This is a genomic window from Microbacterium aquilitoris, assembly GCF_031932285.1.
GTDB classification, from domain to species: Bacteria; Actinomycetota; Actinomycetes; order Actinomycetales; family Microbacteriaceae; genus Microbacterium; species Microbacterium aquilitoris.
On the sequence record NZ_JAUZVT010000003.1, the window covers coordinates 57,672 to 112,056 of the forward strand.

The following is a 54,385-nucleotide window of genomic DNA, read 5'->3' on the forward strand; positions in this document are numbered from 1 at the left end:
CGGGCGCTGCAGCCGACCCGGTCTGGCGCATGGCGGAGTTCCTCCCCTTCGCCGGCGACAACCTCCGCGGCGTGCGGCTGGCGTCCGAGACGCTCGACGTCTTCGCGAACGGCGTCGGTCGCCCGGTCTTCGCCATGCAGGATGACGGCAAGGGCAAGATCCTCGCCCGTGCGCTGCCGCTCATCGAGGCCGCAGCGCCGAAGCTCGACAAGCTCCGCGGCGAGCTGACGGGTGTCGCCGCTTCGGGCAGTCTCGTCGGTCCGGTGAAGGCCGGCGTCGAGCAGGTCGCAGAGGTGGCGGATGCCGCCGGGCCGCTGTTCGATCTCTTGCCCCGACTCCTCGGCTCGGACGAGAAGCAGAACTACCTGCTGGTGTTCCAGAACAACGCGGAAGCCCTGCCTCTGGGAGGAAGCTCCGCCTCGCAGACGCTCATCACCGCCGATGCCGGTGACCTCGCGATCGCCAACCAGGCCAGCAGCGCCTCCTTCGTCGAGGGGTCGTTCGTCGACATCGACCTGCCCGAGTCCGCGAAGACGCTCTACGGCAGCCGCTACGGCAGCTACATCAACCTCGCGCCGTCGCAGCCCGACTGGCCCGGGGCGGCCGCCATGGTCAAGGCGTTCTGGAACCGCGACATCGACGACACGCGGATCGACGGCGTCATCTCGGTGGACCCCGTCGCCCTGCAGCGCATCCTCCTCGCGACCGGCCCCATCGAGGTCGACGGGATCACCATCGATCACAACAACGCCGTGAAGACCCTCCTGAGCGACGTCTACAAGTGGTGGAACCCGTACGACGATCCCGACCTCAAGTCGGACGCCTTCTTCGCCGGTGTGGCGGGCTCCGTTTTCAGCAAGATCGCCAGTGGCGACTTCAACATCAAGGACATGGCCTGGGCCATGACCGAGAGCATCAACCGCGGCAGCATCCTCGCGTGGAGCAGCGATGCCGAGACGCAGAAGATCATCGGCGAATCGGGACGCCTGTCCGGCATCCTGCCGAAGGAGAACACCGCGCAGACGGTGAACGGCGTCTTCTTCCGCAACGTCTCCGCGTCGAAGATCGACTATTACACGAAGACGGCCGTCGAATCGACGCTCTCCTGCGCCGATGGGGTCACGACCCTCACGACCACCGCCAAGGTCTCGCTCGACATCACTCAGGGTGCAGCCGAGGATCTTCCGACGTACGTGCAGAGTCGCGCTCAGGGCGCGAAGTACTTCGGCACGCAGGTCTACATGTACGCGCCTCCGGGAATGGAGCTCGCCTCCACCGAGACCACCGGTGGTGCGTCCGCCTTCCGGCAGGGGAACGTCGACCTCGGTCGGGTCGTCGAGCCCTTCCAGGCCCGATTGACCCCCGGCGGGACCTTCACCGTCACCGCGACGTTCACGGGGAAGGGCGATTTCGGCCCCCTCGAGCTGTGGACCACCCCGATGATCCACGAAACGAAGACGACGGTCACCGACACGTGTCATTGAGCGGCTGAGCGGGTATTTCCAGCTGTTTGATAACATCCTCGGAGACCGGCACCCGTCCGTCGTCGAAGATGCGAGGCCTGCCGGAGGAGTGGACGTCGTCCGCGCCGTCGACAGGAAGGCTGACCTCCGTGATGCAGACCGCTCGCACTCCGGCGTGGGGTCACCGCACCGGTCGGTCGGGCGAAGGGTGCCCGTGCTGAGGCGGGCCGCGGAACGGCAGGGCACGCGCATCGGGCGGCGCCTCGGCCGGCGCCCGAGCAAGCCGTCGCTGGTCGTGCCCGCGCGTCGCTCCGCGCGTGATTGGCCGGCGCGGTTCAGCGGTCGCATCGCCTACAGCGATCTCGTCGTCATCGTCGCCGTGCTGTTGGCGTTCCGGTTCCTGGTCCTCCCCGATACGCAGCGGGACGTGACGTGGCCCAGTGGTCCGCAGATCCCGTACGACGTCGCCCTCGGTCTGATCGGGATCGTCTGGCTCGTGGCGTTGAGCGTCTTCGAGACGCGGGATCGCAACATCGTCGGTGCGGGCGAACAGGAATACCGCCGGTTGGTGAACGCGACGATCGCCGTGTTCGCGATCTTCGTGTCGGTCGCGTTCTTCCTGCGCATCGAGGTCTCGCGCGGTCTGTTCCTCGTCGCGATGCCGGTGGGTCTCGTGGCGCTCATCTTCTCGCGGTGGCTGTGGCGCATCTGGCTGCGACGTCAGCAGCGACGGTCGAAGTACGTCTACCGCGCGCTCGTCCTGGGAGAACCGGCGAAGGCGGCGATGATCATCCGCGCGATCCGGCGGGCGGACACCTCCGGCTTCGACATCGTGGGTGTCGTGACGAATGCGCGGGGTCGGCAGTCCATCGGCGACGTGCCGGTCGTCGGCGGATTCGCCCACGCGATGCAGGCGATGGATGCCACCGATGCCGACACGATCATCGTCGCGGAGGCGGACGAGGTCCACCCCGAGATGATGCGTCAACTCGGATGGGATGTCGCGGACCGCAACGGCAACCTCGTCGTCGCTCCGGCGCTGACCGATGTGGCGGGCCCCCGCATCCATTCCCGCCCTGCGGCGGGTCTGCCGCTCGTGCACGTCGAGTTCCCCCGCCTCGAGGGCGTCCGTCGATTCGCCAAGCGGACGTTCGACCTGTTCGGCTCCGTGGCTCTCATCGTCGTCTTCTCCCCGGTCATGCTCGTCACCGCCGTGGCGATCCGGATGGAGACGCCGGGGCGCGTGCTCTATCGCCAGCCGCGGATCGGCCTGGGCGGCGACGAGTTCGGGATGCTGAAGTTCCGCTCGATGATCGCGGACGCCGACGACCAGCTCGCAAGTCTGCTGGACATGCAGGGGACGAACGACAGTCCTCTGTTCAAGGTGGCCGACGACCCGCGCATCACGAAGGTCGGCCGCGTCATCCGCAAGCACTCGCTGGACGAGCTCCCGCAGCTGTTCAACGTCCTCGTCGGCACGATGAGTCTCGTCGGGCCCCGCCCGCAGCGTGCCGCCGAGGTCGCGCTGTACGACGACGCCGCCCACCGCCGGCTGCGTGTGAAGCCGGGGATGAGCGGTCTTTGGCAGGTCAGTGGACGGTCCACCCTGTCGTGGGAGGATGCGCTGCGCCTCGACCTCTACTACGTCGAGAACTGGTCGTTCATGCAGGACCTGCAGATCCTGGTGCGCACGCTGACGGCTGTCATCGCGCCGGGCCGGACGGCGCACTGAGGCCGACGGGGGAGCGTACCCCGGTGCGCGACACGCCCGGGTTTGCGACACGCCCGGACGGCACGTAGACTGTACAGGTTCCACATTCCTGCGCCCTGCGCGGGATCACTGCCAGGGCAGTGCATAGGCGTGAAGCCTAGGCCGCGGGCAGCAGAACATCACATCCCCACACCCCACTCCGGAAACGGATCTGCACGCATGCGTGCGCGGGGGACGGGATGCCGCAGGTAGCCCTGCGGACTGACATCAGAACAGCGGTGCCGATCACCTCGCCTCCGGGCGGGGAGAAGTGCCCGGCGCGTAAGCGCCCCGTGCGTCCAATGCCCTCGAGGTACGACGCGAGAAAGAGAGTGAGCAGACAATGGCGGGACAGAAGATCCGCATTCGCCTGAAGTCGTATGACCACGAGGTCATCGACTCGTCGGCACGCAAAATCGTCGACACCGTGACCCGTGCGGGCGCGACGGTCGTGGGCCCCGTGCCCCTTCCGACCGAGAAGAACGTGATCGCCGTGATCCGTTCGCCGCACAAGTACAAGGACAGCCGCGAGCACTTCGAGATGCGCACCCACAAGCGCCTCATCGACATCATCGACCCGACGCCCAAGGCCGTCGACTCGCTGATGCGTCTCGACCTCCCGGCCGACGTCAACATCGAGATCAAGCTCTGAGGTCGATCATCATGGCTGACATCAACTCCAAGGTTTCCAAGGGCCTGCTGGGCACCAAGCTCGGCATGACCCAGGTCTGGGACGAGAACGGCAAGGTCGTTCCCGTCACCGTCATCGAAGTCGCCCCCAACGTGGTGACCCAGGTGCGCACGCCCGAGCGCGACGGCTACAACGCCGTTCAGATCGCTTACGGCCAGATCGACCCCCGCAAGGTCAACAAGCCCCAGACGGCTCACTTCGACGCCGCTGGTGTGACCCCGCGCCGCCACCTCACCGAGGTGCGCACGGCGGATGCCGCTGACTACTCACTCGGTCAGGAGCTCACCGTCGACGCCACCTTCGAGGCCGGCCAGCTGGTCGACGTCGTCGGCACCAGCAAGGGCAAGGGCTTCGCCGGTGTCATGAAGCGTCACAACTTCAAGGGCGTCTCGGCTTCGCACGGTGCGCACCGCAACCACCGCAAGCCCGGCTCGATCGGCGCATCGTCGACCCCGAGCCGCGTCTTCAAGGGCATGCGCATGGCCGGCCGTATGGGTGGCGAGCGCGTGACCGTCCTCAACCTCACGGTGCACGCCGTCGACGCCGAGAAGGGTCTGCTGCTCGTCAAGGGCGCCGTCCCCGGTGCTCGTGGCCGCATCGTCTACGTCCGCAACGCAGTGAAGGGTGCCTGATCATGGCTGACTCGACTCTCGCGCTCGACGTCGTGAAGGCAGACGGCAAGAAGGCCGGCTCCGTGGAGCTGCCCGCCGCACTGTTCGACGTCAAGACGAACATCCCCCTCATCCACCAGGTCGTCGTCGCGCAGCTCGCGGCGGCTCGCCAGGGCACCCACTCGACCAAGCGTCGCGGTGAGGTCTCGGGCGCCGGCCGCAAGCCCTTCAAGCAGAAGGGCACCGGTAACGCCCGTCAGGGCTCGATCCGCGCGCCGCACATGACCGGTGGTGGCATCGTCCACGGACCGAAGCCGCGCAACTACTCGCAGCGCACCCCCAAGAAGATGGTCGCCGCCGCCCTCCTGGGTGCGCTCAGCGACCGGGCACGCGGTGGTCGTCTGCACGTTGTCGACTCGTTCGGCATCGAAGGCGCTCCCTCGACGAAGGCCGCTGTCGCGGTCCTCGGCCAGCTCGCGCCGACCAAGAACGTCATGGTCGTCATCACCCGTGATGACGAGCTGACCGTCAAGAGCGTCCGCAACCTCGCGTACGTCCACGTGCTGACGTTCGACCAGCTCAACGCCTACGACGTGCTCGTCTCCGACGACATCGTCTTCACCAAGGCCGCCTACGACGCGTTCGTCGCTGCGAAGGCCGGCGCCACCGAGGAGGTCTCGGCATGACCGCCGTCAACAAGGACCCGCGCGACATCATCCTGAAGCCGGTCGTCTCCGAGAAGAGCTACGGGCTCATCGACGAGGGCAAGTACACGTTCCTCGTGGACCCCCGCGCCACCAAGACCGAGATCAAGCTCGCCATCGAGAAGATCTTCGGCGTCAAGGTCGCGTCGGTGAACACGCTCAACCGCCCGGGCAAGGCCCGCCGCACCCGCTTCGGCACCGGTAAGCGCAAGGACACCAAGCGCGCCATCGTGAGCCTGAAGTCGGGCACCATCGACATCTTCACGGCCGTCGGCTGACAGCTGGGATAGAGGACTAGAGACATGGCTATTCGCAAGTACAAGCCCACGACCCCCGGTCGTCGCGGTTCGTCGGTCGCCGACTTCGCTGAGATCACGCGGTCGACGCCCGAGAAGTCGCTCCTTCGCCCGCTGGCGAAGACCGGTGGCCGCAACAACCAGGGCCGCATCACGACCCGTCACATCGGTGGTGGCCACAAGCGCCAGTACCGCGTCATCGACTTCCGTCGTAACGACAAGGACGGCGTCAACGCCAAGGTCGCTCACATCGAGTACGACCCCAACCGCACCGCACGCATCGCGCTGCTGCACTACTTCGACGGTGAGAAGCGTTACATCCTCGCCCCGAACAAGCTGTCGCAGGGTGACATCGTCGAGTCGGGTGCTGGCGCCGACATCAAGCCCGGCAACAACCTGCCGCTGCGCAACATCCCCACCGGTACCGTGATCCACGCGATCGAGCTCCGCCCCGGCGGCGGCGCGAAGATGGCGCGCTCGGCTGGTGCGTCCGTCCGCCTCGTGGCGAAGGACGGCCCCTACGCGCAGCTTCGTCTGCCCTCGGGTGAGATCCGCAACGTCGACGCACGTTGCCGCGCCACCATCGGTGAGGTCGGCAACGCCGAGCAGTCCAACATCAACTGGGGTAAGGCCGGCCGTAACCGCTGGAAGGGCATCCGCCCGACCGTGCGTGGTGTCGCCATGAACCCGGTCGACCACCCGCACGGTGGTGGTGAGGGTAAGACCTCCGGTGGACGTCACCCCGTCACTCCTTGGGGCCAGGCCGAGGGTCGTACCCGGCACCCCAACAAGGAAAGCGACAAGTTGATCGTTCGCCGTCGCAACGCCGGCAAGAAGCGGAAGTAGGAGTAGAGGAAGATGCCTCGCAGCCTTAAGAAGGGCCCCTTCGTCGACGAGCACCTGCTTCGCAAGGTCGTCTCGCAGAACGAAGCCGGTACCAAGAACGTCATCAAGACCTGGTCGCGCCGTTCGATGATCATCCCCGCCATGCTGGGACACACCATCGCCGTGCACGACGGACGCAAGCACATCCCCGTGTTCGTGTCCGAGACCATGGTCGGTCACAAGCTGGGCGAGTTCGCGCCCACCCGCACCTTCCGCGGCCACGAGAAGGACGACAAGAAGGGTCGTCGCCGCTAAGGCGGTGGCGCTCTCAGAGAGAGGAAGAGGAGGAGTAGTAATGGTGGAATCCATCGCACGCGTGAAGCACATCCGCGTGACCCCTCAGAAGGCTCGTCGTGTCGTCGCGCTCATCAAGGGCAAGCAGGCTCAGGAGGCTCTCGCCATCCTGAAGTTCGCTCCCCAGGGTGCCAGCGAGCCCATCTACAAGCTCGTGGCCGCCGCGGTCGCGAATGCTCGTGTGAAGGCCGACAAGGACAACGAGTTCCTGGACGATCAGGATCTGTACGTGAAGAACGCCTACGTGGACGAGGGCACGACGCTGAAGCGTTTCCAGCCCCGCGCCCAGGGTCGCGCGTTCCAGATCAAGAAGCGCACCAGCCACATCACCGTGGTGCTCTCGACCCCCGAGGTCGCTGACACCGCTGCGGCTGACACCAAGAAGGCGAGCAAGTAATGGGACAGAAGGTCAACCCGTACGGCTTCCGCCTCGGCATCACCACCGACCACGTGTCGCGCTGGTTCTCGGACTCCACCAAGCCCGGGCAGCGTTACGCCGACTACGTGGCCGAGGACGTCAAGATCCGTCGTCTCCTGACGACGTCGCTCGACCGTGCCGGCGTGAGCAACATCGAGATCGAGCGCACGCGTGACCGCGTCCGCGTCGACATCCACACCGCCCGTCCGGGCATCGTGATCGGCCGCCGCGGCGCCGAGGCCGAGCGCATCCGCGCCGACCTCGAGAAGCTCACGGGCAAGCAGATCCAGCTGAACATCCTCGAGGTCAAGAACCCCGAGGCCGACGCTCAGCTGGTCGCCCAGGGCATCGCCGAGCAGCTCTCCGCTCGTGTGGCTTTCCGCCGCGCGATGCGCAAGGGTCTGCAGGGCGCGCAGCGTGCCGGTGCCAAGGGTGTCCGCATCCAGGTCTCCGGCCGTCTCGGCGGCGCTGAGATGAGCCGGTCGGAGTTCTACCGCGAAGGCCGTGTGCCCCTGCACACGCTCCGCGCGAACATCGACTACGGCTTCTACGAGGCCAAGACCACCTTCGGCCGCATCGGCGTGAAGGTCTGGATCTACAAGGGCGACCTCACCAACAAGGAGCTCGCTCGCGAGCAGGCCAACGCACCGAAGTCCCGTCGTGACGACCGTGGCGGCGACCGCCGCCGTGGCCCGCGCAACGAGGCCCCCGTCGCAGAAGGAGCGTCAGCCTGATGCTTATTCCCCGCAAGGTCAAGTACCGCAAGCAGCACCACCCGAAGCGCGACGGCGCCGCCACCGGCGGCACCACGGTCAGCTTCGGTGAGTACGGCATCCAGGCTCTGACCCCCGCGTACGTGACCAACCGTCAGATCGAGTCTGCTCGTATCGCCATGACGCGTCACATCAAGCGTGGTGGAAAGGTGTGGATCAACATCTACCCCGACCGTCCGCTCACGAAGAAGCCGGCCGAAACCCGCATGGGTTCCGGTAAGGGTTCGCCCGAGTGGTGGGTCGCCAACGTCAAGCCGGGTCGCGTCCTCTTCGAGGTCGCGGGCGTCAACGAGGAACTCGCTCGTGAGGCCCTGACCCGTGCTATCCACAAGCTGCCGCTCAAGGCACGCATCATCAAGCGCGAGGAGGGCGACGCGTAATGGCTGTCGGCACCAAGACGCTCGCCCCGAGCGAGCTGGACACATTCGAAGACCAGCGCCTCGTGGAGGAGCTGCGCAAGGCCAAGGAAGAGCTGTTCAACCTGCGCTTCCAGTCGGCCACCGGCCAGCTCGAGAGCCACGGCCGCATCCGTGCGGTCAAGCGCGACATCGCGCGGCTCTACACCGTCATCCGCGAGCGGGAGCTCGGCATCCGTGCCACCCCCGCCCCGGTCGAGACGGCCACCAAGGCGAAGAAGAGCAAGGCCAAGAAGGCGGACGAGTCCGCTGAGGCCGCGAAGGAAGAGGCCGAGTGATGGCTAAGAAGGATGCCGCCGAGGCGACCGTGGCCGCTGGTCACGAGTCGTCCGAGCACGACGTCCGCGACGTCAACGCCCGTGGGTACCGCAAGGCCCGCCGTGGCTACGTCGTCAGCGACAAGATGGACAAGACGATCGTCGTCGAGGTCGAGGACCGCGTGAAGCACCCCCTCTACGGCAAGGTCATCCGCCGCACGTCCAAGGTGAAGGCTCACGACGAGCAGAACTCCGCGGGCATCGGCGACCTCGTCCTCATCAACGAGACCCGTCCGCTCAGCGCCACGAAGCGCTGGCGCCTGGTCGAGATTCTCGAGAAGGCGAAGTAACCCATGATCCAGAACGAGTCCCGCCTCAAGGTCGCCGACAACACCGGCGCCAAGGAACTCCTCACGATCCGCGTGCTCGGTGGTTCCAACCGCCGCTACGCCGGCGTGGGCGATGTCATCGTGGCGACCGTCAAGGACGCGATCCCGGGCGGCAACGTCAAGAAGGGCGACGTGGTCAAGGCCGTCGTCGTCCGCACCGTCAAGTCGACCCGTCGTCCCGACGGTTCGTACATCAAGTTCGACGAGAACGCCGCCGTCATCCTGAAGAACGACGGGGAGCCCCGCGGCACCCGCATCTTCGGCCCGGTCGGCCGTGAGCTTCGCGACAAGAAGTTCATGAAGATCGTCTCGCTGGCACCGGAGGTCATCTGATCATGGCGCACATCAAGAAGGGTGACCTGGTTCAGGTCATCAGCGGCCGCAAGCAGGACAAGGGCGGCGACCGCGGCAAGCAGGGCGAGGTCCTCGAGGTCCTCGTCGAGCAGAACCGCGTCGTCGTGCAGGGCGTGAACTACGTCACGAAGCACTCCCGTGTCGGTCAGTCGCAGCGCGGCACCAAGACGGGCGGCATCGAGACGATGGAAGCCCCGATCCACATCTCCAACGTGGCGCTGGTCGACCCGTCGACCAAGAAGCCGACCCGTGTCGGTCACCGCGTCGAGGAGCGGACCAAGGACGGCGTCAAGCGCACCGTTCGCGTCCGTTACGCCAAGAAGAGCGGCAAGGACCTCTGAACATGAGCAACGCAACTGCCGCGGCGGCTGGCAAGATCCAGCCCCGCCTGAAGCAGAAGTACCAGAGCGAGATCAAGAAGGCTCTGCAGGAGGAGTTCGGTTACGCGAACGTCATGCAGATCCCCGGTCTCGTCAAGGTCGTCGTCAACACCGGTGTCGGTGAGGCTGCGCGCGACAGCAAGGTGATCGATGGTGCGGTCGACGACCTCACCAAGATCACCGGCCAGAAGCCGGTCGTCACCAAGGCCCGCAAGTCCATCGCGCAGTTCAAGCTGCGTGAGGGCCAGGCCATCGGTGCCCACGTCACCCTTCGCGGTGACCGCGCGTGGGAGTTCGTCGACCGCCTCGTCAACCTGGCGCTGCCCCGCATCCGCGACTTCCGCGGACTCTCGGCTGCCCAGTTCGACGGCAACGGCAACTACACCTTCGGTCTCCAGGAGCAGTCCGTGTTCCACGAGATCAACCAGGACAAGATCGACCGCGTCCGCGGTTTCGACATCACGATCGTGACGACGGCCAAGACGGATGACGAGGGTCGGGCGCTGCTGAAGCACCTCGGCTTCCCGTTCAAGTCGGCCGACGCTCAGGCGTGATCCGATAAGATCGATCGTTCGGCCTCGGGGCGTGCTCCGGGGCCGAACGACTGCACAACTGAATATTGCTCATTCATAGAAGGTCGGCTGTCGTGTAACGGCAGTCGAAACCTCATGACTAAAGGAACATACTCATGACGATGACAGACCCGGTCGCAGACATGCTGACCCGTCTGCGCAACGCGAACTCCGCGCACCACGACTCCGTCGCGCTGCCGAGCTCGAAGCTCAAGACGCACATCGCCGAGATCCTCCAGCAGGAGGGCTACATCTCCGGCTGGGAGGTCTCCGACGCTCGTGTCGGCCAGACCCTCACCCTCACCCTCAAGTACGGCCCGAACCGCGAGCGGTCGATCGCCGGAATCAAGCGCGTCTCGAAGCCCGGCCTCCGCGTCTACGCGAAGTCGAACGAGCTTCCCAAGGTCCTCGGTGGCCTCGGTGTCGCGATCCTGTCCACCTCCTCTGGCCTCCTCACGGACCGCCAGGCCGAGCAGAAGGGCGTCGGCGGGGAAGTCCTCGCCTACGTGTGGTGATCTGACATGTCGCGTATTGGACGTCTTCCCATCGACATCCCCGCCGGCGTGACCGTTTCGGTCTCCGGCCAGGACGTCGCCGTCAAGGGCCCCAAGGGTGAGCTCAGCCTCACCGTTGCACAGCCCATCGAGGTCAAGGTCGAGGAGAACCAGGTTCTGGTCTCCCGCCCCGATGACGAGCGCGAGTCCCGTGCTCTCCACGGGCTGACCCGTACCCTCATCAACAACAACATCATCGGCGTGACCCAGGGCTACACCAAGGGCCTCGAGGTCGTCGGCACGGGTTACCGCGTCGCTCAGAAGGGCACGGCGGTCGAGTTCGCTCTCGGCTTCTCGCACCCCGTTCTGGTCGAGGCTCCCGCGGGCATCACGCTCACCGTCGAGGGCAACAACAAGGTGACCGTCGCCGGTATCTCGAAGCAGGCCGTCGGCGAGGCAGCTGCCAACATCCGCAAGATCCGCAAGCCCGAGCCGTACAAGGGCAAGGGTGTGCGGTACGCGGGCGAGGTCGTTCGCCGCAAGGCCGGAAAGAGTGGTAAGTAACCATGGCTCTTAAGTCGAAGTCCGACGCACGTTCGCGTCGTCACCTCCGTCTTCGCAAGAAGATCGTGGGCTCCGAGGTGCGTCCGCGCCTCGTCGTGACCCGCTCCGCCCGCCACGTCTTCGTTCAGCTCGTCGACGACAGCAAGGGCACCACGCTGGCGTCCGCCTCGACCCTCGAGTCGGACCTGCGCACGTTCGACGGTGACAAGACCGCCAAGGCCCGCAAGGTCGGCGAACTCGTTGCTGAGCGTGCCAAGGCTGCCGGCATCGAGACGGTCGTGTTCGACCGCGGCGGCAACCGCTACGCGGGCCGCGTCGCTGCGATCGCCGATGGCGCTCGCGAAGGAGGTCTGAAGCTGTGACCGAGAACAAGGAGAACGAAGTGACCGCGACCGAGCAGCCCGCTGCGGCTGCGGCTACGGCCGAGGCTCCCGCCGAGCGCGAGCGCGAGCCGCGCCGCGGTGGCCGCGAGCGCAGCCAGACCCGCGACCGCAACTCGCGCGACCGGGGCGACAACCAGTTCCTCGAGCGCGTCGTCACGATCAACCGTGTGTCCAAGGTCGTCAAGGGTGGTCGTCGCTTCAGCTTCACCGCACTCGTCGTCGTGGGCGACGGCAACGGTCTCGTCGGTGTCGGCTACGGCAAGGCGCGCGAAGTCCCCCTCGCCATCTCCAAGGGTGTCGAAGAGGCCAAGCGCAACTTCTTCCGGGTGCCGCGCGTCGGCTCCAGCATCCCCCACCCCGTCCAGGGTGAGGCTGCTGCCGGTGTCGTGCTGCTCCGTCCGGCTGCTGCCGGTACCGGTGTTATCGCCGGTGGTCCGGTCCGCGCCGTCCTCGAGTGCGCCGGCATCCACGATGTGCTGTCGAAGTCGCTCGGTTCGTCGAACACGATCAACATCGTGCACGCGACCGTTGCGGCGCTGAAGCAGCTCGAAGAGCCGCGCGCCGTCGCCGCTCGTCGTGGTCTCGACTTCGACCAGGTCGCGCCCGCGCGTCTTGTTCGTGCCGAGGCCGACGCCGCCAAGGCTGCAAAGGTGGGTGCATGATGGCTGCTCGTCTGAAGGTGACCCAGGTCAAGTCCAAGGTGAGCGAAAAGCAGAACCAGCGTGACACGCTGCGTTCGCTCGGTCTTAAGCGGATCAACGACTCCGTCGTTCGTCCCGATGACGCGCAGACGCGCGGTTACATCAAGACCGTCGCGCACCTCGTGAAGGTTGAGGAGATCGACTGATGGCTGAGAAGAAGGACGAGACGGTCGAGACCGTCGAGCCCAAGGCCAAGAAGCCGGCAACCCGGAAGGCTGCGGCCAAGCCCGCTGCCGACAAGGCTGCCCCGAAGAAGGATGCGGCACGCCCCGGCGTGCTGAAGGTCCACCACCTGCGTCCGGTCCCCGGATCCAACGTCGCGAAGACCCGTGTCGGTCGCGGTGAGGGCTCCAAGGGTAAGACGTCGGGCCGCGGTACCAAGGGTACGAAGGCTCGTTACCAGGTCAAGGTGGGCTTCGAGGGTGGGCAGATGCCCCTCCACATGCGTACGCCGAAGCTGCGCGGGTTCAAGAACCCGTTCCGCGTCGAGTACCAGGTGGTCAACCTCGACAAGCTCGCGGAGCTGTACCCCAATGGTGGCGACGTCACCATCACGGATCTTGTCGCCAAGGGCGCCGTCCGCAAGAACGAGAAGGTCAAGGTGCTCGGCACCGGCGACATCTCGGTCGCGCTGACGGTCTCCGTCGACAAGGTCTCGGGATCGGCCGAGCAGAAGATCGTCGCCGCTGGCGGTTCGATCAAGTAATCACGTGCCAGGGGCCGGAGGGTAACCTCCGGCCCCTGTTGCCGTATGTTGGAGTGCGGCCCGTCTGGGCGGGCCCGGCATCCCACTGGAGGAAATCCCCTTGTTCAGCGCCATCGCGCGGGTCTTCCGCACCCCGGATCTGCGTCGGAAGATCGGTTTCACGCTCGGCATCATCGCCATCTACCGATTCGGCGCGCACATCCCGGCTCCGTTCGTCGACTTCCCGAACGTGAAGACCTGTCTCGACCAGTCGGGCTCCACCCAGGGCCTCCTGTCGCTGGTCAACCTCTTCTCCGGCGGCGCCCTGCTGCAGCTGTCGATCTTCGCCCTCGGCGTCATGCCGTACATCACGGCGACGATCATCGTTCAGCTCCTGCGCGTCGTCATCCCTCACTTCGAGACGCTGTACAAGGAAGGCCAGGCCGGTCAGGCCAAGCTGACCCAGTACACCCGGTACCTGACGATCGCGCTGGCGCTCCTCCAGTCGACCACCCTCGTCACCGTGGCCCGTTCGGGCCAGCTCTTCGGCATCTCCGGTGTCGCCGAGTGCCAGCAGCTCCTCACCGACGAGGCCTGGTGGGCTCAGCTCCTCATGATCGCCACCCTCACCGCGGGGACCGGCCTCATCATGTGGATGGCCGAGCTCGTCACCGAGCGCGGCATCGGCAACGGCATGTCCCTCCTCATCTTCACCTCGATCGCGGCGACGTTCCCGTCCGCGCTGTGGAGCATCGCCGTCGCGCGCAGCTTCGAGATCTTCCTCCTCGTGCTGGCCGTCGGCATCGCCACCGTCGCGCTCGTCGTCTTCGTCGAGCAGTCGCAGCGACGCATCCCGGTGCAGTACGCGAAGCGCATGGTCGGTCGCCGGACGCTCGGTGGCAGCAACACCTACATCCCGATCAAGGTGAACATGGCCGGCGTCGTGCCCGTCATCTTCGCCTCCTCGCTGCTGTACATCCCGGCGCTGATCGCGCAGTTCAACGCCAACCCGACGGCGGACGGCAGCGTCCCCGGTTGGGTCTCCTGGATCCAGGCGAACTTCGTCAACGGTGACCACCCGCTGTACATGGCGGTGTACTTCCTCCTCATCATCGGGTTCACCTACTTCTACGTCGCGATCACGTTCAACCCCGTCGAGGTCGCCGACAACATGAAGAAGTACGGCGGGTTCATCCCCGGCATCCGTGCGGGTCGTCCCACGGCCGAGTACCTCGACTACGTCCTGACCCGCATCACCCTGCCGGGTTCCATCTACCTGGGCCTCATCGCCCTGCTTCCCCTTCTCGCCCTCGCCACGGTCGGCGCCAACCAGAACTTCCCGTTCGGCGGCGCCTCGATCCTGATCATCGTCGGCGTCGGTCTCGAGACCGTGAAGCAGATCGACGCCCAGCTCCAGCAGCGCCACTACGAAGGACTCCTCCGATGACGCAGACCCCCGCCCGCCTCCTGATCATCGGCCCGCAAGGTTCGGGCAAGGGGACGCAGGGGGCCCGGATCGCCGATCTGCTCGGCATCCCGACCGTCTCCACCGGAGACGTCTTCCGCGCGAACGTCAAGGACGGCACCGAGCTCGGACTGAAGGTCAAAGCGCTGATCGACGCCGGCGACCTGGTTCCGGATGACCTGACGAGCGAGATCGTCCGCGATCGGCTGGAGCAGGAGGATGCCGCAGAGGGCTTCCTCCTCGACGGGTACCCGCGGAACCTCGGCCAGGTCGGCGACCTGGATGCGTTCCTCGACGGGCGAGGTGAGCCGCTCACCGCCGTCATCGAGCTCTCGGTTCCCCGCGACGAGTCGATCGCACGGCTCTCGCGTCGCGCGGCCGAGCAGGGTCGGTCCGACGACAACGAGGAGTCGATCGCCAAGCGGCTCTCGATCTACGAGTCCGAGACGGCACCCATCCTCGACGTCTACCGCGAGCGCGGCATCGTCGACGAGATCGACGGTGTGGGCTCGCTCGACGAGATCACCGAGCGCATCGCGGCGGCCCTCGCCGCGCGCGGCATCACCGCCTGATGGTGTTCCGCCGCTCCATCTACAAGACTCCCGCGCAGCTGCGTGCGATGGTCGCCCCCGGCCTCATCACGGCGGCTGCGCTGGATGCGGTGCGTCCGGCGGTCCGAGCCGGTGTCACGACGGCCGAGCTCGACGCGATCGCAGAGGCGACGATCGTCGCTCGCGGTGCGGAGTCGAACTTCCAGCTCGTGCGCGGCTACCGCCACACGACCTGCATCTCGGTCAACCAGGAGGTCGTCCACGGCATCCCCGGCGACCGTGTCCTGCAGCCGGGTGACATCGTCTCGATCGACTGCGGTGCGCAGTTCGAGGGGTGGAACGGCGACTCGGCCATCACGATCGTCGTCCCGGATCCGGAGCGGCCCGAACTCGTCGAGCGTCGGCAGCGACTGTCCGATGTGACCGAGGGGTCGCTGTGGGCTGGCATCGCCGCGCTGGCCTCGGCGTCTCGCGTCGGCGAGATCGGCGACGCCGTGCAGACCTACGTCGAGTCGTCGGGGGAGGGCTACGGCATCCTTCGCGACTACGTCGGGCACGGGATCGGCCGCAAGATGCACGAGGGGCCGACCGTCTTCAACTACCGCGTCGAAGACCTCGGACCCGAGGTGCGGCCCGGTCTGTGCGTCGCCATCGAGCCGATGATCGTCGGCGGGGACGAGGCGACCCTGATCGAGGACGACGACTGGACCGTCAGCACCGTCGACGGTGAGGACGGCTCCCATTGGGAACATAGCGTCGCCGTGCACGATGGAGGCATCTGGGTGCTGACCGCGCCCGACGGCGGTGCCGCGGGTCTCGCCGCATTCGGTGTCACCCCGACCCCCATCTCCTGAGAGGACACGCTCATGGCCACCGCCACGCGCAAGACCAACTGGTTCGCGATCTGGATCAGCGTGGGGGTGGTCGTCGTCCTCGTGGGCCTGGTCGCCGTCGTCGCCGTGTTGAACTCCCGGGCGACCGACCCCGGTCCGGCGCCCGCGGCCAGCGGCATCAACCGGGAGACCGGCGCGATCACCTTCGGCAAGGGGCCCGACAAGGTGTCGACGTACGTCGACTTCATGTGCCCTTACTGCGGTCAGTTCGAAGAGGCAGAGGGCAAGACCATCTCGGGCCTGGTCGATGACGGCAGCATCACCCTCGAGGTCCACCCGGTCACGATCCTCGACCGTCTCTCGCAGGGCACCGAGTACTCGAGCCGTGCGGCATCCGCCATGTACGCCGTCGCCGAGGCCGACCCGGGCAACGCCTACGCGTTCTTCCGGGCTCTGTATGACAACCAGCCCAAGGAGCAGACCCCTGGCCTGACCGACGACGAGCTGATCTCGCTCGCCAAGGACTCCGGCGTGAAGATGACGGCGAAGCTCGAGAAGGCGATCAAGGACCACGAGTACAAGAGCTTCGCGCAGTCGCAGGAGCTCCCCGAAGGCGCCACGGGTACGCCGACGCTTCTGGTCAACGACCAGATCGTTCCGGTCACCTACGACGCTCAGAAGGACATCGTCGCCAACCTCACGTCGCGTTGACCGGTAGCCCCCGGCGCGTGACGCGCCCGAGTGGCGGGGTGATCCGATATCACGTACACTAAATCTTTGGTGCGTTGCGCCTGTTTCGGCGTGTCACCACAATCCCCACTCACCGCAGACCGACCGGTCTGCCAACTGTAAGCGAGCGTATGGCCAAGAAAGACGGTGTCATCGAGATCGAGGGCGTGATCTCCGAGGCTTTGCCGAACGCGATGTTCCGCGTCGAGCTCAGCAACGGTCACAAGGTCCTGGCCACGATCTCCGGCAAGATGCGGCAGAACTACATCCGCATCATCCCCGAAGACCGCGTGGTCGTGGAGCTGTCGCCCTACGACCTGACCCGCGGCCGCATCGTCTACCGCTACCGCTAGACCGGTCGAGAAGTAACGCTGCGCTCGTCAGAGCGTCGGCGAAGACAGCGAATCAGGAACATCATGAAGGTCAACCCCTCCGTCAAGCCCATCTGCGACCACTGCAAGGTCATCCGCCGCCACGGCCGCGTCATGGTCATCTGCAAGTCGAACCCGCGTCACAAGCAGCGCCAGGGCTGATGGGATGCCGCGTCTTACGCGGCCCGCAGGCTCACAACTGAATACATCTCGGCAGGATCAGAACCCGTTCAGCGGGGGACACCTCGGGTCGGAGGCCCGGGCACCGATCCTGCTCCACACCTCCACCGACTCCTAGGAGACATCGCATGGCACGTCTTGCCGGCGTTGACATCCCGCGCGACAAGCGCGTGGTGATCGCCCTCACCTACATCTACGGCATCGGCCGTACCCGCTCCGTCGAGATCCTCACCTCGACCGGTATCGACGAGTCGATCCGCGTCAAGGACCTCAGCGACGAGCAGCTGGTCGCTCTCCGCGACCACATCGAAGGCACCTACAAGGTGGAAGGTGACCTCCGCCGCGAGGTCGCCGCTGACATCCGCCGCAAGGTCGAGATCGGCTCGTACGAGGGCATCCGCCACCGTCGCGGCCTGCCTGTGCGCGGCCAGCGCACGAAGACCAACGCGCGTACCCGCAAGGGTCCCAAGCGCACCGTCGCCGGCAAGAAGAAGGCGCGCTAAAGCGCCGCCGCCACAGGTTTAGGAGAACACTCACATGGCACAGGCCAAGTCCGCAGCGCGCAAGCCGCGCCGCAAGGAGAAGAAGAACATCGCGTTGGGCCAGGCCCACATCAAGTCGACGTTCAACAACACGATCGTTTCGATCACCGACCCCTCGGGTGCGGTCATCAGCTGGGCCTCCTCGGGTGGCGTCGGCTTCAAGGGCTCGCGCAAGTCGACCCCGTACGCCGCCGGCATGGCCGCCGAGTCCGCTGCGCGTCAGGCGCAGGAGCACGGCGTCAAGAAGGTCGACGTCTTCGTCAAGGGCCCCGGCTCGGGCCGCGAGACCGCGATCCGTTCGCTGACCGCTGCCGGCCTCGAGGTCGGTTCGATCCAGGACGTCACGCCCCAGGCCCACAACGGCTGCCGTCCCCCGAAGCGCCGCCGCGTCTGATCCTCGACGGATGCCGGGGGTGGCGACGCGAGTCGCGCCCCGGCATCCCGGACACAACTCAACACTTCACCAATTGCACGTGTCATATAGCGGTCACGTGATTGAAAGGAACACATAGTGCTCATTGCACAGCGTCCCACTCTGACCGAGGAGAAGGTCGGCGACTTCCGTAGCCGATTCGTCATCGAGCCCCTGGAGCCCGGCTTCGGCTACACGATCGGCAACGCGCTGCGTCGCAGCCTGCTGTCGTCGATCCCCGGTGCCGCGGTCACCAGCATCCGCATCGACGGCGTGCTGCACGAGTTCAGCACGGTCCCCGGTGTGAAGGAAGATGTCACCGAGATCATCCTGAACATCAAGCAGCTCGTGGTGTCGAGCGAGCGCGACGAGCCCATCACGGCGTACCTGCGCAAGACGGGTGCCGGCGAGGTCACGGCCGCAGACATCTCCGCTCCGGCGGGTGTCGAGGTCCACAACCCCGACCTGGTCATCGCGACGCTCAACGACTCGGCGAAGTTCGAGCTCGAGCTGACGATCGAGCGTGGCCGCGGCTACGTCTCGGCCACGCAGAACCGCAACGAGTACGCCGAGGCTGGTCAGATCCCGATCGACTCGATCTACTCGCCCGTCCTCAAGGTCAGCTACCGCGTCGACGCCACCCGTGCCGGTGAGCGCACCGACTTCGACAAGCTCGTCCTGGACGTCGAGACCAAGTCGTCGATCAGCCCCCGCGACGCCGTCGCATCGGCCGGTCGCACGCTGGTCGAGCTGTTCGGTCTCGCCCGCGAGCTGAACGTCGAGGCCGAGGGCATCGAGATCGGCCCCGCGCCGGTCGCCGAGGTCCTGACCAACGAGCTCTCGATGCCGATCGAGGACCTCGACCTGTCGGTCCGGTCGTACAACTGCCTCAAGCGCGAAGGCATCAACACGGTGTCCGAGCTCGTCGCCCTCTCGGAGACGCAGCTCATGAACATCCGCAACTTCGGTCAGAAGTCGGTCGACGAGGTCAAGGACAAGCTTGTCTCGCTCGGTCTGTCGCTGAAGGACTCGGTCCCCGGGTTCGACGGCTCGCACTTCTACGGCGGCTACGACGACGAGACCGTCTGATCGGATCTCGGTTCGCCGGGTCCTTTTGACTGACTTTCATTCCCAGGAGTAATTGACATGCCCAAGCCCACGAAGGGTGCCCGCCTCGGAGGCGGCCCCGCACACGAGCGTCTGATGCTGGCGAACCTCGCCGCTTCGCTGTTCACGCACAAGTCGATCACGACGACCGAGACCAAGGCCAAGCGCCTGCGTCCGTTCGCCGAGCGTCTCGTGACGTTCGCCAAGCGCGGCGACCTGCACGCCCGCCGCCGCGTCCTCGCGGTCATCGGCGACAAGAGCGTCGTGCACGAGCTGTTCGCCGAGATCGCCCCGCTGGTGGCCGAGCGTGAGGGTGGCTACACCCGTATCACGAAGGTCGGCAACCGCAAGGGTGACAACGCCCCCATGGCCGTGATCGAGCTCGTCCTCGAGCCCGTCACCCCGAAGGCGAAGTCCACCAAGAAGGCTGCTCCGGCCGCTGCCGCTCCGGCTGCTGCCGAGGAGCCCGCGGTCGAGGAGACCGAGGTCGAGACGCCCGCTGAGGACGCCGCTGCCGGTGCCGAGTCGCCCGAGGAGGGCGCTGCTGCCGAAGCCACCGCCGAGGACGCCGTCGCGTCCGAGGACGAGAAGGCCGACGAGGCCAAGTAAGGCTCCCTCTCCGGAGGGAATCCGAGGGCCCGCCCCCGTTTCGGGGCGGGCCCTTTCTCGTACCCCTGCGCCGTGCACGTGTCGTCACCGGGCGAGCGGATGCCGTGGCTGCGGCGTCAGCGCGGGTGCGGTCAGCGTGAGCGGTGGAAGGTGTCGCCGACGGCCCACTGGGCAAGCTCGAGCCGGTATTGCAGTTGTGCGCGGCCGTTCTCGACACCGTCGATGGTGGAGGCGACCGCGGCGGCGTAGCGCGCACCTCCGCTGGCGCCGGGGTGGATGCCGTCGCCCGCCAGCAGGTCTTCGTGGCCGCTGATCGCGCCCGACCAGTCGGCGACGGCGACGCCCGGCGTCCGGGCGGCGAAGTCCCGCAGCTCGTCGTTGACGCCGGGGATCCAGTCCCGCGGCGCATGCGCCGTGACGAGGATGAGCGTGCGGTCGGCGCCGACATCCTTCTTCAGCCGCGCCAGGTCATCGGGGTCGACCGGCCCGTTGGTGCCGAGTCCCACGACGACGAAGTCGCGCAACTCGCCACGGGCGGCGAGACGGTCGACGATGGCGACGCCGGCGCTCATCGACCGTGAGACCTTGGCGTCGATGGCGACACCCGGCATCCGGTCGAGCAGTCCTCGAGCGGAGGCGAGCATGACGGAGTCGCCGACGGCGGTGACGCGGGTTCCGGCGACGCGGGCGGGCGCCGGGGGAGCGGGGCGGCCGTCGGGGGCGACGCAGAATCCGTCGTCGTCGGCGAGGTGCGCCGAGGGACATTCGGGGCGGAGCATCGGATCGTCGGTCAGGATCGCGGCGCCGGGGAGGGTCACGTGCTGCGGGCCCGCGGAGTCCGCGTCGAGCGCCGCCTGACCGTCCTGCACGACCGCCTCGCTCGAGGCCATGGGCGGAGCGTCGGCGACGGCGGCGGTCGTCCCCGCCACCACGAGGAGGCCCGCAGCGACGGCGGTGGTCGCGGCGAGGCGCCGGATCGGTCCGCCGCGGAACGCTCGGGTCAGCGACCGCAGCGCGGCGCGCAAACCGAGGCGCCGGACGGGCTGCTCGACGAAGCGGTACGACACCTCGGCCGCGAGCACCGTCAGGGCGAGGGTGAGGAGTGCGACCTCGACCGGCACCGCGACGTCGGGGGAAGTGCGGGTCGTCGCGACGGTGAGGAGGACGACGAGCGGCCAGTGCCACAGATAGATCCCGAACGAGCGCTCCCCGATCCACCGCAGCGGCGGGGTGTCGAGCAGTCGCCCCAGCGTCGAGGCGGAACGCACCGCGGCCGCGATGGCCACTGCCGTCAGAGCGGATGCCGCGACGAGAAGCCCCGGGAACGTCTCCGGGCCCGTTCCGGGCGTCACGAAAGCGAGCCCGACGACGCCGACGACTGCCGCCCCGCCCACGACTCCGGGGACGCCGCGAGAGCGCTCGGAGGGGCGCAGGAACGCGAGGGCCACGCCGAGGAGCAGCCCGAAGGCATGCGTGTCGGTGCCGTAGTAGACGCGCGTGGCGTCGCCGCTCGCCAGGGCGACGGCTGTCAGAGCGGATGCCGCGGCCAGAGCGATCGCGATCGCGACCCGGCCCCGCCGCAGCAGCAGGACGAACGGCAGGACGAGCGGCCAGAGCAGGTAGAACTGTTCCTCCACAGCGAGGGACCAGAGGTTCCGGAGCAGTTCTGGGGTGGAGGCATCGAATCCGCCGCCGAAGTAGGAGGACCCGGCAGCCACCGCGACCCAGTTGTAGGCGAAGGTCGCCGCACCCGCGAGCTGCGCGCCGAGCCCGACGAGGACGTCGCCGCCGACCATCCAGGCGAGGGAGGCGCAGACAAGGACCATGACCCCGATCGCGGGGAGCAGGCGCCGAGCCCGGCGGCGCCAGAAGTCCCACAGGCGGAGCCGGCCGTGCTCCTCGTGCTCGCGGACGAGGAGGGTGGTGATGAGGAATCCGGAGATCACGAAGAAGACGTCGACGCCGAGGAACCCCGCCGGGAGCGCGGGGAAGAGGTGGTAGACGACGACGAGCAGGACGGCGACAGCGCGGAGTCCGTCGAGTCCTGACAGGCGCGCGGAAGGGGTTCGGTTCATGTCGGGGGCAGACATCGGGGGAGGGCGATCACGGGCCGGACGGCGAAGGGCGGAATCCAGTCTAAAGAGCCATGCTGAGGACCGAGAGTCTCTTCCGGCGCGGCGCCTTCGCGGATAGGTTGGCAGCACCGAGACACGGACGAGCGCCGCAGACGTCACCGCGATCCGGCTGGCGCCTCGTTCCCAAGAAGGGACGGCCATCATGGCGGGGAACATCATCGTCGGAGTCACGGGCGCGGCGGTGTCGCGTCGGGCAGTGGACTGGGCGATCGAACGGGCGGCGCGGCGACGGCAGTCCATCGAGCTCCTCGCGGTCGTCGGGGGAGCCATCGGCGCCATCGGCGAGGCGGAGGTCCTCGGGGCGGCGCAGACCGCGACGCAGCAGCTGCTCGATGCAGAGGCGCGGCGGGTGACGGATGCCGGTGTCCCGGTGTCCACGCGGGTCGAATCGGGCAACCCCGTCACGAAGCTCGTCGAGGCGTCGTCGGGAGCGGCGATGCTCGTGATCGGCAGCGACTACCGCGGCCCCGGCACCGGCCCGGCGCGCGGGGTCCATGGCATCCGGATCGCAGCCGGCGCGGCGTGCCCCGTCGTCGTGATCCCCGACCGGGACCTCGGCGAGGGGATGGGCGTGGTGGTCGGCGTCGACGGCTCGGACGTGTCGGAGCACGCGATCGAGTTCGCGGCATCCGAGGCCGACCGTCTCGGCGAGCCCCTCATCACGGTCAGCGTCTGGACTCCGGTGCACACACCGCGGAACGCGATGGAGGTCTACCCCGACCTCTACCTCGCGAACATGCAGTCCACGACCGAGGAGGTCCTGGCGTTGTCGCTCGCGGGGCTCTCGGCGCGCTACCCGGACCTGCGCATCATCCGCCGGGTGGAGCGGGGACACCCCTCGCACGTGCTCGCCGGTATCGCGGCGGATGCGCGCATGGTCGTCGTGGGCACGCACGGTCGGGGTGCACTCGCTCGCTTCCTGCTCGGTTCGATCAGCCAGGAGCTGCTCTCGCACCTTCCGACGGTGACCGCCGTCGTCCGGTGACGCGCAGCGGCGGGGGACGTGCGAAAGTGAGGGCATGACCCACACGACCTCCGTCCTCGTCATCGGCGAGGCCCTGATCGACATCGTCGAGCGCGACGGCGGCGACGTCGAGTTCGTCGGCGGCAGCCCCGCCAACGTCGCCGTCGGCATCGCGCGGCAGGGCGTGCCCGCGAGCCTCCTGACGCGCCTCGGGCGCGACGGCCGCGGCCGCCGCATCGCCGCGCAGGTGACGGCGTCGGGCGCGGCGATCGAGGAGGCGTCGTGGACGGATGCCCCGACCTCCACCGCGAAGGCGCGGCTGCGCCCCGACGGGTCGGCGGAGTACGAGTTCGACATCGTCTGGGCCCTCGATGCCGAGGCGGCTGGGGCAGCGGCAGAGGCGGCATCCGTCGTCCATGCGGGGTCGATCGCGCTGTTCCTCCAGCCCGGGGGAGAGGTCGCGCTCGCGACACTCGAGGCCGCGCGACGTGACGGCAGGATCGTGACGGTCGACCCGAACGTCCGCCCCGCGCTCGTGGGCGACGACCCGCGGCCGATCGCCGAGCGGGCGTTCGCGGCCGCGAGCCTGGTGAAGCTCAGTGACGAGGATGCGGAGGCCCTCTACCCCGGCATGCCCGCCGACCGGGTGCTGCAGACCATCGCGGCTCTCGGCCCGGGCGTCGTCGTGATGACCCGCGGCGGGGAGGGGGCCCTCGCCCTCGGTCCGTCGGGGGCGTCGGAGGTCGCTCCGATGGTGGTCGAGGTGGCCGACACGATCGGGGCAGGGGACGCGTTCATGGCGAGCCTCATCACGAGCCTCGTGGACGACCCGGACCTGCTGGCCGGAGACCCCGCGGCACTCGACCTGGCGCTCCGCCGTGCCGCACTCACGGCGGGCATCACCGTGTCACGCGAGGGCGCGAACCCGCCCACGCGGGCCGAGGTCGACGCGGCGCTCTGACGGCCGCGGATAGGCTGGCAGCGTGCGCCTGCGGATCGACCTCGCCTACGACGGCACCGACTTCCGGGGTTGGGCGCGCCAGCCGAACCTCCGCACGGTGCAGGGCACCCTCGAGGCGGCGATCGCGCGCATCCTCGGCGGCGATCCCCGCCTGGTCGTCGCAGGACGAACGGACGCCGGGGTGCACGCGTCGGCGCAGGTCGCCCATCTCGACCTCACCGAGGGGCAGGAGCGGCGGCTGCTGTCGGGACGACGTCCCGAGCCGGCCGCCCTCGCGGGCCGCATCAACGGCGTGCTGGGGCCGTACCCCGACGTCGCGGTCCATCGCGTCGACGTCGCTCCCGAGGGGTTCGACGCGCGGTTCTCCGCCGTCTGGCGCCGATACGCCTACCGCGTCGCCGACCGCGTCACGGGCTATGATCCGCTCGAGCGGGGCCGCACGACGTGGGTCGCGGCCGAGCTCGACGTCGACGCGATGGATGCCGCCGCCCGCAGCCTCCGCGGACTCCACGACTTCGCCGCCTACTGCAAGCCGCGCGAGGAGGCCACGACGATCCGGACGCTCCTCGAGTACGGGTGGCACCGCGACGCATCGGGCATCCTGATCGCCTCGGTGAAAGCCGACGCGTTCTGCCACAGCATGGTGCGCGCGCTCGTGGGGGCCTGCGTCGCCGTCGGCGAGGGGCGGATCGAGATCGGCCGGGTCGCGGAGATCCGCGACGAACTCGAGCGCACGAACGAGGTCAAGGTGCTCGCCGCACGCGGACTGACCCTGACGGAGGTCGGGTATCCGGCGGACGATCTGCTCGCTGCGCGCGCCGAGCAGACGCGGGCGCGCCGCGAGCTCGGATCCCCTGACGAGTGATCGTCGCCTGTCGGGCAAAAAAGGAACTCCCCTCGGGCCGTGACCAGGGGGGAGTTCCTTTTGCGTTGGTTCGCGAGAGCCTTATGCCCGACGAGCGCGGCGCACCGACGTGGCGACCGCGATGCTCGCGCCGGCGAGGACGAGCACGCCGCCGCCGACCCAGAGGCCGAGGAGAGCGTCACCGTCGAAGCCGGTGTTCTGGAGGACACCGCCGCCGCCTTCGCCACCTGCACCGCTACCGGTCGCCGCGACGGAGATGGTCGTCGACGCCACGGTTCCACTTTCCTGACCGGTTGCGGTCAGTTCGTAGGAGCCGGTCGCGTTGTCGGGGAGGGTGACCTCGACCGAGGCGTTGCCTTCGGCATCGGCCGTCTTCGTGACGGACGTCGAGTCCACGACGAAGGCGACGAAGGCGAGCGAGCCGCCGGAGGCGTTCTCGCCCCGGAGGGTGAACGTCACACCCTCATTGGCGGCGAAGTCCGTGAACGACACGGTGCCAGGAGTGCCCGGAACCAGAGCGCCGGGAGCGGAGACGACCACGGGGTCGGGAGTGTAGGCGCTCGCGACGGCCGGTGCCGCGAAGACCGCCGCGACGGCGATGGCGAGAGCCGCCGATGCCTTGCTGATCTTGTTCTTCATGGTGACTGCTTTCGGTCGTCGAGAGTTCGAGGCTCGGACGGCAAGAAAAAATCCAACCGACCGCCCCTCGTTGGTTGGACATAGCCAGTATCCAGGAATCGTTCAGATTCAGCAAGGTAAACGGGTTTCGGTCTGGTAAACAGTGCCTCACTTCGTCACATCGCCCGCGGCGGGGAATCCGCCGATGCGCGCATAGACTGACGGGACCGCGGGGAGGGGTCATGATGCGGATGAGAACCATGCGTCTGGCCGCAGCCACCGCGATCGTCGGTGCCGCCGTCGTCCTGTCCGGCTGCGGGCCGTCGCCCTGGGCCCTGCAGAGCCCGACCCCGTCCGCGCCCGCGCCGTCATCCTCGGCTCCCGTCGTCGTCGCCCCGCCCGTCGAGAACGACCTCTCGAGCGGATCGACGCAGCGCGACCTGACGGCCGGCGCCGTGAAGGCAGCCGTCAACTACTGGTCCGAGCTGCGGATGGACCGGTGGACGCCGAACGCCGTCAAGCCGGTCAGCCTGTCTCTCGTCACGACCATCACGCCGAACGACGGCCAGAAGGTCTACCTGCAGAAGGCGACCATGCTCGCCGTCCCCGCCAATGCCACGGAGACGTTCCCGGCGCTCGACCCGCAGACCGACGAGGCGACCGTCAAGAACGGCTACCTGGTGCTCAAGCCCTACAGCTATTCGCAGACGTTCAACGTCGGTCAGGTCCCCGAGAGCGCGACCTACGTGACCCTGCAGTTCACGTTCGACTTCCTCGTGCAGACCAAGCCGAAGTCCGACGAGTACGCCAAGCAGACGGCCACCGACACGGTGACGGTCGCGATCGCAGCGCAGGCGGCATCCGGAACCGACGGCTGAGCCGGCGGATGCCGGGGACCGCCCGGCGCCGCAACCTCAAGAACCTCAAGATCAGGTAAAGGCCGCCGCGAGGCTTCGTGAAGTCCGCGGTTTGCGGGCTGTCGCGCCCCTACGGTGAAGACGTGGCACTGGCGGCGGTGACCCGAACCCCGCCGCCGGTGCCCTCCATCCCTTCACTCGAACGAGGTTCGCGCATGCCCATCCGTCCCCACGCCCGCCGCCGGCTGGCCGTCGTCGTGCTGGCCGCTGCGGTAGCGGCCTCGCTCTCGGGCTGCGCTCAGATCGTCGAGGCGTTCAACTCCGTCTCGGGTTCGAGCGGTGATGCGGCGGCGACGCCCGCGCCGAACGCGACGCCCGCGGTCGGAACGACCGACATGCCGTTCGACTCGCAGTTCAGCTACGACGGCTCGGTGCAGATGACGTACGAGGTCGCGGACGGCCTGCAGATCGTCCTCGACTTCTGGGCCGTCGACTCCAAGCGCACCCAGGAGTGGCATCCCGACAACCCGAAGACGTTCGGCTTCGCCGTCAACGTCAAGGACACCCGGGTCGACGAGAAGGCCGTCCTCAAGCAGAAGCGTCGCGTCTTCCTGTCGAACGTCACGATCAGCTCGCAGACGGCGCAGACGTCCAACCAGGTGAGCTCGCCGTTCCAGTTCAGTGCGGACCCTCGCACGCTCGTGCCCACCGACACGCTCCGCTCCGCGCGCGGCCTGCTCATCAACAGCTACCAGGGAGGTCTGCTCGTCCCCCAGACGACGATCAACCAGCTGCCGCAGGACACCTACGGGATCACGCTGCAGTTCGCGCTCGACATCTGGGTCGAGGGCACCGCCAACGACGACAAGTCGTTCGCGCAGCAGACGGTCTACCCGGTCATCCCCATTGCGATCTATCCTCGTGAGACAGGAACCGACGGATCCACGGGGGGATCGTCCGACGGAACGTCGTCGAACGACACCACTCAGGGAACCACGGGTACCGACGGTTGGACTTCGACCGGCGGCACCGGCGGTCCCACCACTCCGTGAATCCAGTTCGAGGAACCGACGTGACCAGTCCGTACATCCCCGGCCCTCAGGGCTGGCAGCCCGCGCAGCCGCCTGTCGGCGCGTGGCCCGGTCAGAACGCTCCGGAGGGGTCCCCCTGGCAGCAGCAGGCCTGGCCCGCCGCACAGGGGCAGCAGCAGCCCGCAGCGCCGCACCAACCGGCCGCGCAGCAGCAGCCCGCTGTCCAGCAGTGGCAGCCGGCTCAGCAGTGGCCGCAGCCGGCTGAGCAGCAGTGGCACCAGCCTGCGGGAGCATGGCAGGATGCCGCGCCGCAGGGCTCGTGGCAGGCGGCTCCCGAGCACGCCGGCTTCGGGGGTGCTCCGAGCGGTCCGGGAGAGATCGTCCCCGTCGACGAGTTCGCCGACGACTTCTCCTCCGTGCTCGAGAACTCCTCGGTCCACCGCTCGACGATCGGATGCATCGTCCCGGCGTACAACGAGGCCGAGTCGATCGCCGACGTCATCCGCTCCCTCCTCGAGCAGAGCCGCGTGCCCGACGTCATCCACATCGTCGTCAACAACACCTCGGACGACACCGTGAAGATCGCGTCCGAGTTCTCGGGACCGCACGAGGTCGAGACCGAGCTCGGGCTGCAGTTCACCGAGGTGTTCGTCCACGACATCGGCAAGAACCCCGACAAGAAGGTCGGCGCGCTCAACTACGGCTACGCGCTCGTCGAGGGCTACGACTACCTGCTCGGTGTCGACGGCGACACGACCGCCGACCGCCGCGCGGTCGAGTACCTCGAGAACGAGGCCGTGGCCGACTCCCGCATCGGCGGGATCTCCGCGATCTACACGATCGACGACCGGCCCATCAAGGGATTCATCGCCAAGTGGCTGATCGCCGGTCAGCGCACGCAGTTCGCCGCGTTCAACATGCAGAACCTGCTGCGCGGTCGCAACATGGCCGTGCTCGGCGGACAGTTCTCGATCTTCTCGACCACGGCGCTCCGCGACATCATGAAGGAGAACCACCAGAACTCCCCGTGGGTCAAGGACTCCGAGGTCGAGGACTCGCTGCTCTCGCTGCAGATCAAGTCGGCTGGCTACCTCACCAAGATCAGCCCGTTCGCCCGGGCGGATGTCGGTGGCATGACCACGCTCAAGGGCTACGACGCCCAGCAGGTCAAGTGGACCTACGGTGCGATCGAGCTCATGTGGCCCGGCCAGCGCGGTGACACGAAGGGTCAGCCCTTCCACCCGAACCTGCGCCTGCGGTGGTTCGAGCAGTTCTCGATGCTGACGAACTTCTTCGTGCGCGTCGCGTTCATCACGCTGCTCATCGCGTCGCTGTCGATCAACGCCTTCGTCTTCTCGCCGTGGTGGCTGCTCCCGCCCCTCGTGGCCGCAGGGCTGAACTTCCGCATGGCCCGGTCGATGCAGAAGGCGAATGGGCGCGACATCGCGTTCGCGGTGCTGCTGTTCCCGGCCGAGATCTTCATGTGGATCCGCATCAGCCACTTCATCCGATCGTGGACCCGCTTCCTCTCGAAGAAGAAGGTCGACAACTGGGCCCTGCAGGCGCGAGCCGAGAAGGGCGGCGTGAGCTTCGGCCACTGGACGCCGTTCATCATCTTCGGCATCGTCGCGATCGCGATCGCCGTCATCTGGAACCTGCTCGACCCGGTGACGCAGTCGGCCATCCTGTGGGTCGGCTGGCCGATCGTCGGTGTCGTCACCGTCCTGCAGACCCTCACCATGGCGATCAAGCTGTTCCAGCGTCACCAGGGCTTCAAGGTCTGACCCCTCGCCCGCGGGTGTGCGCGGGTGCAATGGTTTCGCCGCGACACGCCGGTGTCTGAGGCGTGGATGCCGGGTGTCGCCCGGCATCCATTGCATCCGTGAACAGCGCGCACGGGGTTGGCGCGGAGCCGGTGTGCTCGCGGCATCCGCCCGTCCGTCGTGTGGTGACCCGGCGCGGGGCCCAGAGGCTCGCGCCGGGGTGTTCACGGATGCAAGGGATCTGCAGCGACACGCCGGGGATGGGCCTGAGGATGCCGGGTGTCATGCCGGATCTATTGCATCCGTACACGCCGGGCCGCACCACCCGCACCCGCGCCATGCGGCCGCGCGCGAGCGGCGCCCGGGTCAGGCGCTGGCGACGGTTTCGGAGGTGAGGCGGTAGCCGACCCCGCGGACGGTCTCGATGTAGCGGGGGTTGTTCGGGTTGTCGCCGAGCTTGCGGCGCAGGTTCGTCATGTGCGCCTCGATCGCGCGCTTGTCGGCCTCGCCGACGAAGTAGCTCGTGACGTAGGACTCCCCGCGCAGCACGAGGGTCAGGTCGGCCTTGCTGCGGACGCGGCGCTTGGATTCCATGAGCGTCGACAGCAGGTCGAACTCGGTGCGCGTGAGGGTGAGCTCCCGGCCGGCGACGAGGACCATGCGATGCTCGGCATGGACGGCCAGGTCGCGGTGCACGGTCCACCCCGGCCCTCCCACAGGAGGGGTGGCGGATGCCGGGGCCACCGCGGTGCCCGGGTGACCGCCCTGCGGCGGCATGCCCTGGGGCGGCATCCCCTGCTGCGGGGCGCCGTACGGGGGCGCACCGTACTGGGGGCCGTTCGTCTGCGGGACGACGACGGCGGCACCCGGCTGGGGCTGCTGCGGGTCGGTGTAGACGGGCGTCATGATGCGCTCGTCGAAGACGGGCGAGGTCGGGGCGGCGTCGAACTGCGGCTGCGCGGCGGGGCGTGCTCCGGGGAAGGAGGGACCGGCGGCATCCTGTCGGGGAGCGGCGGCAGCCGACGAGCCGGTCGCACGGGGACGCCGCAGCAGCGACTCGACGCGGGCGCGCAGCTCGCGCGGGCGGAAGGGCTTCACGACGTACTCGTCGGCGCCGGCGCCGAGACCGAGGACGACGTCGGCCTCTTCTTCGAGACCGGTGATCATGATGATGTAGGTGTCGCTCTGCGCACGGATGCGGCGGGCCGCCTCGAACCCGTCGATGCCGGGCATGTTCACGTCGAGCGTCGTGATGAGCGGCTGGTACGACAGCACGGCGCGCACGCCGTCGATGCCGTTGCCGACCGAGACGGTCGAGAAACCGGCGGCTTCGAGGACCTCCACGATGAGGTGGCGGATGTCGGGGTCGTCCTCGACGATGACCGCTGTCTTATGCATAGACATCGAATCGCTCATCGTTCTCTGCCCCCCGTCCCGGTGTGAAAGTCGGTCCTCATGCTACACAGGGCGCGGACCCGCGATCGGGACTCACCGCACGCCGTCGGTCAGCTCGACGCCCGCCTGCGGCCAGTACACGCCGGCGGCGGGCCCGCCGTTGCACTCGCCGTCGCTCTCGCCGGCCGGCTTGATCCAGAGGTTCGTGTCGACCACGCCGTCATGGAACGTGCCGCCCGGTTCGCCGACCCGCTGGCCCGGCGGGTTGCACCACTCGCCGTCCGACGTCGCCTCGCCGTTGCGCGAGGTGTCGACGATCGCGTGCGCGCCGCCGAGGAGGGCCGACAGCGATCCGGCGTAGGCGAACTCGTCAGCGGATGCCTGATAGTTCGACACGTTCGTCGCGAACCCGCGCACCCGGTCGATCACACCGGTCTGGCGGATCAGGTCGGCCATCTCCTGCGGCGGAAGCCAGTTGCTGTGCCCGCCGTCGATGTAGATCCAGGTGCCCGCCGAGGTGATCTCGTCGACAGCGGTGCTCAGCTGGCGGGCGCGTTCGGCGATGTTGCCGCACTCCTCCGCAAGGGCGATGCTGTCGGGTTCAAGCACAACGATCTTCTGCACCTCGGGAGCCGTGTCGAGGGCCGCGCCGATCTCCCGCAGCCACACCGGGTAGTCCTGTTCCGACAGTCCGCCGGCGGAGTGGTTGCCGCAGTCCCGGCCGGGCAGGCCGTAGACCACCAGGGCGACGGAGCGACCCTGGTCGCGTGCCTGCGAGATGAGGTCGAGCACGGTGCCGCCGGCGGTGCCGATCGGGTCCTGCTCGGGGGTCAGCCAGTAGGCGGTGGGCTGCGCGGCCAGGTAGTCGGCGGCATCCTTCTCGTCACCGGCCAGGTCGCGCGCGGCCGCGGCGGCTTTCGCCTGCGACGGCGCGATGACGGTCGTCCCCAGGTGCGGAGGTTGAGCGGTGAGGGCGTGGATGCCTCGGGTCACCGCGCCTCCGATCACTCCGATGAGCACCAGAACCAAGACGAGGACCACGATGATCGCCACGGGGACGAGTACGCGGGCCGGCGGCATCCGCAGCTTCCTGGGAGCCACTCTTGAACTCTAGTCATAGGCTGAACATCGATGATCACCGTCGTCTCTTACAACCTGCGCAAGCACGCCGCCGCGGGCGAACTCACCGAGCTGGTGGGCCGCTACGACGTCGACGTGCTGTGCCTGCAGGAGGTGGACACGACCGACATGCCCGAGCGCATCGGCGGTCTCGTCCTCGCCGACGCCACGAGGTCGAACCGCCTGGGCTTGGCGATCTACTACCGCGAGAACGGCTTCCGCGCGGGTGCGAGCAAGACCTTCTCGCTCAAGAAGTCGCTGCACGACATCGTCTTGAAGCCGGCGGACGAGCGGATGCTGGGGCTCAACCTGCACGACATCGATTCCGGCACCGACTTCATCGTCTCGTCGTTCCACGCGGCTCCGCTGACGGCGCTGAACTCGCTGCGCCGGCATCAGATCCGCGCGGCGCTGAAGGAGCTGTCGACGCTCGGCAAGGGCGCGCCGATCCTCATGGTCGGGGATTTCAACTACCCCGTGTTCAAGGAGAACCTGAGCCAGGTGATCCGTGAGAGCGGCTACGAGTTGAGCCTCAGCGACGCGCGCACCTACACGCGCTACAAGTTTTTCAAGGGGTACTACGACTTCGCGACCTCGAGCGGTTTCGAGATCGAGCAGGTGCGGACGCTCCCGCAGGGCGCGAGCGATCACCTTCCGATCCTGGTGACGGCGAAGCCGATCCAGCCGAAGAAGCCGAACGCCGCCTGACTCAGTCGTCGGTGCGGTTGCGGTGACGGCGGACGGCCGCCGCGACGAGCACGACGGCTCCGGCGGCGATGAGCGCGCCGGCTCCGATCCACAGGCCCATGAGCTGGTTGCCGTCGAACCCGGCGCGCACGAGCGGGTCGCTGCTGTCGCTTGTGTCGATGACGGCGCTCGAGGTGCCGCCGGCGGAGGTCGCTGAGACGGCGGCGATGTTGTAGACACCGCGCGCATCGGAGGGCAGGGTGATGCGGATCACGGGCAGAGCCCCCGACGCGTCGGAGGTGAACTGCGCGCTCGCCGTCGAGACGGCGGTGCGAACGAGTGCGAAGGTTGCCGCGGCGCCGTTCTCACCGGTCACGGTGACGGTGACGGTCTCGTTCGCGCCGAAGGTGGTCGAGTCGCACTCGAAGGTGATGGTGTCGCCCGCACCGGCACCGGCGGCATCCGACGAACAGGCGTCGACCGGCGGGTAGATGGTCGACGCATTCGCGACGGCGGGCGCGCCGAAAGCCATCGTGACGATGAAGAGGACGGTCAGAAGGGCGCGGGGGGAACGGCGCATGGGGTGCTGCTTTCGGGCCGGGTACTCACCCGAGTGTAACTGAGGCGTTCCGACCTGGGGTTTCTGCCCGATGACGTTTGCGCAACTCCCGGCTCAGCGGAGGCTGAGGTCAGACCCGGTCGGGTCGCACGACGCGTCGACGATCGGCGACCGCGACGCGTCGGCCGTCGGGGTGACCCACGCCTCAGCCTCTCGGATGTCGGTGTCGGCGACGACGTCGATGCTCACGGACTCGGTCTCGCCCGGCTTGAGGTCGAACGTGTACGAGAGCACCTGGCGGCCGTCGATCATGGCACCGCCGAAGCCGGCGCCCGTCGAGGTGGTGGAGGGTCCGATCGCGAAGCCCGCGGGCAGGTAGACCTCGCCGACGACGCGGGCGATGCCTTCGGGGACTCCGTATGAACCTGCACCGGTGATGTACTCGGGCAGTGATGTCGCCGCGTCGGCGGGAACGGTGTTGGTCAGCGTGACCTGCAGCGAGAGCGTCCGCGGGGTCGAGCCGGTGCCGCAGCCCGACCAGCTCAGCTGCACGTCGGGTGTCACGTAGTAGTCCATCTTCGAGCCCGTGCCGTCGTTGAAGTAGACGCCCATGCGCGCCGTGTCGGCGGTGCTCTGCACCGGCTCGCCCGCCAGCGTCGTGCCGGCGAGGACCGTCTCGTCCGCCTTCTTCGCGCTCCACAGGTAGAGGCGGTGCTCGGAGCCCGCACGGCCCAGCGCGGTGATGAGGGCGCCGGGGTTCACATCGCCCTTCGTGAGGGCGGTGAAGACGGCGCCCGCGGCGGCCGAGAACACCAGGTCCTGCTGGTCGGCATCCGGGTAGCGGATGTACACCTCGTTGAGGAGGAAACCCGCCGCGTTCTCACTCGTGAGCACGTCGCCCGTCGGGAGGGTCACCGGTCCCGTGGCCTTCAGCAGATACGACAGCGCCACGGGGTCGATGGACATGACGCCGTCGGCCGTCACCCCGTTGCGTTTCGCGAACTCCGTCGCGAGCTGGGACGTCAGGCGGAAGTCGGGTACCTGCGTGATGTTCTGCAGGAAGCGGCCGGGCTTGGCGTTGTAGATCGTGCGGTAGTCGCCGAGATCGAGCACGGAGTCCGGGTAGGACGGGATGCCGCGGGCCTGGATCTGCTCGCCGAGGGCGAGCGCTCCGTCCTTCGCGACAATGGGGGTCATCGACCCGACGATCCCGCCGAGCGTCCGCCATTCGGAGTTGTTCTGCACGAGCAGCAGGTGGGTGCGGGGGCCATCCGCGCCGAGCATCGACGGCAGCAGGGCGCTGGCGCGCGCGAGGGCGTCGGTCCCCGAGGCGACCTCCGACAGCAGTCCGCCGAGCTTGTCGACGGCATCCGCGATGGGGGTGACGAGGGGAGTGCGGTCGATCGACGCGACGTCGTCGCGAGCGGATGCCGCCACCTTCGCCGCCTTCGCTGCGGGGTCGGCGAGCGCCGAGAAGACGGACGTGTCGATTCGTCCGTCGACGGGGACGAACGCTTTCACACCGAAGCCGCCGGCCACCGAGGCGATCGGACGGGCCGTGCCGTCCACAACGTCGTCCACCGCCTCAGCGACATCGGCGACGGCGGCCAGCTGCGGCCCGATCCACGGCACTCCCTCGGCTCCCTGCCAGATGGGGTCGGACGTCAGCGACCGGGCGTTCGACGTGTCCTCGGCGAGGTCGTCGAGGGCGGCACGCGCGGCGCTCAGGTTGTCGATGTCCTTGGCGATCGCGGGCGCCTTCTGCTGCGCGGCCGAGAGGTGCCAGTAGGCGAGGTAGCCGCGCACCCCGAGCCAGCCGATCGCGAAGACGAGCAGCAGGAGCGCGAGCCCGAGGACCCAGACGACGACGCGGCCGGCGGTGCGGGCGGCGGGAGGGAGGAAAGTCTCGGGCATCGGCATGATCCTACGGTGACGCCGCGACGGACAGGTGTGGGGGATCGGAGATCAGGGCGCGAACACCGCGCGCTCCCACCTGTCGCCGCCCGAGACCTGCGCGTGCGCGGCGGCGTCGGCCGCCGCGGCGCAGAGCTTGTCGAGGTCGTAGTCGGCGAGCGGTGCCGCTGCGACCCCGATGCTCGCAGAAAGGCGGATGGGGACGGACGACTGGTCGGTGAGCGTGCCGATCTGCTCGAGCAGTCGGGACAAGTAGCCCCGCACGGCCGTGTCGGGGCGCGGCAGGAGGACGAGGACCTGCGTCGGCGACACGACATGGACGTCGGCCTCGGGCGGCATGACGTCGCGGATGTCGCTCACGAAGCGCGCGGAGATGCGCTGGAAGGCCCGGCCGCTCGAGGCCTCGAGGAGCTCGGTCGGGTCGTCGAGGCGCACATCGATCAGCGACCACCAACGATCGTCGGCCTTCTTCGCGCGTGAGAGGCGGTCGCGCGCGATGCTGAAGAAGTCGACCGTCTGCTGGTGCTCGGGCTTCGGTGCGCCGCGGCGCACGAGGTAGAGCAGCGTGACGAGCGCGCAGACGAAGTAGAGCAGGGCGACGAGTTCGTTGAGGTCGTAGAGGTCCCTCATGTCGGACTCGGTCTGGCCGATCGCGCCCCGAGCGAGCCGCATCACGCCGTCGACCGCGACGACGACGGCCAGGCCCACGAAGCCGAACGAGACGACGAGCAGAGGCAGTGCCATCTCCCTCTCGGCCTTGCGAAGCCTCAGCAGCTCCCACGCGGTCAACCCTCCGGTCACGGCCGCCATGAAGAAGGCGAGGCGGAAGAGGGGACCGTAGACGGGGGTCTCCGCGGCGAGTCCCAAGGCGATGGTGAAGGCGCTGAACACGACGATCGTCGGGATCAGCATGATCGGCTCGCGCCCGCGTCGCGCACGCAGGCCGACCCACGTGTAGGCGGCGGCGCACAGGATCGGCCCGTGCGCCGCTCCCCGCAACGGCTCGGAACCGATCTGATCGGCCGCGACGAGCAGGTAGCAGCTGAGCATCGCCAGTGCGAAGCCCGCCGACCAGATGGATGCCGCGCGCCCGGGGAACGGCAAGAAGCCGAGGCCGATCATCATGATCGTGCAGGTGGTGGCGATCGCGACGAGGACGATCGTCACATCGATGTGCGTCATCGCTCGTCCCCCTCTTCGCGGCCTGCGGCGGGCAGACGGACCGTGACGGTCGTCCCGTGTCCGAGAGCGCTCTCCACCGTGATGCTACCCCCGTGGCTTTCGACGATCTCGCGTGCGATGCCCATGCCGAGCCCGGTGCCCGGCACGCCGCCTTCCTGCACGGTCTGCGCGCGGAAGTACGGGGTGAACACCCGCTCGACGTCGTCGGGCGACATGCCGATGCCCTCGTCGGCGACGGTCACGGCGCCCCAGCCGTCCTCATCGACGGCGGCCACGACGCGGAGCGTTCCCCGGTCGCTGTACTTGATCGCATTGCTGATGATGTTGTCGATGACCTGCCGCAGGCGGAACTCGTCGCCGTCGACCTCGATCGGGCCCGCCACGACGGCATCGATCGTCAGGGCGGAGGCGGATGCCGCCGGCTCGAACGCCTCGATCGATGCGGTGACCAGCTGGGCGACGTCGAAGCGCGCGCGGGGGTCGTCGGCATCCGTCGACTGCGTCAGCAGGCCCTGGATGAGGGTGAGCATGCGCTCGCTCGCGGACTCGATGACGTCGACGTGGTCGCGCTGCGCGGGGGTCAGCGGGTCGCCTTCGAGGAGGAGGTCGGCGTGCCCGAGGATCGCGGTCAGCGGGTTGCGCAGCTCGTGCGCGACGACCCGGGTGACGTGGGGGCGCTCGCGCTGGGCGTCGGCGACCGCTGTGAGGTCTTCCAGCTCGACGACGAAGGTCTCCTCTCCCAGGGAGTTCGCGCCGGCGGGGCGGATCGAGAGCCCGAGGGCGCGCCAGGTGCCGGTGCGGTCGAAGAGCCACAGCCGCTCACCCGAGACGGTCTCGCCGCGACCGGCGCGGGCGATCGCGGTCTCGGAGGGGGCCAGGGCGCGACCGCGGTAGCCGGTGTACTCGACGGCGCCGCCGACGGGGAAGCGGAGATCCTGCGTGTCGAGGGAGTAGAGCGACCGGTAGGCGGCGTTCGCCGAGACGATCTCGCCCCCGGGGGCGACCCGTGCGAGGGCGACGGAGATGGAGTCGAAGACCGCGTTCACGCGCTGTTCGGCGGACTGGACGCGGTGGACCGTGGTGGACAGACGGCGGGCCTGATTGCGCGCGAGGTCGCGGAACGCGCGGGTGCGCTGGGAGCCGACCGAGATGGTGATCGCGAGGAACGCCAACGCCAGCAGGATGATCAGCAGGTCGACGAGCACAGCGGCCGAGAAGTCCCAGTGGGACGGGTCGGCGAGGTTCATGAGCGCGACGGCGCTCAGCGAGGCGACGATCTCGATGGTGCCGTAGTACGTCGCGATCCACGCGATCGGGAACACCCACAGGTAGCCGAGGCTCGGCTGGCTGAGGCTCAGGAACCCGATGGCGACGATGTCGACGAGCGGCAGCACGAAGGCGGAGTGCTTCGAGGTGCGCGCCCACGGCGTGACGAGGGTCGTGATCGAGGCGATCACGACGACGAGGATGCCGAAGAGGTACCCCGGGGTCGCGAGGAGGCTGACGTCGAGGACGCCCACGGCGACGGTGATGGCCACGACGCTGAAGGTGAAGATCAGCTGCCACTGCCACACCGAACGCACACGGGTGCCGATCAGTTGACTGTCGGCCCAGCGGCTTTCGATCATCGGCATAAGGGCTCCGCCGCCAGTGTGGCACGGATCGCGCACGGGCGTCAGAAAGCGGTGTCTCCCGGAGCGAGCGCGGCACGCGCCGTCTTGACGAGGATGACGAAATCGCCGACGAGGGTCCAGTTCTCGACGTACGACAGGTCGAGGCGCACCGATTCCTCCCACGACAGCGACGACCTGCCGCTGACCTGCCACAGGCCCGTGATGCCGGGCTTCACGAGGAAGCGGCGGTGGACGTGGTCGGCGTAGAGCTCCACCTCTCGGGGGAGGGGCGGGCGCGGCCCGACGAGCGACATCGACCCGCCGATCACGTTGAACAGCTGGGGAAGCTCATCGAGGCTGAGCCGCCGCATGATGCGCCCGATGGGGGTGACCCGCGGATCGTGCTTCATCTTGAAGAGGACCGCATTGCCGGCATCCCGGTCCTGCTCCATCAGTGCGGCGAGCCGGTCTTCGGCGTCGGTCACCATCGAGCGGAACTTCAGCATCGTGAACTCGCGGCCGCCGTGGCCGACGCGCGTCTGTCGGAACAGCACGGGGCCCGGGCTCGAGAGCCGGATCGAGATGGCGAGGAAGGCGAGGAGCGGGCTGATGACGGCGACGCCGATCGAGGCGGCGCCCACGTCCATGACGCGCTTCAGGACGCGCTGGCCGCCGCTGAAGCGCGGCGTCTCGACGTGGAGCAGGGGCAGGCCGGCGACGGGCCTGCTGCTGATGCGGGGGCCGGCGATGTCGGCGATGCCGGGCGCGATGACGAGGTGCTGGCGCCCCGCTTCGAGGCCCCAGGAGATCTCCTTCACCTTGTCGGCGGGCAGCTCGTCGGTGCTCGTGATGACGACGGTGTCGGCAGAGGTCGCCGCCATCGCGTCGCCGAGCGCCGAGATCGATCCGATGATCGGGATGTCGGTGCCCTCGATCGTGTCGGCGACGGCGCCGCCGGGCACGCAGGCGCCGACGACGTAGTAGCCGGCGCTCGGCGTCCGCAGCAGCTCGTTGGCGATGTCGATGACCGAGCGCCGCGACCCGACGAGGAGCACGCGAGCCGAGAACGCGCCGCTGCGCCGCTGGGCGATGAGCCACTGGCGCCAGAGCCAGCGTTCGAACAGCAGGATGAGGATGCCGAGGGGCAGGCTGATCAGCAGGAAGCCCCGGGCGACCTCGGTCTGGGTGAGGAACGCGACGATCGCGATGACGCCGAAGAGCGTGACGCTGGAACGGGCGATGCGGGCGTACTCGGCCGAGCCGGCACCGATGACCCGGTGGTCGCGGGTGTCGGCGAGGCTGAGGGTGAGCATCCACAGGAGGATGAGGGCGGTCGAGAAGCCCCAGTACGAGACCTCGCCGGCCACGCGTCCCGCTTGGATCGCGAGGTCGGCCGCGCCGAGGCCGAACCAGGCGAGCTGCGTGCCGTAGACGACCCAGATGAGGACGAGCAGGTCGCTGATCCACAGCCGCCGCGCGTAGGTGCGGCGCCACCGTTTGACGGGTTCGTCGTGACGCGCGCCCGTCGCCTTCTCGTCACTGCCCGTAGATTTCGATGTCACCGTGATCGCCATCGTTTCGCCACTCCCCGCGAGACGTGAAACTCCCCGTGCGTGGAAGCTACCAGCAGCGTGTGACGTCCGTGTGTCCAACCCGTCATGCAACGCCACCGTCCGTCAGCGCCGGCAGGCGGAGCGCCGCCGAGACGCCGTGGCCCACGTCGGACGAGAGGGTGACGTCACCGCCGTTGCGGCGGGCGAGGTCGCGGGCGCTGCCGAGACCGAGGCCCAGTCCGCCCGCCCCGCGACCCTCGGCCTCGGGGCCGCGGTAGAACCGGTCGAAGGCGTGCTGCAGAGTCGTGGGCGACATCCCGGGGCCGTCGTCGGTGACGGTGATCCACACGTCGCCGTCGATGCGTGAGGCGGTGACGGCGATGGTGCCGTTCTCGGCGAAGGTGACGGCGTTCGAGACGAGGTAGGTCAGCGCGCGTTCGACGTCGATCGGGGCCGCGCGGGCGACGAGGCCGCTGGCCACCGTGACGATGGACGCGTGGCGGGCGGCGGCATCCGTCGCGAAGGCGGCCCTCACCCGCTCCATGAGGGGGTCGACGGCGACCGCGTCGGAGGTGCTCGCCTCCCGCGACTCGATGAGGCCGTCGACGAGCGTCGTCAGGCGGTCTGCACCGCGGCGGACCTTTGCGATCCACCCGCGCTGCCGGTCGTCGATGTCGGTGTCGAGCAGCAGGTCGGTGTAGCCGACGATGTTCGTGAGCGGCGTCCGCAGCTCGTGGCTGGTGGTGGTCGCGAAGTCCTCGCGCTGGCGCTGCAGTTCGAGCTGTGCGGCGAGGGCGGCGACGCGGGCGCGCTCGGCTTGGGCCACGTCTTCGGCAGCCTGCAGGGCGAGGGCCGCGTTCGCGCGGCTCTCGTAGCGCGCGACGGAGACGAGCAGCGTGAACACGCCCACCGTGCTCATGAAGATGACGAGGTCGACCGGGGCGATTCGGGACGCGGCGAGGTCGAAGCCGAACGAGCCGCCGGCGGTGAGGGCGAGCAGCAGCGCGGCGATGGAGATGATGAGCGATTGCAGGATCGCGGTGCGCAGGGGGAAGCGCAGGCACCCCGCGGCGAGGACGGCGAACACGAGGAAGCTCAGGTTGGTCGCTCCGCCGGGCCCGAAGGTCAGGAGCAGCGTGGGCACGGTCACGGCGGCGTGCACGGCGAGCTCACCGACCTGCGGGGTGCGGGTTTCCCTGGGCGGGACGACCGCCAGTGCGCCGATCAGCATCGTTGCGGAGCTGTGCGAGGCGAAGCCGACGATGGCGACGGGGAGGAACGACGAGCCGACCAGCAGGACGCCGGCCGTCGCGATCGTCAGCCCCAGCACCGCCGCTCCGACGAGGGATGCCGCGACGAACCGCACCGCACGCGTGAGGGTCGTGAGGCGGAAGCCGTCGTCGTGGCGTCCGAGCACCGAGAGGAGGACGGCGATCTCGATCGTGTTGCAGAACCCGTACAGCAACGCCACCGACCAAGGCCTGCCGACCAGGGCGTTGCTCGCCGAGGTGGCGACGAAGGTGGCGAGCAGGGCCCACCGCCGCTCGCCGGGCTTGGCTCGGAGCGCGAACCACGCGGAGGCGCCCGCGGCGGGCCACCACCAGGCGATCGGGAGGCCCGGCGCCTGCAGGGTCAGGCCGACCATGCCCAGCGCGATGATGACGACGGGGGTGGCGATCCAGAACCACCAGCGCCGCGACCGGGACGACGCCGGGGAAGGCGCCTTCCCCGCTGCGGTCGGAGTCGTCACGCGTACACCGTACAGCGCGTGTGTGTCGCGTATAGTCTCACGGAACAGTCGGTGTCTCGATCGACTAGCGAAAACAAGGTGGGTGCTCGGTGTCACGAGTCCTTGTGGTGGAAGACGACGTGGACGTCGCCTCGCTCCTGACCCACGTCCTCGCTTCCGTCGGACACGACGTCGAGGTGGCCCACGACGGCGGCGCCGGCCTCGCGTTGGCCTACGAGAAGCATCCCGACATGGTGATCCTCGACTGGATGATGCCCATCAAGACGGGCATCGAAGTGTGCTCGACGTTGCGGTCTGACCCGGAGTTCTCGTCGACGCGCATCATGATGCTGACGGCGCGTTCCTCTCCGCAGGATGTCGCCCAGGCGCAGGCGGCCGGTGTCGACGACTATGTCGTGAAGCCGTTCACGCCGCGTCAGCTGCGCGAGCGCGTGGCCACGCTGCTCCAGGCCGGCTGACTCATCCGGCCTGCTCGACCGGGACGGCGAACTCGCCTTCGAGGACGACCCGGTCGCCTCTCTGCCGCAGGGTGGTCCGCGCCCCTCGCGTGCCGATGCCCGTCACGTGCTCTCCGCCGGGCGCGCTGGTGAGGCGAAGGATGCCGGGGCTGCCGACGCGCACGCTGAGCTGATCGTCGACGCGCTCGATCGCGACCTCGGCCCACCGGGCGCCGGAGTGCTTGACCGCGTTCACGAGTCCCTCGTTGACGAGGCTGGTGATCGCCTCGCCGACGATCGCGTCGTCGAGGCTCGCGCGGGCGTCGTCGTGGATCGCGAGCGAGACGTCCATGACGACCGACCACGCGCGTACCAGGTCGTGGATGTCCTCGGCGTCGACTGCGGCCGGGGCATCCGCGGTGCTCACCTGGTCGAAGATCTCGTCGGTCTGCGCCCGGAAGGTGGCGAGCATTTGCTCGTCGGCGGGGTTCTCGTCGACGTGCGCGGCGAGGATCACGCACCGCCCCTGCAAGCGGCCGTGCAGCAGGTCGGTGGCGCGGCGCAGGGGGAGCTGCGCGGCATCCACCTCAGCGGCGAGGGTGCGCGCCGAGTCGAGCAGGACGGTCGTGGCGCGCTCCTCCTCGGCGCGGGCGCGGCGGTACGCGTCGACGGACACGCTGATGATGACGGCGACGAGGGGGACCGCGACGAGAGGCACGAGCCCGAGTGAACCGACGCTCGGGATGAGGGCGAACGAGAGCGCCATCACGCCGACGCCCACGGCCAGCCAGGTGGCGACGAAGACGGCGCCGCGCAGGCGTGGACGCAGCCGGCGGGTGGATCGGATGATCGCCGAGGCGACGAGGTCGAGCGCCGCGCACACGAGGATCGCGGTGAGGGCGACCGACGGTCCGCCGTGGGCGAGGCCGAACGGGAGCGTCGCGCCGACGTACGTGAGGCCCACTGTCAGCAGGGGGGTCCTGCCGAGTCGTCCGACGAGCGGGACGCGCTGGGCCTCGCCGACGCTGACGTCAGCGGGCGAGCGGGGTGTGGGGGCGGTGCGCACGGCGTCGAGCGCGTGCGACGCGGCCCGCACCCGGTCGGAGTACTCCCGGACCGCGTCGTAGGTCACCGGACGGCCCAGCAGATCGTCGCGCGATGCGCGCAGCTCGGCGACGAGACGGTCGCGCTCGGCGTCGCCGTCGGTACGCAGCCGATTCACCTCGGCGATGGCGGCGCGCATCTGGGCGCCGGCGAGCTGTAGGCGGGTCGTCGTCGCCCGCAGCCGACGCTGGTAGGTGATGGCCACCGCGCACGCCGTGAACAGGGCGACGCACGTGACGAGGTTGGTGGTGATGCGGTTCGGCCAATTGCCGCCGGTGGAGGTGCCGAAGACGAGGGTGCTGATGCCGTCGTTGAGGAAGGGACGGATGCCGGAGATCAGGACGATCGCTCCGATGATCGTCCACGCCCTCGCCGCCGGCCGCTCGAGGCGCCGCTCGGCCCAGGTCGCCGCGAAGCCGATCGCGATGAGCGGAGGCGAGCCGAGCGCCGCCACGGCGACGCCGCGGAGATAGCCGAGGAACGAGGGGTCGCCGACGCTGGGCACGCTCAGGAGGACTCCGACGGCGAGGGCGAGGATCAGCGACCAGCGGCTGAAGTACTCACCGCTGACGAACGTCGCGCCCAGCGTCCGCCAGACGCGTCGTACTCTTCCCATCAGCGTGTCGTGCTGAGGAGCTGATCTCCCACCCACACCCGCACGGTATCGCTCGTGAGGGCCAGGGCGACAGGTCCGGTGGCGTCGGTGGTGAGGCAGTCGATGGGTGCACTCTCGGGGGCGAGCGTCGCGACCTGGATGCCGTCGCAGTCGGGGCTCGTGGTGGCGCCGACGATGTCGCCGTCGAGCACATCGACGGCGACCACGCCGGTGCCGATCTCGGTGGTCTCGCCATCGGCCACGTCGTAGGCCGTGCCGTCGCAGATGAACGCCGCGGTGCCACTTGAGGTGCGAAGGCCCCACGGCTGCGCGCACGGGGCGTCGACGGTGGTGCCGTCGATGATCAGGCTGTCGCCGGTGATGTAGGCGGATGCCGGCAGCAGGTCGTCGTACGGCGACCAGAACGTGCCTTCGGTGAACGTGCGCAGAGCCTGGGTCTCGCAGTCGTCGCCGAGGTCGGCGACGAGGTCGGCCTGGGTTTCGGCGAACGGCGTCAGGGCGCGGATCTGCGTGATGTCGCGGTAGGTCGGGGTGACGTCGACCCACGTGTCACCGTCGTCATCCGATCGTTCGACGACGGGTGCCGGGCCGTCGCACCGGCCCGCGGTGGCACGCCACTTCATGTCGGCGTCGACGGCGAGGAACCGTTCGTCGGCGTCGGGCGGTGCGATCGCGGCGGGGCTCTCCGAGGGCGACGGCGAGGACGCCGGGGGAGTGAGACCGACAGTGGGTGCCGGACGGGACGCCGGGTCGACGCCGTCGCCCTGGCCGCGCTGCAGGGCCAGCACGACGAGGGCGCCGACGGCGACCGTCAGCGCGACGACGAGCAGCGCGACGACGACCGAGGGCAGCCCGCGTCGGACGGGCGGGCGGCGTGCCATGACTCAGCGGGCGGCGGCGTCGCCGGCATCCCGCGCGCCGCGACGCGAGTCGGTGCCGATCTCGCCGAAGGCGGGCGCCGTGTCGGGGACGACGGCGACGGGCGTCTTGCGCTTGCGGCCGCGGGCGGCCTTCGGCTGTTCCTGCGTGTAGCCGTAGGCACCGTACCCGTACCCATAGCCGTACCCGCTGTAGTACGAGTCGGGTCCGCGGGTGGGCACCATCGACATGACGAAGCCGGCGACCTTCGCGCCCACCGTGTGCAGGGCCTCGACGGCGCCTTCGAGCTGGTGGCGGGTGACTTTGCCGGCCGAGGCGACGAGAATGGCGCCGCTCGTGCCGCGCGCGAGGATCGCCGCGTCGGTGACGGGCAGCAGGGGCGGGGCGTCGCAGAGGACGACGTCGAAGTCGCGCTCGAGCACGTCGAGGAGGGTCGCCATCTGCTTCGATCCGAGCAGCTCGCTCGGGTTGGGCGGGATCTTGCCGGCGGGCAGGACGAACAGGCTGCGCCCGCCCCACGGCAGCATGACGTCGCCGACGCGGGTGCGGCCGATGAGGACGTCGGTCAGGCCGACGCCGCCCTCGATGCCGAGGTACTCGGCGACCTTGGGCTTGCGCAGGTCGGTGTCGAGCAGCGCGACCTTCTTGCCGGCGTCGGCGAGGGCGATCGCGAGGTTGATGGTCGTCGTCGACTTGCCCTCGCTCGGCACCGAGCTCGTGATGACGAAGCTCGCGCGGCCGCCCATGTCGAGGAACTGCAGGTTCGTGCGGAGGGCGCGGAACGACTCGGCGCGCGGGCTGAGCGGATCGGCGTGCACGATCAGCGGACGTTCCTTGGCCTTCGAGTCGAACGCGATCGCGCCGAGCGAGGGAGCGGACGTGATGGCCTCGGCATCCCGCGGGGTACGGACCTTGTTGTCGAGCACGGTGCGCAGGACCGCGATGCCGATGCCCAGGGCCAGGCCGACGAGCAGACCCAGCGCGAGGTTGAGCGGCACGTTGGGGCTGGCCGGCGAGAGGGCGGGCTGCGCGTCGCTGACGCGGGTGAGCCGGATCGGGCTGCCGCCTTCTTCGATCTGCGGCTCGATCTCGGGGACGACGGTCGACAGGCTCGCCGCGACCTGATTGGCGAGGTTCGCCGCGACCACCGGGTCGGGGTCGGATGCCGTGATCGTGATGATCGTGGTGTTGAGGGCCGACGACGCGGTGACCTGCTGCGCGAGGCTCTGCGCGGTGACGCCCAGGTCGAGCTCGGCGATCACCGGGTTGAGCACGATCGGGGTCGTCACGAGCCCGACGTACGTGTTGATGCGCGTCTGGGCGAAGTTGGCGCCCTGCTGGATGTCGGATGCCGTGCCGCCGGTCTGCGTCGAGACGGCGACGCTGCTCGACGACTCGTACACCGGGGTGCGCGTGAGCGAGTAGGCGGCTGCAGCGCCCAGACCCACCAGCGTCAGCACGACGATGACGAGCCAGTTCTTGCGGAGGACGCGGATGTAGTCGCTGAGCTCCATGGTGCCTCTCGTGCCTACGCCCGGCGGACGTGCGAACAATGCGGCTCAGTCTGCCACAGGGCTGTGTCGGGCAGATGACACGCGGCGGTCGTGCCGCGATCGGGGTGCGCCGGTCGCGTGGTCAGGCGTCGTAGTCGCCGATCCACCAGTCCGAGATCGCCGCCATCTCGGCGGCGACGGCCTGATGGCGCGGGTGCGCGCGAAACGCGGTGAAGGCGTCGACGTCGTCGAACGTGGCTTCTTCGACGATGACGCGGCCCTTGCGCTCGTCGGCCGACCGGGCGATCCGCCAGTCGACGATGCCGGGCAGGTCGGCGAGCGTGCGCAGCCGGTCGATCGCACCGGCGACGTCGTGCTCTTCGACGTGGTCGTAGATGCGGAAGAGTACGACGTGGCGGTACGCCATCGGGTTACTCGCGGATCGTGTCGACGTGGTCGCGGTACCAGGCGACAGTGCGCTCGAGGCCCTCTTGCAGGCTGATCTTCGCGGTCCAGCCGGCGTCGGCGAGCTTCGAGACGTCGAGGAGCTTCTGCGGGGTGCCGTCGGGCTTGGTGGTGTCCCATTCGGTGTCGCCGGTGAAGCCCGTGACGTCGGCGATGGTCTCGGCGATCTCGCGGATGGTGACGTCGCTGCCGGTGCCGACGTTGACCTGGTCGGGGCCGTCGTAGTGCTCCATCAGGTGCAGGACGGCGTCGGCCATGTCGTCGGAGTGCAGGAACTCGCGGCGGGGCGTGCCGGTGCCCCAGTTGGTCACGGCGTCGGCGCCGGTCTTGGCGGCATCGTCGTAGCGGCGGATGAGGGCGGGCAGCACGTGCGAGCCCTTCGGTGAGAAGTTGTCGTTCGGCCCGTAGAGGTTGGTCGGCATGGCGCTGATCCACGGAAGCCCGTACTGGCGGCGCACGGCCTGGGTGTGGAGGATGCCGGCGATCTTGGCGATCGCGTACGCGTCGTTCGTGGGCTCGAGGTGCCCGGTGAGCAGCGAGTCCTCCCGGATGGGCTGCTCGGCGAACTTCGGGTAGATGCAGGACGATCCGAGGAACGCGACGCGCTCGACATCCTGGGCGAGCGCCGCGTCGAGCACGTTGGTCTGGATCCGCATGTTGTCGGAGAGGAAGTCGACCGGGTAGGTGCTGTTGGCGAGGATGCCGCCGACCTTCGCCGCCGCGAGGACGATGTAGCGGGGCTTGATCTCGGCCATGTACGCGAACACGTCGTCGCGGTTCTTGAGGTCGAGCTCGGCGGAGGTCTTGCCGACGACGTGGGTGAAACCTTCGACTTCGAGCTTGCGGACGATCGCGGAGCCGACGAGGCCCCGGTGGCCGGCGACGTAGAACGTCGCATCGCGGTCGAGCGCGCCGGGCGTGTAGGTGACGCCGTCGACCGCGCCGGTCACGCGGTGCCCCACGAGGCGAGCTTCACGGTGTCGATCCATTCCGGACCCTTTTCGAGCGCTTCCACGTCGGCGTCAACCATGAGGGTCGCGAGTTCCTTCCCGTGGACGGTGGGAACCCAGCCGAGCTTGTCGGCGGCCTTCGACGGGTCGCCGATGAGCGCGTCGACCTCGGTGGGGCGCAGGTAGCGCTCGTCGAACTTGACGAACTCCTGCCAGTCGAGCCCGACGTGACCGAATGACGTCTCGAGGAAGTCCTTGATCGTGTAGCCGACCCCTGTGCCGAGGACGAAGTCCTCGGGCTCGTCGGCCTGCAGCATCCGCCACATGCCTTCGACGTACTCGGCGGCGTAGCCCCAGTCGCGGATGGATTCGAGGTTGCCGAGGTAGAGGTCCTTCTGCACGCCGGCTTTGATGCGGGCGACGGCGCGGGTGATCTTGCGGGTGACGAACGTCTCGCCGCGGCGGGGCGACTCGTGGTTGAAGAGGATGCCGTTGACAGCGAACATGTCGTACGCCTCGCGGTAGTTCTTCACGATCCAGTACGAGTAGAGCTTCGCAACGCCGTAGGGCGACCGCGGGTAGAACGGGGTGTCCTCGCCCTGCGGCGGGGGAGTGGCACCGAAGAGCTCCGAAGTGGATGCCTGGTAGAACCGCGTCTTGATTCCCGAGAGGCGGACGGCTTCGAGCAGGCGGATCGTGCCGGTGCCGGTCGTATCGGCGGTGTGCTCGGGCTCGTCGAACGAGACGCGCACGTGCGACTGGGCGGCGAGGTTGTACACCTCGTCGGGGTTGATCTCAGCCATCAGCGTGACCATGCGGGCACCGTCGCTGAGGTCGCCGTAGTGGAGGAACAGCTTCGCTGACGGGTCGTGCGGGTCGACGTACAGGTGGTTGATGCGGTGCGTGTTGAAGGTCGACGCGCGACGGATGAGTCCGTGCACCTCGTAACCCTTCCGCAGCAGCAGTTCGGCGAGATACGAGCCGTCCTGTCCGGTGATGCCGGTGATGAGAGCGCGCTTGGTCACGATGTGGTTCCCCCTGGGCTGAACGAGGCCGTCAGCTCGTCGATACGGCCGAACGCGGAGGCCGCGCACGGTCTCCATCGATGAGCGTTTGGAGAAGAGTAGCGAACGAGTCGATCGCGAATGTTTCGTCGAGGACCGTCTCGCGGTAACGCTTGCCGCTCTGACCGAGCTGCTCGGCGCGCTCGTGGTCGCGGCCGAGCTCGAGGCTCGCGTCGAGAAGGGACTGCGGGCTGGCCGCTGGGACGACGACGCCGGCTCCCGCCGCGCGGATCTCGTCGGCGGTGATGCCGTTCTTGTCGGTCGCGGCGATGACGGGGCGGCCGCTGGAGAAGTAGGACGTCAGCTTGCTGGGGACGGCCATCTCGCTGACGCCGGGGTACTCGTTGACGAGCAGGATGTCGGCCGCGGCGAGGGCGGCCGAGAACTCGGCATCCGGAAGGGGGTCGAGGAACTGGACGGTCGACACGCCTTCGGCAAGGGCCTTGAGGCGGTCGCGCTCGCCGCCGCCGCCCATGAGCACGAAGCGGATGGGGGCTCCCTGCGCCTCGGCGAGCCGGGCGGCGTCGATGACGTTGCCGAGGCCTTGTTTGATGCCCATGTTGCCGGCGTGGAGCACGACGACCTCGTTGCCCCAGCCGCGCGCGGCGCGCGCGACGCTGCGGTCGACGGGGGCGGAGGGGGCGAGGTGGGTCCAGTTGCGGACCACGTCGATGCGTTCAGGCGGAATGCCGTAGTCGTCGGCGACGCGGGCAGCAAAACGGTCGTGGATGACGACGACCCGGTCGGCGGTGGAGAGCAGCCACTTCTCGGTCATCTTGATGACCTTGCTGCTGAGGCCGCCGTCCTGGCCGGTCTCGCGCAGGCCAAGCCAATAGAGGTCCTGCACCCAGACGACGACAGGCGTCTTCTTGCGGAAGAGCCGCAGCCGGAACGCGGCGAGGGCCGAAGAGAAGAGGGCGGGCGAGACGAGCACGGCGGCGTCGCGACCACCCAGAGGTGCGAAGAGCAGACGCAGTCCGAAGCTGAGCTCAGAGAGCAACCGATGGATGCCGCTCGGCTTCGACGGCACGTAGTGGCGAACCCGCAGGGCGTCGACGCCGTCGAGATGTTCCCTCCGTGACCACTGCCCGTAACCTGCCGACACACGCCACTCCGGATAATGAGGATGCGTCGTGACCACGTGCGTCCGGTATCCCCGCCTCGACAAACCACGTGCCATGGCTCCGGTGTAGGGGGAGATGCCGGTCGGCTCGGGAGGGTAGTTCACTCCCAGTACAGTGACTGCGGGGGCGGGACGCGACATGTTCTCGACCCTAGCCGCGCGTCGGTTTCGGCCTGGTTTCGGAAGGTGGACGATGTCTGACATCCCGGTAATCGATCTCTCGAAGGCCCCTGGTGAGCGTGCGGCGTGGGATCGGCCGGCGTGGGTCGTCTACCTCTGGGCCGTGTGCGAGCTGTTGTTCGTCACGAACCCCTGGCAGATCAGCTCAGAGCTGCGGGTGCGGGTTCTGCGGGCCTTCGGCGCACAGATCGGGCGAGGCGTTGTCTTCCGGCCGCGGACCCGAGTGAAGTTCCCCTGGAAGCTGAGCATCGGGGATCGCTCGTGGATCGGTGAAGGCGTGTGGTTCCACAATCAGGACCAGGTCGACGTCGGGTCAGATGCCGTCATTTCGCAGGATGCATTCGTCACAACTGGCAGCCACAGGCACCGGTCGGACATGGCTCTCGTGACTAAGCCCGTGGCGATTGATGACGGTGCGTGGGTAACGAGTCGATGTGTGGTCCTGGGCGGGTCGAGGATCGGACGATCGGCTTTGATCCGGCCTCTCACGCTGGTGGACGGTGTCTCTGTGCCGCCAGGGGAAATCTGGGGCGGGAGCCCTATCGAGAAGTGCGGGACGCGCTTCGGGAACGGCGGCAACGTATGAAGAAGATCGACTTCCTCTCGGTGATCGTGCTGACGAAAAACGAGGAGGCTGGAATCGGCCACACTCTCGGCAGGCTCCGAGCCTTCGACGAGGTGGTGATCGTCGATTCCGATAGCGAAGACCGAACGGTAGACATCGCGGAGTCCGCCGGTGCGCGAGTCGTCCAGTTCCGCTGGGACGGGACATACCCGAAAAAGAAGCAGTGGGCGCTCGAGAACGCTGGCGTGCGAAATGATTGGGTCTTGCTCCTCGATGCAGATGAGTACCCGTCCGACGCGTTGATCGAAGAACTATCTGGCATGCAGGCTGTCCTCAGCAGCACTTCTTACTCGGCGTTCGATATTCACCTTTCATATCGCTTCGCGGGCAGGATTCTTCGCCACGGTCACGTCGTCACCAAGCGTTCACTGCTGCATAAAGACTTTGCGCGTTTCCCCGTGATCGATGACTTGAATGCTCCCGGTATTCGCGAGGTGGAAGGGCACTATCAGCCAGTCGCCGACCGCCGCATAGGTCAGCTGAAGGCTCGCCTGGTCCACGACGACCGTGATCCGGTGTCGAGTTGGTTCGCAAGGCACAATCGATATTCAGATTGGGAGGCGCACCTTTCACAGAACCGGAAGCTCCGTACAGAAATTGCGAGCAAGCGAACGGCGAAGGGTCGCGTATTTGACGCGGTGCCATTCAAGCCCGCGCTTTTCTTCGTTTACGCGTACGTCGTCCGGATGGGGTTCCGTGACGGGCGGGCGGGATTCGATTATGCGGTGGCGCTGTCGATGTACTACTGGCAGATCGGAGTGAAGAGTCGGGAACTTGCGGCGGCGCAGGGTGAGCGAATCCGTGTAATACAGTTGGCTAACACCCTGGATCGAGGGGACGGCGGTCCTGCGCATCACGCATTGGAAGTGAATATTGCACTGAATGCCGACGGGGTTGCGACGCAGTTGTTGGTGCGTCGGGCGTCGGGGGGCCTTTCCACGTTTGACGATGCGGTGGCGGCGAACCGCGCGCCAAAATACAAGCCGCTCGGGATGCTTTCGATCGCTGGCATTCGAACGGCTATCGCCTCGGATGTTTGGATCATCCACGGTTACTACCTTCCGTGGGTTCCGATCGTGGTTTTGATTGGTCGCTTCCTTCGTAAGGGCATCCTCCTCATGCCTCACGGATCACTAACCAGCTATCAAGAGCAGCGGTCGCGTTCCCAAAAGAGGGTCTTCAATAAACTGTTTGGGCGGCTGATTAATCGATCAGTCAAGTTTGTTGTCGCGACCCCTTCTGAGATGGCGGAAGCGGAGGGTCCCTCGCGAGAGATCGCTGTCGTGGGTGCTGGCGTGGAAGTGCCCGACCGTCTAGGTGACCGGGATGAAAGTGCATGGAGGTTGCTCACTCTGTCTCGAATCGCGTCGAAAAAGCGAATCGATCGTGCCATCGACGTTCATGCCGAGCTTGTTCGAAGGGGACGTCCGGTGCGTCTAACCATCGCGGGAGATGGTGGCTCCGACATCGTCCACGCGTTGCGAGAGAGGGCGAAGTCCTTGGGGGTCGCCTCCAGTGTGCAATTCGCAGGGCCCGTGTATGGCGCGGCCAAGACGGATCTTCTCCTGAACACGCATGTTCTCCTAGCTCCCAGCGAGGACGAAAACTTCGGGTTCGGTCCGGTCGAAGCCCTCGCCCACGGTGTCCCGGTCGTCGTGACTGATCAGGTCGCCTCAGTCGCATCCATTTCCTTGCCAGCTGGCTACGCCGCGTCTTTTGACGTGCAAGCGGCGGCCGACGCTGTTGAGAAACTCATGCAGGACCACGACGTAAGCTCGGCTGCGGCACGGTCATTTGTCCGCGAGCGATTCTCGTGGAATTCAGTTGCGCGGAAGTGGACTGAACAGATCGACCTGGTTTCATGAGGATCGGCCTCGTCGTATCGACCTTCTCCGACAACTCCGTTGGGAGAGCATTCGCGCTGTGGCTTATCGCGGAGCGGCTCGGCTGGGACAGCCAAGTGATCTCCACCCGTGGTGGAGAGATCTGGCGTCCGTTGCGGCACTCCCCATTCGCGGAGGCCTGTGTTCTCGCGGACGGCCTCGAAGGCAGGCCGACGTTGGCGGATGTAGCTGAGTCGCGTGATCTGTTGGTGGCGGTGAAGCCTCTGCCTGCATCTTTCGGTGAAGTCCTCAAGTTGCACAAGCTAACGAACGCCCGGGTTCTGCTCGATATTGACGATCCGGATCTAGAGGCGTGGATGTCCGTGCACAGCCGGTTGAGGCAGTTGGCGAAGGCTACTTTCAGGCCGCGTAATTACTGGCGGGCTTGGAAGTTGCGCCGTGCGTCGCGATCGTTCCCCAAGATCGTAAGTAATCCTGAATTGCAGCGCCTACACGGTGGCACGATAATTCCGCACGCGCGACTCGATTTCGGGGTGGGCGGCGCCCAGCGCGAAGCGCCTGTCCGTGTCGTCTTTGTCGGCACAGTTCGTGCTCATAAAGGGCTACCGCTGTTGCGAGCGGCCCTCTCTCGCGTGCAGGGTGAGGGGTTCGAACTGGTCATCACGGATGAGCCGCCGGAAGACGCTCAGCCGTGGGAGTCGTTTGTTGGAACAACAGATCTCGAAGCGGGACTTCGGCTAGTTCAAGGGGCCGACGTTGTTGTCATTCCAAGCACCGGTTCTGGAGGGATCTCGCGGCTGCAACTTCCCGCGAAGCTCATGGACGCAATGGTCGCGGGTAGGGCAGTAGTGGCTGCGGACCTCCCACCCATTCGGTGGGCGCTAGGGGGTTCAGGAGAACTTTTCCTGCCCGATGACGAAGACGCTCTGGTTGCAAGTCTCAGGTCGGTGCGGGAGAAAAGTCGTCGCAGTTCCATGGGTGAGATGGCTCGACAACGCGCACTCGCTGTCTTCGAAGTGTCTTCGGTGATGGATGACTTTCGACGAGCTTGCGAGGACGCCGTGGTGCGGGGGGCTAAGTAACTCTCGCGTGCACGGCACGAAAATACAGGCGCGTGGTTCGCTGTTTCTAGTCCGCAAGACCTGTACGCCGGGGTGGGACTGGTCGAATCAATTTCCTGTGCGGCGCGTGTGTGTTCGGAGAGTGATGAACTGAGTCAAAAGGACCGCCGATTCGGAAGTCAGTACTCCGATGAATGCGCCATCTGTTCCGAACCACAATGTGAGTAGTGGGATGGTCAAGATGCCCGAAGCAGCGCCAACCAGCGCGCTTGTCAGCAGTGCTCGGTCCCCCGAGATAACGACCAGGCCGAGACCACCGGTCGCTCGGCTTGTGCATACGACCAGAATGATCGCCCCGATCAGCAGCGCCTGAAAAGCTGTGACGCCGACAACCCCCGAAAATATGATGCTCAACAGGAGTGGTGAGCACAGAGCGAATACGAGGCCAACGAGGCCGCCGACGGCCGCGTTTGCTCCGATGGCCAGCTTTGCGCGTCGCCAGCGTTCTGCTGTCTCGGGCGGAGAGTTGACCCACCTCTGACTAATGCTGGGCACCGGCGCGAGACCAGTAAGCGTCATCCGCATCAGTCGATCTCCTGCTGCGTACGCGGCTGCCGTGCCGACAGACGCGACCGCTGTCACGATCACGACGGGTGATTGGGTGTAGACGCTACTCGCTATGCGCGCCAGAGCGATTTTCCGCTGTCGCCGGATGGCGTGCAGGACCCTCCGATGGGTTACGCCTCGGAAGGAAGCTCGGCCCGCGCGAATCTGCGCCAACGTTAGGCATTGAGTAATGAGGGCGGGGGCGACGACGGCGATCAGAGGGTAAAAGATCAGTGGCTGAGAGGCGTAGATCATGACTGCGGCGGTGGCTGCGCCAAGAGCTCGCGGAACCATCTCGATCGTTATGAGGCTCCATGGTCGGCCGAGGCCTATATATAGCCAACTCGGACTTAGGCCGATGAGGCTGGTGCCGATGGCCGTCAGCAGGGCCGTGACTTGGTGCCCAGGCGCCAGGTAGTAAGCAAGCAATGCTGCGGGCGGTGTTGCAACCAGCGCCGCAGCCGATCTTGTCATTAGAGCGGTTGCCCACACCCGCGGGAGCGCGCTCGGCGACGCGCGGGCGGCTCGGGCGGGCCCATTCCAGCCCCAGCCGAGTTCGATCACGGTTGATGCAATGGCGCCGATCGCCAGACCGACCGCTACGGCCGACCAACCAGTAGCTCCGTACATCGCGGTGATTGCGGGAATCGCTAGGAGAGGAGTGACCACCGAGAATGCGGGCACGAGAAAGAAGCCCATCACTGCTGAGATTCTCGACATCAACAGGCGCTCCCCTGATCCGAGCTTCTCGGCCACCACGATGTCGGCTGTGTTCTCAAGCGTAGCGACGACGTGAGGGGGATGCTGCTCGCGTATAGAGCTGGCGCCGTCTTCGTCGGGATCACGTCTTGCTCGACTTTCGGTCCGGCGCCGGGGTTACGCAAGCCAGCATCGCCGCCCGACTGCGACGAATTGAGGTGAGATGGGCACTTGAGCAGGTTCCGTAACGCGGCCATCAAATGAAGCCGGTTTCGGCGAGTGCGACTGTCCGTTCGGCCACTGCGATCGCCAGCCCTGGTTCAACAGACGCCTGCGACTCACTCACCCGCGGATCATATCCAGCGCGGAAGTCGGCTACGTAAACTACCGGAGG

General features: G+C 67.8%; 61 protein-coding genes (1 of these 61 running past the window's edge). 43 read left to right on the forward strand and 18 right to left on the reverse strand.

What is annotated here, in order from left to right; translation table 11 throughout:
• The 32 genes from Q9S78_RS13765 to rplQ form a co-directional block, all read left to right on the forward strand.
• Positions 1-1,484: the 3' portion of a DUF4012 domain-containing protein gene (locus Q9S78_RS13765; protein WP_018187354.1), read on the forward strand. 298 nt of this gene lie to the left of the window's left edge; the window shows 1,484 of its 1,782 coding nt (coding positions 299-1,782); its start codon lies beyond the left edge, outside the window; the stop codon is at positions 1,482-1,484.
• Between the two features lie 193 nt (positions 1,485-1,677).
• Positions 1,678-3,195, forward strand: a complete 1,518-nt coding sequence (locus tag Q9S78_RS13770) for a sugar transferase (protein WP_311870771.1) — start codon at positions 1,678-1,680, stop codon at positions 3,193-3,195.
• A gap of 361 nt (positions 3,196-3,556) precedes the next feature.
• Positions 3,557-3,865: a 30S ribosomal protein S10 gene (rpsJ, locus tag Q9S78_RS13775; protein ID WP_018171443.1), complete on the forward strand. Its 309-nt coding sequence runs from the start codon at positions 3,557-3,559 to the stop codon at positions 3,863-3,865.
• A gap of 11 nt (positions 3,866-3,876) precedes the next feature.
• Positions 3,877-4,536: a 50S ribosomal protein L3 gene (gene rplC, locus Q9S78_RS13780; protein ID WP_018187352.1), complete on the forward strand. Its 660-nt coding sequence runs from the start codon at positions 3,877-3,879 to the stop codon at positions 4,534-4,536.
• A gap of 2 nt (positions 4,537-4,538) precedes the next feature.
• Complete coding sequence (gene rplD, locus Q9S78_RS13785) at positions 4,539-5,201, forward strand: 50S ribosomal protein L4 (RefSeq protein ID WP_018187351.1); 663 nt, start codon at positions 4,539-4,541, stop codon at positions 5,199-5,201.
• Positions 5,198-5,497 (forward strand): 50S ribosomal protein L23, encoded by a 300-nt coding sequence (rplW, locus tag Q9S78_RS13790; RefSeq protein ID WP_018187350.1) that lies wholly within the window; start codon positions 5,198-5,200, stop codon positions 5,495-5,497. The genes rplD and rplW overlap by 4 nt, the downstream gene beginning before the upstream one ends.
• A 24-nt stretch (positions 5,498-5,521) precedes the next feature.
• Positions 5,522-6,361: a 50S ribosomal protein L2 gene (gene rplB, locus Q9S78_RS13795; RefSeq protein WP_018187349.1), complete on the forward strand. Its 840-nt coding sequence runs from the start codon at positions 5,522-5,524 to the stop codon at positions 6,359-6,361.
• A 12-nt stretch (positions 6,362-6,373) separates the two neighbouring features.
• Positions 6,374-6,655, forward strand: coding sequence for a 30S ribosomal protein S19 (gene rpsS, locus Q9S78_RS13800; protein WP_018187348.1), 282 nt, complete (start codon positions 6,374-6,376; stop codon positions 6,653-6,655).
• Between the two features lie 40 nt (positions 6,656-6,695).
• Positions 6,696-7,091, forward strand: coding sequence for a 50S ribosomal protein L22 (gene rplV / locus Q9S78_RS13805; RefSeq protein WP_018187347.1), 396 nt, complete (start codon positions 6,696-6,698; stop codon positions 7,089-7,091).
• Positions 7,091-7,846 carry a 30S ribosomal protein S3 gene (gene rpsC / locus Q9S78_RS13810; RefSeq protein WP_018187346.1) on the forward strand — a complete coding sequence of 252 codons (756 nt, stop codon included), beginning with the start codon at positions 7,091-7,093 and terminating at the stop codon, positions 7,844-7,846. The genes rplV and rpsC overlap by 1 nt, the downstream gene beginning before the upstream one ends.
• Positions 7,846-8,265 carry a 50S ribosomal protein L16 gene (rplP, locus tag Q9S78_RS13815; RefSeq protein ID WP_018187345.1) on the forward strand — a complete coding sequence of 140 codons (420 nt, stop codon included), beginning with the start codon at positions 7,846-7,848 and terminating at the stop codon, positions 8,263-8,265. Before rpsC ends, rplP begins: the two co-directional genes overlap by 1 nt.
• Positions 8,265-8,579, forward strand: coding sequence for a 50S ribosomal protein L29 (gene rpmC / locus Q9S78_RS13820; RefSeq protein ID WP_018187344.1), 315 nt, complete (start codon positions 8,265-8,267; stop codon positions 8,577-8,579). The genes rplP and rpmC overlap by 1 nt, the downstream gene beginning before the upstream one ends.
• The gene (rpsQ, locus tag Q9S78_RS13825) at positions 8,579-8,908 is read left to right on the forward strand and encodes a 30S ribosomal protein S17 (RefSeq protein WP_018187343.1); all 330 of its coding nucleotides are present in this window, start codon (positions 8,579-8,581) and stop codon (positions 8,906-8,908) included. The genes rpmC and rpsQ overlap by 1 nt, the downstream gene beginning before the upstream one ends.
• A gap of 3 nt (positions 8,909-8,911) precedes the next feature.
• The gene (gene rplN / locus Q9S78_RS13830) at positions 8,912-9,280 is read left to right on the forward strand and encodes a 50S ribosomal protein L14 (protein WP_091356758.1); all 369 of its coding nucleotides are present in this window, start codon (positions 8,912-8,914) and stop codon (positions 9,278-9,280) included.
• Positions 9,281-9,282: 2 nt separating this feature from the next.
• The gene (rplX, locus tag Q9S78_RS13835; protein ID WP_018187341.1) at positions 9,283-9,642 is read left to right on the forward strand and encodes a 50S ribosomal protein L24; all 360 of its coding nucleotides are present in this window, start codon (positions 9,283-9,285) and stop codon (positions 9,640-9,642) included.
• Positions 9,643-9,644: 2 nt separating this feature from the next.
• Complete coding sequence (rplE, locus tag Q9S78_RS13840; RefSeq protein ID WP_018187340.1) at positions 9,645-10,235, forward strand: 50S ribosomal protein L5; 591 nt, start codon at positions 9,645-9,647, stop codon at positions 10,233-10,235.
• Between the two features lie 134 nt (positions 10,236-10,369).
• Positions 10,370-10,768, forward strand: coding sequence for a 30S ribosomal protein S8 (rpsH, locus tag Q9S78_RS13845; RefSeq protein WP_018187339.1), 399 nt, complete (start codon positions 10,370-10,372; stop codon positions 10,766-10,768).
• A gap of 6 nt (positions 10,769-10,774) precedes the next feature.
• Positions 10,775-11,311, forward strand: a complete 537-nt coding sequence (gene rplF / locus Q9S78_RS13850; RefSeq protein ID WP_018187338.1) for a 50S ribosomal protein L6 — start codon at positions 10,775-10,777, stop codon at positions 11,309-11,311.
• 2 nt (positions 11,312-11,313) lie between these two features.
• Positions 11,314-11,673, forward strand: a complete 360-nt coding sequence (gene rplR, locus Q9S78_RS13855) for a 50S ribosomal protein L18 (RefSeq protein ID WP_018187337.1) — start codon at positions 11,314-11,316, stop codon at positions 11,671-11,673.
• Entirely contained in the window at positions 11,670-12,356 is a 687-nt protein-coding gene (gene rpsE / locus Q9S78_RS13860) for a 30S ribosomal protein S5 (RefSeq protein ID WP_020098643.1), read from the forward strand. The genes rplR and rpsE overlap by 4 nt, the downstream gene beginning before the upstream one ends.
• Positions 12,356-12,541: a 50S ribosomal protein L30 gene (gene rpmD / locus Q9S78_RS13865; protein ID WP_020098644.1), complete on the forward strand. Its 186-nt coding sequence runs from the start codon at positions 12,356-12,358 to the stop codon at positions 12,539-12,541. The genes rpsE and rpmD overlap by 1 nt, the downstream gene beginning before the upstream one ends.
• Entirely contained in the window at positions 12,541-13,101 is a 561-nt protein-coding gene (rplO, locus tag Q9S78_RS13870; RefSeq protein WP_020098645.1) for a 50S ribosomal protein L15, read from the forward strand. Before rpmD ends, rplO begins: the two co-directional genes overlap by 1 nt.
• A 100-nt stretch (positions 13,102-13,201) precedes the next feature.
• Positions 13,202-14,527, forward strand: a complete 1,326-nt coding sequence (gene secY, locus Q9S78_RS13875) for a preprotein translocase subunit SecY (protein WP_018187333.1) — start codon at positions 13,202-13,204, stop codon at positions 14,525-14,527.
• Positions 14,524-15,117, forward strand: coding sequence for an adenylate kinase (locus tag Q9S78_RS13880; protein ID WP_020098647.1), 594 nt, complete (start codon positions 14,524-14,526; stop codon positions 15,115-15,117). Before secY ends, Q9S78_RS13880 begins: the two co-directional genes overlap by 4 nt.
• Positions 15,117-15,950, forward strand: a complete 834-nt coding sequence (gene map, locus Q9S78_RS13885) for a type I methionyl aminopeptidase (protein WP_311870772.1) — start codon at positions 15,117-15,119, stop codon at positions 15,948-15,950. Before Q9S78_RS13880 ends, map begins: the two co-directional genes overlap by 1 nt.
• Positions 15,951-15,962: 12 nt before the next feature.
• Positions 15,963-16,640 (forward strand): DsbA family protein, encoded by a 678-nt coding sequence (locus tag Q9S78_RS13890; protein ID WP_311870773.1) that lies wholly within the window; start codon positions 15,963-15,965, stop codon positions 16,638-16,640.
• 149 nt (positions 16,641-16,789) lie between these two features.
• Positions 16,790-17,011 carry a translation initiation factor IF-1 gene (gene infA / locus Q9S78_RS13895; protein ID WP_017201569.1) on the forward strand — a complete coding sequence of 74 codons (222 nt, stop codon included), beginning with the start codon at positions 16,790-16,792 and terminating at the stop codon, positions 17,009-17,011.
• A gap of 63 nt (positions 17,012-17,074) precedes the next feature.
• Positions 17,075-17,191: a 50S ribosomal protein L36 gene (rpmJ, locus tag Q9S78_RS13900; protein ID WP_005050492.1), complete on the forward strand. Its 117-nt coding sequence runs from the start codon at positions 17,075-17,077 to the stop codon at positions 17,189-17,191.
• Positions 17,192-17,337: 146 nt separating this feature from the next.
• Positions 17,338-17,712 carry a 30S ribosomal protein S13 gene (rpsM, locus tag Q9S78_RS13905; protein ID WP_018187329.1) on the forward strand — a complete coding sequence of 125 codons (375 nt, stop codon included), beginning with the start codon at positions 17,338-17,340 and terminating at the stop codon, positions 17,710-17,712.
• 34 nt (positions 17,713-17,746) lie between these two features.
• Positions 17,747-18,145, forward strand: a complete 399-nt coding sequence (gene rpsK / locus Q9S78_RS13910; protein WP_018171470.1) for a 30S ribosomal protein S11 — start codon at positions 17,747-17,749, stop codon at positions 18,143-18,145.
• A 117-nt stretch (positions 18,146-18,262) separates the two neighbouring features.
• On the forward strand, positions 18,263-19,252 hold the full coding sequence (locus Q9S78_RS13915) for a DNA-directed RNA polymerase subunit alpha (protein ID WP_018187328.1): 990 nt from the start codon (positions 18,263-18,265) through the stop codon (positions 19,250-19,252).
• Positions 19,253-19,309: 57 nt separating this feature from the next.
• Complete coding sequence (gene rplQ / locus Q9S78_RS13920) at positions 19,310-19,879, forward strand: 50S ribosomal protein L17 (RefSeq protein WP_020098650.1); 570 nt, start codon at positions 19,310-19,312, stop codon at positions 19,877-19,879.
• 131 nt (positions 19,880-20,010) lie between these two features.
• Here rplQ and Q9S78_RS13925 read toward each other — a convergent pair whose 3' ends face one another.
• Positions 20,011-21,954 carry an acyltransferase family protein gene (locus Q9S78_RS13925; RefSeq protein ID WP_311870774.1) on the reverse strand — a complete coding sequence of 648 codons (1,944 nt, stop codon included), beginning with the start codon at positions 21,952-21,954 and terminating at the stop codon, positions 20,011-20,013.
• 202 nt (positions 21,955-22,156) lie between these two features.
• On the opposite strand from Q9S78_RS13925, the gene Q9S78_RS13930 reads away from it, so the two are divergent.
• Genes Q9S78_RS13930 through truA form a run of 3 tightly spaced genes read left to right on the forward strand, consistent with a single transcriptional unit; the run spans position 22,157 to position 24,804 of the window.
• Positions 22,157-22,999, forward strand: a complete 843-nt coding sequence (locus tag Q9S78_RS13930; protein WP_018187325.1) for a universal stress protein — start codon at positions 22,157-22,159, stop codon at positions 22,997-22,999.
• A 34-nt stretch (positions 23,000-23,033) separates the two neighbouring features.
• Positions 23,034-23,939 (forward strand): PfkB family carbohydrate kinase, encoded by a 906-nt coding sequence (locus Q9S78_RS13935; RefSeq protein ID WP_311870776.1) that lies wholly within the window; start codon positions 23,034-23,036, stop codon positions 23,937-23,939.
• A gap of 22 nt (positions 23,940-23,961) precedes the next feature.
• Positions 23,962-24,804, forward strand: coding sequence for a tRNA pseudouridine(38-40) synthase TruA (gene truA, locus Q9S78_RS13940; RefSeq protein WP_311870778.1), 843 nt, complete (start codon positions 23,962-23,964; stop codon positions 24,802-24,804).
• An 81-nt stretch (positions 24,805-24,885) separates the two neighbouring features.
• On the opposite strand, the gene Q9S78_RS13945 is transcribed toward truA, so the two are convergent.
• On the reverse strand, positions 24,886-25,443 hold the full coding sequence (locus Q9S78_RS13945; RefSeq protein WP_311870780.1) for a hypothetical protein: 558 nt from the start codon (positions 25,441-25,443) through the stop codon (positions 24,886-24,888).
• Positions 25,444-25,673: 230 nt separating this feature from the next.
• Here Q9S78_RS13945 and Q9S78_RS13950 point away from each other — a divergent pair, with 230 nt between their 5' ends.
• The 3 genes from Q9S78_RS13950 to Q9S78_RS13960 all read left to right on the forward strand — a co-directional run bounded on the left by Q9S78_RS13950 (position 25,674) and on the right by Q9S78_RS13960 (position 29,094).
• On the forward strand, positions 25,674-26,300 hold the full coding sequence (locus tag Q9S78_RS13950) for a hypothetical protein (protein WP_311870782.1): 627 nt from the start codon (positions 25,674-25,676) through the stop codon (positions 26,298-26,300).
• A 194-nt stretch (positions 26,301-26,494) separates the two neighbouring features.
• Positions 26,495-27,331: a hypothetical protein gene (locus tag Q9S78_RS13955; protein WP_018187320.1), complete on the forward strand. Its 837-nt coding sequence runs from the start codon at positions 26,495-26,497 to the stop codon at positions 27,329-27,331.
• Between the two features lie 20 nt (positions 27,332-27,351).
• Positions 27,352-29,094, forward strand: a complete 1,743-nt coding sequence (locus tag Q9S78_RS13960; protein ID WP_311870784.1) for a glycosyltransferase family 2 protein — start codon at positions 27,352-27,354, stop codon at positions 29,092-29,094.
• Between the two features lie 345 nt (positions 29,095-29,439).
• Here the strand turns inward: Q9S78_RS13960 and Q9S78_RS13965 are convergent, their stop codons facing one another.
• Both Q9S78_RS13965 and Q9S78_RS13970 read right to left on the reverse strand, forming a co-directional pair.
• The gene (locus Q9S78_RS13965; RefSeq protein WP_018187318.1) at positions 29,440-30,471 is read right to left on the reverse strand and encodes a response regulator transcription factor; all 1,032 of its coding nucleotides are present in this window, start codon (positions 30,469-30,471) and stop codon (positions 29,440-29,442) included.
• Between the two features lie 90 nt (positions 30,472-30,561).
• Positions 30,562-31,569: a glycoside hydrolase family 6 protein gene (locus tag Q9S78_RS13970; RefSeq protein WP_231370976.1), complete on the reverse strand. Its 1,008-nt coding sequence runs from the start codon at positions 31,567-31,569 to the stop codon at positions 30,562-30,564.
• 30 nt (positions 31,570-31,599) lie between these two features.
• Between Q9S78_RS13970 and Q9S78_RS13975 the strand changes: the two genes are divergently transcribed.
• Positions 31,600-32,295: an endonuclease/exonuclease/phosphatase family protein gene (locus tag Q9S78_RS13975; RefSeq protein WP_018187316.1), complete on the forward strand. Its 696-nt coding sequence runs from the start codon at positions 31,600-31,602 to the stop codon at positions 32,293-32,295.
• Position 32,296: 1 nt separating this feature from the next.
• Here Q9S78_RS13975 and Q9S78_RS13980 read toward each other — a convergent pair whose 3' ends face one another.
• From Q9S78_RS13980 to Q9S78_RS14005, 6 genes are all read right to left on the reverse strand, one after another.
• On the reverse strand, positions 32,297-32,854 hold the full coding sequence (locus tag Q9S78_RS13980; protein ID WP_311870786.1) for a cell wall protein: 558 nt from the start codon (positions 32,852-32,854) through the stop codon (positions 32,297-32,299).
• 93 nt (positions 32,855-32,947) lie between these two features.
• A complete protein-coding gene (locus Q9S78_RS13985; RefSeq protein WP_311870788.1) occupies positions 32,948-34,747 on the reverse strand; it encodes a DUF4012 domain-containing protein in 1,800 nt (599 codons plus the stop codon).
• A 51-nt stretch (positions 34,748-34,798) separates the two neighbouring features.
• Positions 34,799-35,929, reverse strand: a complete 1,131-nt coding sequence (locus Q9S78_RS13990) for a hypothetical protein (protein WP_311870789.1) — start codon at positions 35,927-35,929, stop codon at positions 34,799-34,801.
• Positions 35,926-37,557 (reverse strand): sensor histidine kinase, encoded by a 1,632-nt coding sequence (locus tag Q9S78_RS13995; protein ID WP_311870791.1) that lies wholly within the window; start codon positions 37,555-37,557, stop codon positions 35,926-35,928. Before Q9S78_RS13995 ends, Q9S78_RS13990 begins: the two co-directional genes overlap by 4 nt.
• Positions 37,558-37,604: 47 nt before the next feature.
• Entirely contained in the window at positions 37,605-39,116 is a 1,512-nt protein-coding gene (locus Q9S78_RS14000) for a sugar transferase (RefSeq protein ID WP_311870793.1), read from the reverse strand.
• An 82-nt stretch (positions 39,117-39,198) separates the two neighbouring features.
• A complete protein-coding gene (locus Q9S78_RS14005; protein ID WP_311870795.1) occupies positions 39,199-40,845 on the reverse strand; it encodes a sensor histidine kinase in 1,647 nt (548 codons plus the stop codon).
• Between the two features lie 119 nt (positions 40,846-40,964).
• On the opposite strand from Q9S78_RS14005, the gene Q9S78_RS14010 reads away from it, so the two are divergent.
• Positions 40,965-41,303: a response regulator transcription factor gene (locus Q9S78_RS14010; protein ID WP_256335353.1), complete on the forward strand. Its 339-nt coding sequence runs from the start codon at positions 40,965-40,967 to the stop codon at positions 41,301-41,303.
• A gap of 1 nt (position 41,304) precedes the next feature.
• Here the strand turns inward: Q9S78_RS14010 and Q9S78_RS14015 are convergent, their stop codons facing one another.
• From Q9S78_RS14015 to Q9S78_RS14045, 7 genes are all read right to left on the reverse strand, one after another.
• Positions 41,305-43,002 carry a hypothetical protein gene (locus Q9S78_RS14015; RefSeq protein WP_311870797.1) on the reverse strand — a complete coding sequence of 566 codons (1,698 nt, stop codon included), beginning with the start codon at positions 43,000-43,002 and terminating at the stop codon, positions 41,305-41,307.
• Positions 43,002-43,883, reverse strand: a complete 882-nt coding sequence (locus Q9S78_RS14020; protein WP_311870799.1) for a hypothetical protein — start codon at positions 43,881-43,883, stop codon at positions 43,002-43,004. Before Q9S78_RS14020 ends, Q9S78_RS14015 begins: the two co-directional genes overlap by 1 nt.
• Positions 43,884-43,886: 3 nt before the next feature.
• On the reverse strand, positions 43,887-45,395 hold the full coding sequence (locus Q9S78_RS14025; protein WP_311870801.1) for a tyrosine-protein kinase domain-containing protein: 1,509 nt from the start codon (positions 45,393-45,395) through the stop codon (positions 43,887-43,889).
• A 121-nt stretch (positions 45,396-45,516) separates the two neighbouring features.
• A complete protein-coding gene (locus Q9S78_RS14030; protein WP_311870802.1) occupies positions 45,517-45,801 on the reverse strand; it encodes a Dabb family protein in 285 nt (94 codons plus the stop codon).
• A 4-nt stretch (positions 45,802-45,805) separates the two neighbouring features.
• Positions 45,806-46,828 carry a GDP-L-fucose synthase family protein gene (locus Q9S78_RS14035; RefSeq protein ID WP_311870803.1) on the reverse strand — a complete coding sequence of 341 codons (1,023 nt, stop codon included), beginning with the start codon at positions 46,826-46,828 and terminating at the stop codon, positions 45,806-45,808.
• Positions 46,786-47,814, reverse strand: coding sequence for a GDP-mannose 4,6-dehydratase (gene gmd, locus Q9S78_RS14040; RefSeq protein ID WP_311870805.1), 1,029 nt, complete (start codon positions 47,812-47,814; stop codon positions 46,786-46,788). The genes Q9S78_RS14035 and gmd overlap by 43 nt, the downstream gene beginning before the upstream one ends.
• 31 nt (positions 47,815-47,845) lie before the next feature.
• The gene (locus tag Q9S78_RS14045) at positions 47,846-49,117 is read right to left on the reverse strand and encodes a glycosyltransferase (RefSeq protein ID WP_311870807.1); all 1,272 of its coding nucleotides are present in this window, start codon (positions 49,115-49,117) and stop codon (positions 47,846-47,848) included.
• Between the two features lie 52 nt (positions 49,118-49,169).
• Between Q9S78_RS14045 and Q9S78_RS14050 the strand changes: the two genes are divergently transcribed.
• Genes Q9S78_RS14050 through Q9S78_RS14060 form a run of 3 tightly spaced genes read left to right on the forward strand, consistent with a single transcriptional unit; the run spans position 49,170 to position 52,707 of the window.
• Positions 49,170-49,742: an LbetaH domain-containing protein gene (locus Q9S78_RS14050; RefSeq protein WP_311870809.1), complete on the forward strand. Its 573-nt coding sequence runs from the start codon at positions 49,170-49,172 to the stop codon at positions 49,740-49,742.
• A complete protein-coding gene (locus Q9S78_RS14055) occupies positions 49,739-51,646 on the forward strand; it encodes a glycosyltransferase (RefSeq protein ID WP_311870811.1) in 1,908 nt (635 codons plus the stop codon). The genes Q9S78_RS14050 and Q9S78_RS14055 overlap by 4 nt, the downstream gene beginning before the upstream one ends.
• Complete coding sequence (locus tag Q9S78_RS14060; RefSeq protein WP_311859677.1) at positions 51,643-52,707, forward strand: glycosyltransferase; 1,065 nt, start codon at positions 51,643-51,645, stop codon at positions 52,705-52,707. Before Q9S78_RS14055 ends, Q9S78_RS14060 begins: the two co-directional genes overlap by 4 nt.
• Positions 52,708-52,794: 87 nt before the next feature.
• Here Q9S78_RS14060 and Q9S78_RS14065 read toward each other — a convergent pair whose 3' ends face one another.
• The gene (locus Q9S78_RS14065) at positions 52,795-54,048 is read right to left on the reverse strand and encodes a phosphatidylglycerol lysyltransferase domain-containing protein (RefSeq protein WP_311870814.1); all 1,254 of its coding nucleotides are present in this window, start codon (positions 54,046-54,048) and stop codon (positions 52,795-52,797) included.
• Positions 54,049-54,385 lie beyond the last annotated feature (337 nt).

Bases quoted from the DNA above. Each gene is read 5' to 3' on its own strand.
- rpsJ (WP_018171443.1), top strand. From the start codon at position 3,557: ATGGCGGGACAGAAGATCCGCATTCGCCTGAAGTCGTATGACCACGAG.
- rplC (WP_018187352.1), top strand. From the start codon at position 3,877: ATGGCTGACATCAACTCCAAGGTTTCCAAGGGCCTGCTGGGCACCAAG.
- rplD (WP_018187351.1), top strand. From the start codon at position 4,539: ATGGCTGACTCGACTCTCGCGCTCGACGTCGTGAAGGCAGACGGCAAG.
- rplW (WP_018187350.1), top strand. From the start codon at position 5,198: ATGACCGCCGTCAACAAGGACCCGCGCGACATCATCCTGAAGCCGGTC.
- rplB (WP_018187349.1), top strand. From the start codon at position 5,522: ATGGCTATTCGCAAGTACAAGCCCACGACCCCCGGTCGTCGCGGTTCG.
- rpsS (WP_018187348.1), top strand. From the start codon at position 6,374: ATGCCTCGCAGCCTTAAGAAGGGCCCCTTCGTCGACGAGCACCTGCTT.
- rplV (WP_018187347.1), top strand. From the start codon at position 6,696: ATGGTGGAATCCATCGCACGCGTGAAGCACATCCGCGTGACCCCTCAG.
- rpsC (WP_018187346.1), top strand. From the start codon at position 7,091: ATGGGACAGAAGGTCAACCCGTACGGCTTCCGCCTCGGCATCACCACC.
- rplP (WP_018187345.1), top strand. From the start codon at position 7,846: ATGCTTATTCCCCGCAAGGTCAAGTACCGCAAGCAGCACCACCCGAAG.
- rpmC (WP_018187344.1), top strand. From the start codon at position 8,265: ATGGCTGTCGGCACCAAGACGCTCGCCCCGAGCGAGCTGGACACATTC.
- rpsQ (WP_018187343.1), top strand. From the start codon at position 8,579: ATGGCTAAGAAGGATGCCGCCGAGGCGACCGTGGCCGCTGGTCACGAG.
- rplN (WP_091356758.1), top strand. From the start codon at position 8,912: ATGATCCAGAACGAGTCCCGCCTCAAGGTCGCCGACAACACCGGCGCC.
- rplX (WP_018187341.1), top strand. From the start codon at position 9,283: ATGGCGCACATCAAGAAGGGTGACCTGGTTCAGGTCATCAGCGGCCGC.
- rplE (WP_018187340.1), top strand. From the start codon at position 9,645: ATGAGCAACGCAACTGCCGCGGCGGCTGGCAAGATCCAGCCCCGCCTG.
- rpsH (WP_018187339.1), top strand. From the start codon at position 10,370: ATGACGATGACAGACCCGGTCGCAGACATGCTGACCCGTCTGCGCAAC.
- rplF (WP_018187338.1), top strand. From the start codon at position 10,775: ATGTCGCGTATTGGACGTCTTCCCATCGACATCCCCGCCGGCGTGACC.
- rplR (WP_018187337.1), top strand. From the start codon at position 11,314: ATGGCTCTTAAGTCGAAGTCCGACGCACGTTCGCGTCGTCACCTCCGT.
- rpmD (WP_020098644.1), top strand. From the start codon at position 12,356: ATGGCTGCTCGTCTGAAGGTGACCCAGGTCAAGTCCAAGGTGAGCGAA.
- rplO (WP_020098645.1), top strand. From the start codon at position 12,541: ATGGCTGAGAAGAAGGACGAGACGGTCGAGACCGTCGAGCCCAAGGCC.
- Q9S78_RS13880 (WP_020098647.1), top strand. From the start codon at position 14,524: ATGACGCAGACCCCCGCCCGCCTCCTGATCATCGGCCCGCAAGGTTCG.
- map (WP_311870772.1), top strand. From the start codon at position 15,117: ATGGTGTTCCGCCGCTCCATCTACAAGACTCCCGCGCAGCTGCGTGCG.
- Q9S78_RS13890 (WP_311870773.1), top strand. From the start codon at position 15,963: ATGGCCACCGCCACGCGCAAGACCAACTGGTTCGCGATCTGGATCAGC.
- infA (WP_017201569.1), top strand. From the start codon at position 16,790: ATGGCCAAGAAAGACGGTGTCATCGAGATCGAGGGCGTGATCTCCGAG.
- rpmJ (WP_005050492.1), top strand. From the start codon at position 17,075: ATGAAGGTCAACCCCTCCGTCAAGCCCATCTGCGACCACTGCAAGGTC.
- rpsM (WP_018187329.1), top strand. From the start codon at position 17,338: ATGGCACGTCTTGCCGGCGTTGACATCCCGCGCGACAAGCGCGTGGTG.
- rpsK (WP_018171470.1), top strand. From the start codon at position 17,747: ATGGCACAGGCCAAGTCCGCAGCGCGCAAGCCGCGCCGCAAGGAGAAG.
- rplQ (WP_020098650.1), top strand. From the start codon at position 19,310: ATGCCCAAGCCCACGAAGGGTGCCCGCCTCGGAGGCGGCCCCGCACAC.
- Q9S78_RS13925 (WP_311870774.1), bottom strand. From the start codon at position 21,954: ATGAACCGAACCCCTTCCGCGCGCCTGTCAGGACTCGACGGACTCCGC.
- Q9S78_RS13930 (WP_018187325.1), top strand. From the start codon at position 22,157: ATGGCGGGGAACATCATCGTCGGAGTCACGGGCGCGGCGGTGTCGCGT.
- Q9S78_RS13935 (WP_311870776.1), top strand. From the start codon at position 23,034: ATGACCCACACGACCTCCGTCCTCGTCATCGGCGAGGCCCTGATCGAC.
- Q9S78_RS13945 (WP_311870780.1), bottom strand. From the start codon at position 25,443: ATGAAGAACAAGATCAGCAAGGCATCGGCGGCTCTCGCCATCGCCGTC.
- Q9S78_RS13950 (WP_311870782.1), top strand. From the start codon at position 25,674: ATGAGAACCATGCGTCTGGCCGCAGCCACCGCGATCGTCGGTGCCGCC.
- Q9S78_RS13955 (WP_018187320.1), top strand. From the start codon at position 26,495: ATGCCCATCCGTCCCCACGCCCGCCGCCGGCTGGCCGTCGTCGTGCTG.
- Q9S78_RS13965 (WP_018187318.1), bottom strand. From the start codon at position 30,471: ATGCATAAGACAGCGGTCATCGTCGAGGACGACCCCGACATCCGCCAC.
- Q9S78_RS13975 (WP_018187316.1), top strand. From the start codon at position 31,600: ATGATCACCGTCGTCTCTTACAACCTGCGCAAGCACGCCGCCGCGGGC.
- Q9S78_RS13980 (WP_311870786.1), bottom strand. From the start codon at position 32,854: ATGCGCCGTTCCCCCCGCGCCCTTCTGACCGTCCTCTTCATCGTCACG.
- Q9S78_RS13985 (WP_311870788.1), bottom strand. From the start codon at position 34,747: ATGCCCGAGACTTTCCTCCCTCCCGCCGCCCGCACCGCCGGCCGCGTC.
- Q9S78_RS13990 (WP_311870789.1), bottom strand. From the start codon at position 35,929: ATGACGCACATCGATGTGACGATCGTCCTCGTCGCGATCGCCACCACC.
- Q9S78_RS13995 (WP_311870791.1), bottom strand. From the start codon at position 37,557: ATGATCGAAAGCCGCTGGGCCGACAGTCAACTGATCGGCACCCGTGTG.
- Q9S78_RS14000 (WP_311870793.1), bottom strand. From the start codon at position 39,116: ATGGCGATCACGGTGACATCGAAATCTACGGGCAGTGACGAGAAGGCG.
- Q9S78_RS14015 (WP_311870797.1), bottom strand. From the start codon at position 43,002: ATGGGAAGAGTACGACGCGTCTGGCGGACGCTGGGCGCGACGTTCGTC.
- Q9S78_RS14020 (WP_311870799.1), bottom strand. From the start codon at position 43,883: ATGGCACGCCGCCCGCCCGTCCGACGCGGGCTGCCCTCGGTCGTCGTC.
- Q9S78_RS14025 (WP_311870801.1), bottom strand. From the start codon at position 45,395: ATGGAGCTCAGCGACTACATCCGCGTCCTCCGCAAGAACTGGCTCGTC.
- Q9S78_RS14030 (WP_311870802.1), bottom strand. From the start codon at position 45,801: ATGGCGTACCGCCACGTCGTACTCTTCCGCATCTACGACCACGTCGAA.
- Q9S78_RS14035 (WP_311870803.1), bottom strand. From the start codon at position 46,828: ATGGATCGACACCGTGAAGCTCGCCTCGTGGGGCACCGCGTGACCGGC.
- Q9S78_RS14045 (WP_311870807.1), bottom strand. From the start codon at position 49,117: ATGTCGCGTCCCGCCCCCGCAGTCACTGTACTGGGAGTGAACTACCCT.
- Q9S78_RS14050 (WP_311870809.1), top strand. From the start codon at position 49,170: ATGTCTGACATCCCGGTAATCGATCTCTCGAAGGCCCCTGGTGAGCGT.
- Q9S78_RS14055 (WP_311870811.1), top strand. From the start codon at position 49,739: ATGAAGAAGATCGACTTCCTCTCGGTGATCGTGCTGACGAAAAACGAG.
- Q9S78_RS14060 (WP_311859677.1), top strand. From the start codon at position 51,643: ATGAGGATCGGCCTCGTCGTATCGACCTTCTCCGACAACTCCGTTGGG.